This window comes from Paenibacillus sp. Y280, assembly GCF_056786335.1.
This window is the reverse complement of sequence record NZ_JBXCIW010000007.1, coordinates 228,785-278,759: the sequence shown is the minus strand read 5'-3', so window position 1 is coordinate 278,759 and position 49,975 is coordinate 228,785. Positions and strand designations below refer to the sequence as shown.

Annotated in this window: 58 protein-coding genes (1 of these 58 only partly in view); 2 read left to right on the top strand and 56 right to left on the bottom strand. The window is 46.7% G+C overall.

Features of this window, described 5'->3' with window-relative positions:
- Positions 1 to 353: 353 nt before the first annotated feature.
- From tnpC to AC1TPC_RS12435, 10 genes are all read right to left on the bottom strand, one after another.
- Positions 354 to 1,907, bottom strand: coding sequence for an IS66 family transposase (tnpC, locus tag AC1TPC_RS12480; RefSeq protein ID WP_482067167.1), 1,554 nt, complete (start codon positions 1,905 to 1,907; stop codon positions 354 to 356).
- A 70-nt stretch (positions 1,908 to 1,977) separates the two neighbouring features.
- Positions 1,978 to 2,331, bottom strand: a complete 354-nt coding sequence (gene tnpB, locus AC1TPC_RS12475; protein ID WP_482067166.1) for an IS66 family insertion sequence element accessory protein TnpB — start codon at positions 2,329 to 2,331, stop codon at positions 1,978 to 1,980.
- Complete coding sequence (gene tnpA, locus AC1TPC_RS12470; protein WP_482067165.1) at positions 2,325 to 2,666, bottom strand: IS66 family insertion sequence element accessory protein TnpA; 342 nt, start codon at positions 2,664 to 2,666, stop codon at positions 2,325 to 2,327. The genes tnpB and tnpA overlap by 7 nt, the downstream gene beginning before the upstream one ends.
- Positions 2,667 to 3,464: 798 nt before the next feature.
- Positions 3,465 to 5,120, bottom strand: a complete 1,656-nt coding sequence (locus AC1TPC_RS12465) for a M20/M25/M40 family metallo-hydrolase (RefSeq protein WP_482067164.1) — start codon at positions 5,118 to 5,120, stop codon at positions 3,465 to 3,467.
- Positions 5,121 to 5,354: 234 nt separating this feature from the next.
- A complete protein-coding gene (locus AC1TPC_RS12460; RefSeq protein ID WP_482067163.1) occupies positions 5,355 to 6,830 on the bottom strand; it encodes a protein adenylyltransferase SelO in 1,476 nt (491 codons plus the stop codon).
- Between the two features lie 314 nt (positions 6,831 to 7,144).
- Positions 7,145 to 7,429 (bottom strand): DUF4183 domain-containing protein, encoded by a 285-nt coding sequence (locus AC1TPC_RS12455; RefSeq protein WP_482067162.1) that lies wholly within the window; start codon positions 7,427 to 7,429, stop codon positions 7,145 to 7,147.
- An 87-nt stretch (positions 7,430 to 7,516) separates the two neighbouring features.
- The gene (locus AC1TPC_RS12450; protein ID WP_482067161.1) at positions 7,517 to 8,221 is read right to left on the bottom strand and encodes a DUF4183 domain-containing protein; all 705 of its coding nucleotides are present in this window, start codon (positions 8,219 to 8,221) and stop codon (positions 7,517 to 7,519) included.
- Between the two features lie 177 nt (positions 8,222 to 8,398).
- On the bottom strand, positions 8,399 to 8,479 hold the full coding sequence (locus tag AC1TPC_RS12445) for a hypothetical protein (protein ID WP_482067177.1): 81 nt from the start codon (positions 8,477 to 8,479) through the stop codon (positions 8,399 to 8,401).
- A 17-nt stretch (positions 8,480 to 8,496) separates the two neighbouring features.
- Complete coding sequence (locus AC1TPC_RS12440) at positions 8,497 to 9,390, bottom strand: WYL domain-containing protein (protein ID WP_482067176.1); 894 nt, start codon at positions 9,388 to 9,390, stop codon at positions 8,497 to 8,499.
- A 16-nt stretch (positions 9,391 to 9,406) separates the two neighbouring features.
- Complete coding sequence (locus tag AC1TPC_RS12435; protein ID WP_482067160.1) at positions 9,407 to 11,224, bottom strand: PAS domain S-box protein; 1,818 nt, start codon at positions 11,222 to 11,224, stop codon at positions 9,407 to 9,409.
- Positions 11,225 to 11,541: 317 nt separating this feature from the next.
- Here AC1TPC_RS12435 and ligD point away from each other — a divergent pair, with 317 nt between their 5' ends.
- A complete protein-coding gene (gene ligD / locus AC1TPC_RS12430; RefSeq protein ID WP_482067159.1) occupies positions 11,542 to 12,807 on the top strand; it encodes a DNA ligase D in 1,266 nt (421 codons plus the stop codon).
- A 226-nt stretch (positions 12,808 to 13,033) separates the two neighbouring features.
- Here the strand turns inward: ligD and AC1TPC_RS12425 are convergent, their stop codons facing one another.
- The 22 genes from AC1TPC_RS12425 to mtrB all read right to left on the bottom strand — a co-directional run bounded on the left by AC1TPC_RS12425 (position 13,034) and on the right by mtrB (position 32,159).
- The gene (locus AC1TPC_RS12425) at positions 13,034 to 14,125 is read right to left on the bottom strand and encodes a prephenate dehydrogenase (RefSeq protein ID WP_482067158.1); all 1,092 of its coding nucleotides are present in this window, start codon (positions 14,123 to 14,125) and stop codon (positions 13,034 to 13,036) included.
- Between the two features lie 4 nt (positions 14,126 to 14,129).
- Positions 14,130 to 15,227, bottom strand: coding sequence for a histidinol-phosphate transaminase (gene hisC / locus AC1TPC_RS12420; RefSeq protein ID WP_482067157.1), 1,098 nt, complete (start codon positions 15,225 to 15,227; stop codon positions 14,130 to 14,132).
- Between the two features lie 139 nt (positions 15,228 to 15,366).
- Positions 15,367 to 16,176: a tryptophan synthase subunit alpha gene (gene trpA / locus AC1TPC_RS12415; RefSeq protein WP_482067156.1), complete on the bottom strand. Its 810-nt coding sequence runs from the start codon at positions 16,174 to 16,176 to the stop codon at positions 15,367 to 15,369.
- Complete coding sequence (gene trpB, locus AC1TPC_RS12410; protein WP_482067155.1) at positions 16,163 to 17,368, bottom strand: tryptophan synthase subunit beta; 1,206 nt, start codon at positions 17,366 to 17,368, stop codon at positions 16,163 to 16,165. The genes trpA and trpB overlap by 14 nt, the downstream gene beginning before the upstream one ends.
- Entirely contained in the window at positions 17,365 to 18,042 is a 678-nt protein-coding gene (locus tag AC1TPC_RS12405; protein ID WP_482067154.1) for a phosphoribosylanthranilate isomerase, read from the bottom strand. Before AC1TPC_RS12405 ends, trpB begins: the two co-directional genes overlap by 4 nt.
- Positions 18,039 to 18,839 carry an indole-3-glycerol phosphate synthase TrpC gene (gene trpC, locus AC1TPC_RS12400; RefSeq protein ID WP_482067153.1) on the bottom strand — a complete coding sequence of 267 codons (801 nt, stop codon included), beginning with the start codon at positions 18,837 to 18,839 and terminating at the stop codon, positions 18,039 to 18,041. Before trpC ends, AC1TPC_RS12405 begins: the two co-directional genes overlap by 4 nt.
- Positions 18,826 to 19,878, bottom strand: a complete 1,053-nt coding sequence (trpD, locus tag AC1TPC_RS12395) for an anthranilate phosphoribosyltransferase (protein WP_482067152.1) — start codon at positions 19,876 to 19,878, stop codon at positions 18,826 to 18,828. The genes trpC and trpD overlap by 14 nt, the downstream gene beginning before the upstream one ends.
- On the bottom strand, positions 19,878 to 21,449 hold the full coding sequence (gene trpE, locus AC1TPC_RS12390; RefSeq protein ID WP_482067151.1) for an anthranilate synthase component I: 1,572 nt from the start codon (positions 21,447 to 21,449) through the stop codon (positions 19,878 to 19,880). The genes trpD and trpE overlap by 1 nt, the downstream gene beginning before the upstream one ends.
- A 357-nt stretch (positions 21,450 to 21,806) precedes the next feature.
- Positions 21,807 to 22,175 (bottom strand): chorismate mutase, encoded by a 369-nt coding sequence (gene aroH, locus AC1TPC_RS12385; protein WP_482067150.1) that lies wholly within the window; start codon positions 22,173 to 22,175, stop codon positions 21,807 to 21,809.
- Complete coding sequence (gene aroB / locus AC1TPC_RS12380) at positions 22,175 to 23,275, bottom strand: 3-dehydroquinate synthase (protein WP_482067149.1); 1,101 nt, start codon at positions 23,273 to 23,275, stop codon at positions 22,175 to 22,177. Before aroB ends, aroH begins: the two co-directional genes overlap by 1 nt.
- 2 nt (positions 23,276 to 23,277) lie before the next feature.
- Entirely contained in the window at positions 23,278 to 24,447 is a 1,170-nt protein-coding gene (gene aroC, locus AC1TPC_RS12375) for a chorismate synthase (RefSeq protein WP_482067148.1), read from the bottom strand.
- Positions 24,448 to 24,649: 202 nt separating this feature from the next.
- On the bottom strand, positions 24,650 to 24,817 hold the full coding sequence (locus tag AC1TPC_RS12370; RefSeq protein WP_482067147.1) for a hypothetical protein: 168 nt from the start codon (positions 24,815 to 24,817) through the stop codon (positions 24,650 to 24,652).
- Between the two features lie 73 nt (positions 24,818 to 24,890).
- Positions 24,891 to 25,670 carry a CheR family methyltransferase gene (locus AC1TPC_RS12365; protein ID WP_482067146.1) on the bottom strand — a complete coding sequence of 260 codons (780 nt, stop codon included), beginning with the start codon at positions 25,668 to 25,670 and terminating at the stop codon, positions 24,891 to 24,893.
- A gap of 27 nt (positions 25,671 to 25,697) precedes the next feature.
- Entirely contained in the window at positions 25,698 to 26,141 is a 444-nt protein-coding gene (gene ndk, locus AC1TPC_RS12360; protein WP_482067145.1) for a nucleoside-diphosphate kinase, read from the bottom strand.
- A gap of 29 nt (positions 26,142 to 26,170) precedes the next feature.
- On the bottom strand, positions 26,171 to 27,145 hold the full coding sequence (locus AC1TPC_RS12355) for a polyprenyl synthetase family protein (RefSeq protein WP_482067144.1): 975 nt from the start codon (positions 27,143 to 27,145) through the stop codon (positions 26,171 to 26,173).
- Positions 27,146 to 27,153: 8 nt separating this feature from the next.
- Positions 27,154 to 28,005, bottom strand: a complete 852-nt coding sequence (locus AC1TPC_RS12350) for a menaquinone biosynthetic enzyme MqnA/MqnD family protein (protein WP_482067143.1) — start codon at positions 28,003 to 28,005, stop codon at positions 27,154 to 27,156.
- The gene (locus AC1TPC_RS12345; RefSeq protein WP_482067142.1) at positions 27,992 to 28,642 is read right to left on the bottom strand and encodes a UbiX family flavin prenyltransferase; all 651 of its coding nucleotides are present in this window, start codon (positions 28,640 to 28,642) and stop codon (positions 27,992 to 27,994) included. The genes AC1TPC_RS12350 and AC1TPC_RS12345 overlap by 14 nt, the downstream gene beginning before the upstream one ends.
- Positions 28,636 to 29,511, bottom strand: a complete 876-nt coding sequence (locus AC1TPC_RS12340) for a UbiA-like polyprenyltransferase (RefSeq protein WP_482067141.1) — start codon at positions 29,509 to 29,511, stop codon at positions 28,636 to 28,638. The genes AC1TPC_RS12345 and AC1TPC_RS12340 overlap by 7 nt, the downstream gene beginning before the upstream one ends.
- Positions 29,508 to 30,224, bottom strand: coding sequence for a demethylmenaquinone methyltransferase (locus AC1TPC_RS12335; protein ID WP_482067140.1), 717 nt, complete (start codon positions 30,222 to 30,224; stop codon positions 29,508 to 29,510). Before AC1TPC_RS12335 ends, AC1TPC_RS12340 begins: the two co-directional genes overlap by 4 nt.
- 8 nt (positions 30,225 to 30,232) lie before the next feature.
- The gene (locus AC1TPC_RS12330) at positions 30,233 to 31,102 is read right to left on the bottom strand and encodes a heptaprenyl diphosphate synthase component 1 (protein WP_482067139.1); all 870 of its coding nucleotides are present in this window, start codon (positions 31,100 to 31,102) and stop codon (positions 30,233 to 30,235) included.
- 125 nt (positions 31,103 to 31,227) lie between these two features.
- Entirely contained in the window at positions 31,228 to 31,803 is a 576-nt protein-coding gene (locus AC1TPC_RS12325; RefSeq protein WP_482067138.1) for a hypothetical protein, read from the bottom strand.
- Positions 31,804 to 31,934: 131 nt separating this feature from the next.
- A complete protein-coding gene (gene mtrB / locus AC1TPC_RS12320; RefSeq protein WP_482067137.1) occupies positions 31,935 to 32,159 on the bottom strand; it encodes a trp RNA-binding attenuation protein MtrB in 225 nt (74 codons plus the stop codon).
- A 58-nt stretch (positions 32,160 to 32,217) separates the two neighbouring features.
- On the opposite strand from mtrB, the gene AC1TPC_RS12315 reads away from it, so the two are divergent.
- Positions 32,218 to 32,403 (top strand): hypothetical protein, encoded by a 186-nt coding sequence (locus AC1TPC_RS12315; RefSeq protein ID WP_482067136.1) that lies wholly within the window; start codon positions 32,218 to 32,220, stop codon positions 32,401 to 32,403.
- Here the strand turns inward: AC1TPC_RS12315 and AC1TPC_RS12310 are convergent.
- From AC1TPC_RS12310 to AC1TPC_RS12195, 24 genes are all read right to left on the bottom strand, one after another.
- Entirely contained in the window at positions 32,400 to 32,675 is a 276-nt protein-coding gene (locus tag AC1TPC_RS12310; RefSeq protein WP_056627940.1) for an HU family DNA-binding protein, read from the bottom strand. The genes AC1TPC_RS12315 and AC1TPC_RS12310 overlap by 4 nt on opposite strands.
- Positions 32,676 to 32,902: 227 nt before the next feature.
- Positions 32,903 to 34,381, bottom strand: a complete 1,479-nt coding sequence (gene spoIVA / locus AC1TPC_RS12305; protein WP_169081824.1) for a stage IV sporulation protein A — start codon at positions 34,379 to 34,381, stop codon at positions 32,903 to 32,905.
- Between the two features lie 297 nt (positions 34,382 to 34,678).
- A complete protein-coding gene (locus tag AC1TPC_RS12300; protein WP_482067135.1) occupies positions 34,679 to 35,431 on the bottom strand; it encodes a hypothetical protein in 753 nt (250 codons plus the stop codon).
- A gap of 16 nt (positions 35,432 to 35,447) precedes the next feature.
- Complete coding sequence (locus tag AC1TPC_RS12295; protein ID WP_482067134.1) at positions 35,448 to 35,795, bottom strand: 2Fe-2S iron-sulfur cluster-binding protein; 348 nt, start codon at positions 35,793 to 35,795, stop codon at positions 35,448 to 35,450.
- Positions 35,795 to 36,397 (bottom strand): nucleotidyltransferase family protein, encoded by a 603-nt coding sequence (locus AC1TPC_RS12290; protein ID WP_482067133.1) that lies wholly within the window; start codon positions 36,395 to 36,397, stop codon positions 35,795 to 35,797. Before AC1TPC_RS12290 ends, AC1TPC_RS12295 begins: the two co-directional genes overlap by 1 nt.
- 37 nt (positions 36,398 to 36,434) lie before the next feature.
- Entirely contained in the window at positions 36,435 to 36,731 is a 297-nt protein-coding gene (locus AC1TPC_RS12285; RefSeq protein WP_482067132.1) for a 2Fe-2S iron-sulfur cluster-binding protein, read from the bottom strand.
- Between the two features lie 57 nt (positions 36,732 to 36,788).
- On the bottom strand, positions 36,789 to 36,968 hold the full coding sequence (locus AC1TPC_RS12280; protein WP_482067131.1) for a DUF2768 family protein: 180 nt from the start codon (positions 36,966 to 36,968) through the stop codon (positions 36,789 to 36,791).
- Between the two features lie 138 nt (positions 36,969 to 37,106).
- A complete protein-coding gene (locus AC1TPC_RS12275; protein WP_482067130.1) occupies positions 37,107 to 37,382 on the bottom strand; it encodes a stage VI sporulation protein F in 276 nt (91 codons plus the stop codon).
- A gap of 81 nt (positions 37,383 to 37,463) precedes the next feature.
- Entirely contained in the window at positions 37,464 to 38,498 is a 1,035-nt protein-coding gene (locus AC1TPC_RS12270) for an NAD(P)H-dependent glycerol-3-phosphate dehydrogenase (protein WP_482067129.1), read from the bottom strand.
- Positions 38,499 to 38,508: 10 nt separating this feature from the next.
- Positions 38,509 to 39,105: a glycerol-3-phosphate 1-O-acyltransferase PlsY gene (gene plsY / locus AC1TPC_RS12265; RefSeq protein ID WP_482067128.1), complete on the bottom strand. Its 597-nt coding sequence runs from the start codon at positions 39,103 to 39,105 to the stop codon at positions 38,509 to 38,511.
- Positions 39,106 to 39,117: 12 nt separating this feature from the next.
- On the bottom strand, positions 39,118 to 40,440 hold the full coding sequence (der, locus tag AC1TPC_RS12260; protein ID WP_482067127.1) for a ribosome biogenesis GTPase Der: 1,323 nt from the start codon (positions 40,438 to 40,440) through the stop codon (positions 39,118 to 39,120).
- A 78-nt stretch (positions 40,441 to 40,518) separates the two neighbouring features.
- On the bottom strand, positions 40,519 to 40,698 hold the full coding sequence (locus AC1TPC_RS12255; RefSeq protein WP_482067126.1) for a capping complex subunit for YIEGIA: 180 nt from the start codon (positions 40,696 to 40,698) through the stop codon (positions 40,519 to 40,521).
- Complete coding sequence (locus tag AC1TPC_RS12250) at positions 40,691 to 41,608, bottom strand: YIEGIA family protein (RefSeq protein ID WP_482067125.1); 918 nt, start codon at positions 41,606 to 41,608, stop codon at positions 40,691 to 40,693. Before AC1TPC_RS12250 ends, AC1TPC_RS12255 begins: the two co-directional genes overlap by 8 nt.
- Complete coding sequence (locus tag AC1TPC_RS12245; protein ID WP_482067124.1) at positions 41,608 to 42,252, bottom strand: YphA family membrane protein; 645 nt, start codon at positions 42,250 to 42,252, stop codon at positions 41,608 to 41,610. The genes AC1TPC_RS12250 and AC1TPC_RS12245 overlap by 1 nt, the downstream gene beginning before the upstream one ends.
- A gap of 94 nt (positions 42,253 to 42,346) precedes the next feature.
- A complete protein-coding gene (rpsA, locus tag AC1TPC_RS12240) occupies positions 42,347 to 43,582 on the bottom strand; it encodes a 30S ribosomal protein S1 (RefSeq protein ID WP_482067123.1) in 1,236 nt (411 codons plus the stop codon).
- Positions 43,583 to 43,663: 81 nt separating this feature from the next.
- A complete protein-coding gene (locus AC1TPC_RS12235; protein WP_482067122.1) occupies positions 43,664 to 44,242 on the bottom strand; it encodes a lysophospholipid acyltransferase family protein in 579 nt (192 codons plus the stop codon).
- A 3-nt stretch (positions 44,243 to 44,245) separates the two neighbouring features.
- The gene (gene cmk, locus AC1TPC_RS12230; RefSeq protein ID WP_482067175.1) at positions 44,246 to 44,914 is read right to left on the bottom strand and encodes a (d)CMP kinase; all 669 of its coding nucleotides are present in this window, start codon (positions 44,912 to 44,914) and stop codon (positions 44,246 to 44,248) included.
- 171 nt (positions 44,915 to 45,085) lie between these two features.
- Positions 45,086 to 45,283 carry a hypothetical protein gene (locus tag AC1TPC_RS12225; RefSeq protein ID WP_482067121.1) on the bottom strand — a complete coding sequence of 66 codons (198 nt, stop codon included), beginning with the start codon at positions 45,281 to 45,283 and terminating at the stop codon, positions 45,086 to 45,088.
- Positions 45,284 to 45,337: 54 nt separating this feature from the next.
- Positions 45,338 to 45,991 (bottom strand): flagellar brake protein, encoded by a 654-nt coding sequence (locus AC1TPC_RS12220; protein ID WP_482067120.1) that lies wholly within the window; start codon positions 45,989 to 45,991, stop codon positions 45,338 to 45,340.
- A 58-nt stretch (positions 45,992 to 46,049) separates the two neighbouring features.
- Entirely contained in the window at positions 46,050 to 47,405 is a 1,356-nt protein-coding gene (gene ypeB, locus AC1TPC_RS12215; RefSeq protein ID WP_482067119.1) for a germination protein YpeB, read from the bottom strand.
- A 104-nt stretch (positions 47,406 to 47,509) separates the two neighbouring features.
- Positions 47,510 to 47,668 carry a hypothetical protein gene (locus AC1TPC_RS12210; RefSeq protein WP_482067118.1) on the bottom strand — a complete coding sequence of 53 codons (159 nt, stop codon included), beginning with the start codon at positions 47,666 to 47,668 and terminating at the stop codon, positions 47,510 to 47,512.
- A 74-nt stretch (positions 47,669 to 47,742) separates the two neighbouring features.
- Complete coding sequence (prsW, locus tag AC1TPC_RS12205; protein WP_482067117.1) at positions 47,743 to 48,438, bottom strand: glutamic-type intramembrane protease PrsW; 696 nt, start codon at positions 48,436 to 48,438, stop codon at positions 47,743 to 47,745.
- A 15-nt stretch (positions 48,439 to 48,453) separates the two neighbouring features.
- Positions 48,454 to 49,704, bottom strand: a complete 1,251-nt coding sequence (locus AC1TPC_RS12200) for a Glu/Leu/Phe/Val family dehydrogenase (protein ID WP_482067116.1) — start codon at positions 49,702 to 49,704, stop codon at positions 48,454 to 48,456.
- Between the two features lie 146 nt (positions 49,705 to 49,850).
- On the bottom strand, positions 49,851 to 49,975 hold the final stretch of the coding sequence (locus AC1TPC_RS12195) for a genetic competence negative regulator (protein WP_482067115.1). The gene runs 490 nt beyond the window's last position; 125 of the gene's 615 nt are visible here — the last part of the coding sequence; the start codon falls outside the window, past its right edge; the stop codon is at positions 49,851 to 49,853.

Below are 49,975 nucleotides of genomic sequence, written 5' to 3'. Positions count from 1 at the left end.
GTTAGACGAGGGTTCTACTTTGAGTTATTCTCATTTACCCAAAGATTCAATTGGATATGGCTGGTAGTAATTCCATCCGTTTAAAGATCCAAATTAGAGATTGGTCACGGATTCAGGTTTATCATAGGATAGAAGGGTGATTAAATAGTTCCATATTACTGTTTTATCTAATTTAGTCTAATTTGAGTAAAAATGTGGAATTATAGGAATTTTATTATCTTTATTCATTCTGTACAAGACAACAACAACTTAAATTTATAGACCTAAAGCACTAGCGTTGCATAAATGTTCGTAAGCGTCCCATCTCGTACAACTAGCTCCATCTCCATCTAAGACCAAAAGTTTTGCGATGCCTATCCCATAACACGACAAGTAATCGGAAGCATAGATGACCATGGCAAATAAGGCTCGAGCGCCTCTGGATTTTGTGAATCCGGAAGCTGCGGAAGCTGCTCGAACAGGTACTTTAAATATTGAAATGGAAGAAGTCCATTTTCCTTCGCCGTCTCGATGACGCTGTAGATCGCCGCACTTACCTTCGCGCCGCGAGGCGTATTCGCAAATAACCAGTTCTTTCTCCCGATTACGAATGGCTTGATCGAGCGCTCACTGCGATTATTATCGATCTCAAGCCGACCATCCTTCAGGAAGGCAGTCAATTTCTCCCACTGATTCAGGCTGTAAGCGATCGCTTTTCCAACTAGACTCTTCGGCAGTGTTTGAGAGCGCTGTTGCTTGAGCCATACCGAATAAGCCTTCAGGATTGGAAGGCTTCGCTTCTTTCGCTCGGCATATCGTTCTTCTGGCGAAGCATTCTTCAACTCGCGCTCAATGGCGAAGAGAGCATTGCAGTAAGCCAGTCCTTGACTAGCTACCGAATCCTTGTTACCTCTCGCCGCTGGCGGGGCTGCTTTCAACGCTTCATCGTATTTACGCCGCGCATGTGCCCAGCACCCCACAAGAGTCACACCAGGAACCTTATGATAGCCCGCATAACCATCGACATGCAGGTAACCTTTGAACCCGGATAAGAAGATTTGTGGATGCTCACCGCCACGTGTCTTCTGGTAATCGTAGATGACCGCCGGCGCTACACCGCGTCCAGTGCGATACAGCCACAAATACGAGGACGATTGAGCAGACTTCCCAGGCTCACGTAGCACCTGCAGCGTCGTCTCATCCGCGTGAAGCACATCCTGCCTGAGCAGATGAGATTTCATCACGGAGACCAATGGCATGAGCCATTTCTGTGCACCATAGACCATCCAATTGGCCATCGTCTGACGAGATAACGTGTATCCAAGACGCGCGAAATGCTGCTCTTGCCGGTATAACGGCAAGCTGTCGACGTATTTCTGGCTCATAACATAAGCCATGCTCGACGGTGATGCGAGGCTTCCCGGATAAACAGGTTTTGGCATCGCAGCTGTGACGATCGGGGTTTCAATATCTCCACGTTCACAATGACGGCAGGCATACACATTTCGCACGTGACGGATGACCTTCACTTGTGGCGGTACAACGGCAATTTCATTGCGCGTCTCTGTACTCATCTCGTGAAGGAACCCACCGCAGCACGCACATACTTGCTCGCCTTCCTCCAATGAATAGGTGATTGTTTCTACTGGAAGCTTGGAGAGATCCTCTGTTCGCTTGCCGGATGATTTGCGCCGCTCGTAGGTAATTTGCTCAGACCGCGGCTCTTCGCCAGCAGGTGCTGCAATCATTTCGGCTTCGTTGAACAACGGGAGTTCTAATTGATCCGGATGCGTCTGCTCGCTGGAAGCACCGAAACGCTTCTTCTGCGCTAAGCGGAACTGCTCTTCGTACCATTTGAGCTTGGCCGATAGTTCGATGATTTGTTGTTGTAAGGATTCGATGGTTGGCGTATCTGCATGTTTTTCCATACTTTACTCATTAGATAGAAGAAACCCAATCCCTGTAAGTACCTATGACGAAATGATTACAAAGATGTGTCTAAATGACGGTAACGGCATTAACCTTGGGATGGGCTTGCCGCTGACAAAGTGAAAGACCATCCAGCAGCCAGCGAAGCTCTCTGCTGGAAATGGCTACTACTTCTTCCTTGCCTGTAGGCCATTGAAATCTTCCACGTTCTAGGCGGCGATAGTAAAGCCAGAACCCATTGTGATCCCAATATAAAATTTTGAGCTTGTTGCATGCCCGGTTACAGAATACGAATAAGCCAGAGGAGAACGGATTCAGACCAAAGCTTTCCTGAACGATGGCAGCAAGTCCGTCGATCGATTTGCGCAGATCGGTGGAACCACAAGCAAGAAACACACGCTGATTGCTTGGAAAGGTCAGCATGGTGAAGTAAGTGCGTGAATCACTTCACGCAAAAGCATTGGGTCAAAGCCGGAACGAAGCTCGATACTCGCTTCACCGATATGAAGGATTAGAAAAGGAGCAGGAGAAACGCTGCCAGGTGGATCTACAGTGGCAAGAGGTACAAACTGTACGGGAGAAGTCTTTGGGTCTGGAGTAGCTGAGGATGATACACGCTTTATTTTGTACAGCCAATATTTCAATTGTTCGACAGAACAATGATTTGCGGAGCACCAAGCTTTCATCGTGAGGCCACTTGCCCGATAGGCTGCGATACGTGTGTGCCAATCTTGTCTGCGTTGTTCTTTGGCATTCATGAGTTACCCTCCGTATTTAGGTTAATCTCATGATCTCATAGCTAGGTTAGTAGTTGAAGGTGTGGAGAGTTTGACGCTTACAAACAAAATATAAAAAATATCAGAACAGTAATGAGAGAAAGGATGAAGAAACCTAATAAGTATAAATAATTAATAATAATTCCTCCCGTCGATGTGATTTTCACATTCCTTACATTTTAAGTAACGGAAACAAGCTAGATAAGGTTTCACATATTTGGAAGCTACCGAGTTATAGCGGTTTTAGTTCTGGTCTACTTATAGAGTATATGTTAAAACACGAACCCCACAGGGGTTACAAATACAGTTTTAGACTGAGCTGATTTCTTGGATACCATAGGTTTTAGACCACAATCGTATAGCAAACGAATCCGTTAACCGAATAACTTAAGAAATATACAAGTTCCTGTTTAGCGCTTTCATTTAAGGCGTCAGCGAGTTTCTTTATTTCCGTTAGCTCCATGTTAAATCATCTCCGAACCATCATTATATCTATAATTATACCCATATTTTCCTTGGAATTATCAACAATGAAATTTAACATAGCCCTTTAAATGGGTTAACCATCTTCATAAATCAACCTTTGAGGGAATCATAACCTATACCTATTCTCAACAAATTACAATCCATTAGGAGCAATCTACAACAATGAGTCATAGTTAATATTTTACATAAATTACACTCAATATACTAGTAGTTTTCGGCATGACAGGTATGACATTCAAGTTAATGCATATATAAAGAGGCCCCTGCGCAATAGCATGGGCCTCTCAAAGTCATTCACTGTGTTCTAGAATACTCGTGGCTGCTCCTCGTACAATACACCGGATAAATCAATGTGAACGCAAGCGCAACGACCGACAGCAGTGCAGCTGCTAATTGGAGCGTCAACAATACATAAATCAAATAACAGATTGGAGCAAACAGCAGCAAACCCGGCATCGCAAAAAATACCGACCCCCATTTTCGCTCATCTGTCCTCATTCGGATAGAAAGATTTAACCCAATAAGGCTGGAAAGCAACGGCCAGAGGGTAAGATAGCTTCCTCCAGGCAGATATAGCGCCATGAAAATACTTATTAATGTCCATAGCAGAAGTATTCCGGCCCACATATTTTCCATTCGTATCTTTTTTGAAATCCACCGCACCAATAGACCGATAATCATCACCGTAGCTACAATGCATCCAAGCAAAATAGTTATACTCACTTGTGGATCAAGCAAAATGATCTTTAGCTGCTCGTTGGATACGGCGGAGCGCAATAAACGCCATGTCAGGGTGATTAATCCAAACACGATAAGCAAACTAATAAGCGTGATAAAAAAACCACCGATCGTCCCCTTAACCGTTACTCTTTTGCGTCGTATGCCATGCACCATTGTAGCAATAAAGAACAAAGCACCAACGATCATCAACCACATGCCCCAGGATTGGGGATAGCTGACCATATGACTGCCAAATAGGTTGAAATATATCCGATCCTCCTGCTGTACCTGTTTTAAATCCAACTGGCCAAAGTGCTGGGACAAGCTTAACATGTATTCCCCATGATGCTGCAAGCTCGACATATCGAGATTTTCCGGAGTATCAATAGGCTGATGATAGGCGTTAAACCCCATGCCAAATGCAAAATTTAATCCTGATAGTCCTTCCTCTCTGAACACCGTCAAATCTGTGTCATTGGGCATCAGTTTATATAAGTTATAAATGACGGAGTAAGCAATAGGATCAGGTGCAGCCTTGATGAACTCTTTGATCAGCCAGCCATTCTGGTCACTTGTCTCAAACATAAAGGATGGGCCTTTATTCCCCCTCGCTTCAAAGTTAAGGACAATTCCCACATCATGAGCCCAAGGGTGATCCTCCATAAAAGCTTTTGCTCCAAACAGCCCCGTTTCTTCGCCGTCTGTCATGAGAAAGATAAGATCATTTTTTAACGGACCCGATACTTTCAGCGCACGTATCGTTTCCAGCATCGCTGCAATTCCCGCTCCATCGTCTGCAGCCCCCGGAGTATTCGTTTCACTATCGTAATGTGCAGCAATCATGACTGCTTTACTATTAGCTGTACCTGGAATTCGCGTAATAATATTTTCAATTTCCCCGGATAGCGGTGAATCAACAGCTGCTTTTTGCAGTTCAGGATTTAAGCCGAGACCTTTAAGCTCCAAAATAAGATAATCACGTACTGCATGATGTGCCTGACTTCCGATTGGATGAGGCTCCCTTGCAATTACTTTCAGCTTCTTCATGGCCCTTTCAGACGAAAAAAATTCAAGCGGGGCATCCGATTGAACGCTTCGGGGTGCTTGTATTTGCAGCAATCCAATCAGGATCGGAACAAGAATTAGCAAGCACAATACAACCCCCTTTTTCCAAAAAGGTGGACTTGCAGGCTTCGTTTCAGTTGAAAATTCGCTATTCATAGCTTTCATATGAACTCCCCCCTTTTTCCGACATTAGCATACCAAAATAATCCATATTTCGAGAATCGACTTTAGACTAGGTTTTTACCTAGACTAAGGTCGATATTGAAACATCTGATATTTCAGATGTCATCGCTAATTACAACAATAGGTTATTACATAACCGCAAAAGAAAAAAGGGCAAATAAGTTTGCCCCTTGCTGTAACCATATATTTTACAATTAATTAGTTAGCCTAATGACTCTAGGTTCCGCAAAAGGTTCGGTATGAACCGTTTGCTTGCGCAGGCAAGGTGGAATAATCAGCCTGCTCAGAGGAGTGAGCATAGGGGCACGAAAGAACATTAAGAAGCCGCTCCATCACGCTGTAGTCTTCATGTTTCACGGCTGCCTCTAGTGCCTCTTCTACCCTGTGGTTGCGCGGAATTAAGGCAGGATTGCTGCTTCGCATTAGCTGAAGCGAGGAGGCTTTTGCTTCCTGCTGTCTGTTCAACCTCGCTTGCCAGAGCTCGTACCATGGAGACCATTCCGGTGTACCGTACAGAACCGTATCCTCCTGCCTTTCAAAAGTTAGCGCGCGGAATGTATTTGTATAGTCTGCACCGTACTTCTGCATGATCGTGAGCAGCCATTTAATAAGAGCTTCATCCTCAGCCTCTTCATTAAAGATTCCCAGCTTCCCCCTCATTCCCGAAATCCAGTTACGGTGAAATAATTCGATAAAATCGGATATCGCATCCTCTGCCAGGCTGACAGCCTGTGACTCGTCGTCATGCAGCAGCGGCAATAGCGTTTCAGCAAATCTCGCGAGATTCCACACAGCTATATTCGGCTGATTGCCATATGCATAGCGTCCATGAACATCAATTGAACTAAATACCGTTGCTGGATCGAAGTTATCCATGAAAGCGCAAGGACCGTAATCAATCGTTTCCCCGCTTAGGGCCATGTTATCGGTATTCATCACCCCATGTATAAAACCAACGAGCTGCCATTTGGCAATAAGCTCTGCCTGACGCTTGATCACTTCTTGAAGCAGTGAAAGATTACGGTTCCCGCTATCAGCAGCTTCTGGGAAATGTCGTTGCAAAGTGTAATCAGCCAGTGCCTGAAGATCCTCGGTAGTGCCCCAATTTGAAACATATTGAAAGGTGCCCACTCGAATATGACTAGCAGCCACGCGTGTCAATATGGCACCAGGCTGCTCGGTTTCCCGGCGGATTGCCTCACCGGTTGTGACCACCGCTAAGCTTCGGGTGGAAGGAATGCCAAGCGCATGCATAGCTTCGCTGATGATGTATTCACGCAGCATCGGCCCAAGCGCAGCACGTCCATCGCCTCCGCGGGAATAAGGCGTTCTTCCTGAACCTTTGAGCTGAATATCTACCCGCTCGCCTTGAGGAGTAATCTGTTCACTAAGCAGCAGCGCGCGACCGTCCCCTAATCTGTTAAAATGCCCGAATTGATGCCCAGCGTATGCTTGAGCGAGCGGCAAAGCTCCTTGAGGAATCTGATTGCCAGCAAGCATTTCTACGCCATCCTGACTTTGCAGTGCGAGGGCGTTCAACCCCAACGATGCTGCCAATGAATCATTAAAAATGATCAGCTTCGGTGAGCGTACAGGGTTTAGAGCCATCCTTGCAAACATGATTTCAGGCAGACAAGCATAGCTATTGTCGAAATTCCATCCTGCTTCAGTTAGTGGTTTTTTCTCCGTCATCTTATCTCCTTTTTTCTTTCTGTTACATCGTATTTTTTGCATCAAAAGAAAGTCATAGGCATGATGTTAAATTAGCTATCTACTTTATATATCAACTTATGGCAGCCCTTTTCGTGCTTGCTTCTGCCCATTCATTATATCCTTTCCATTGTTTTATTCTACCCATTCATTAAATTTAAATAAAAATGGCGGATTATTCAACTATGCTAACCGTAAAGTGAAAAATCATCTTTAATTATGTAAATCTTATTTAACAACAAGATAATGCCGACAACTCAAAAATAAAAATTGTCGGCATCTCTCTCATAAAGTGATTAGTTTACGACAAATTCGATGACAATTGGCGTCCCAAGATCGAGCGTATCACCATCAGGAATGGTAATAGCCGTTGTTGTAACAGTTGAAGTGTCTGCTGTTTGAATCTGCCCATTAATATAAAGATTGTAGTAAGCTGGCGCAGTTGGAAAAGCTGTGGCAGCAACTCCGGCGTCATTGGTAGTAGCAGTGGCAAGAATATTAAATGCAACACCTACTCCCGTTCCGTCTGCAATAGTAGCACTAAATTTTCTGGATGCCATAAAGGGTTTTGTAATTGGCATTTATATCACCTCTCTTCTCTCAAGTAGCTTATGCAAATGATAGAGAAAGGGAAGGGCCATATTCAATTATTTACCATATTAATATGATCAAAGCTCGATTTTAGCGGAAAATGTGATGATTTCCACAATAATTGACGTCCCCGAAAATATAGTCTGATTGTTGGAATTAATATTCAAAGCATTTTCAGTTAAAAAATATACGCTGCCTTCTTGTAATATCCCATTAATATAAAGATTGCTATAGCTATTTTGACCCATGTCAGAAAATGCGGAAATGAACGATCCATCATCATTTGTAAAAACATCAGCTGGAATCGTTACTTGAGACTGAGCATCTGAGCTCGTAATATAAAAAAATCTTTGTGCAGCAGGTAAAATAATGATGTCAGGGATAATGACAGATCCCGCACTGCCAGGAGGTCCTTGCAGTCCTTGTATTCCTGGAAACCCTTGAATACCTTGTTCTCCTTGCGGCCCTTGTCTGCCTGAATGTCCTTGAATGCCCTCCGCACCTTGTACACCTTGCGTACCTAGACCTTGCATTCCTTGCGGCCCTTGAGATCCCTGTACTCCTTGAGGATGTGAATCGCTAGTCTTCTTTTTGAAAATAATGATCTTTTTATGTTCTTTCTTTCTTTTTAGCGGACAAGCAGCCATTTTTTTCTTTTTAGATTTTTTTCTACGAACTGGAGTAGAGTATTTCCATTTGAGCCCGGAAGGTGCACATAATTTCTCTTTAAGTAGTTGATTTCTTGTCCGAATTTTCATCTTTGTAGACATTGTTCTACCCAAGCTAAATCACCCCCCATTAAAATAATCTATATATGATATGATACGATCTGTCTGAGGTATGGACTATAAATCAAGGAAAGTTAGGTTGGAAACTATTTTTAATAAAATTAGGTATGTGATATATAATGAAGATCCACAGCACCGATTGCTGTGGGTCTCTTATTTCCAAATGAATGATTAGTTTACGTTATAGTTTCTAGCCATTTGCCTTATATGCCCGGCAAGCTCCTCGATTAATTCAGCGGGCTCTACAACCATAACATAGCTGCTATAGCTTAAAATACTGCGAACCGCCGCTCCTTAGAGGAATAGTGGGCAACGACCGTTAAAGTGCCGTCTGGTTCGTCTGAAATCTCATCAAAGCCAAATTCATCTCTTACCCTCGTCTTCATTTCAGGCTGGAAGCGAAGTACTGCCCTCACCTTTTGAAAATTAGCTTTCCCCATAAATTGCTGTTCAACGTCCTGCAGGGTGTAGGGACGACGAATAAAGGTATCCGATAAGCTGCTTATATGAAGCATGCGGGAGAGCCGGAATACGCGAATATCGGATCTCGTGAGGCAATAACCGTAAAAGTACCAGACATAGCCTTTGAGAAATAGCCCCATCGGTTCAATCGTCCGCTCCGTCTCCTGTCCCTTGTTGTCCAAATAGTTAAACCGAACCACCTTCAGCTCCTTAATGGCTTTGTGAAGCGGTTTAAATTTTATCTTGTCATTTGGAGCCGGTTTAAAATCAAGATCGACATGTACGGAGCTCACTCCAACTTGCAGCTCGGGAACCAGAAGATCGGGCGCATCTAATGCGGCAAAATGGGTACCACGCTCAAACTCCGACCATTGTACAATGTTTGTGTTGTCACGATTCGCGAAACGCTTCATTGATTTAAAGTCATGACCAAACACCGACACTCCTGTCGCCGTCGTGTTTGCTTCTTGCGATGCTGCCTCCTGCGGATGGACATTCTCATAATACAAGCGAGCAGATGATTCGGCTGTATTGGTCAACCAATAAATCATGACATTTGTCAGCAGAGCATCACGGTCAATAAAATGAACCCCATATTTCCATCCTGCATCCTGCATGGTATTTGCCCAGCGCGTATTCGTTAAACGATATTGGAGATCATCAAGCTGTGCCTGCGGTATATCGATATGAAATGGGCGAATTATGGTAGAATATATGTTATGAGTTAGGCAAATACGGCAATGTGATTGTCATATTGGTACCTTCACCAAGTTCACTTTGAATGTCCATATGTCCATGATGAGCTTCAATAATTTTGAAACAAACCATCAAGCCTAGACCAGTACCTTTTTCTTTCGTGGTGAAAAATGGTTTTCCAATATTCGCTAGATGCTCTTCGTGGATGCCCGAGCCATCATCACTCAACACAATTTGCAAAGATGAAGCATCCTTGGCAATAACCTTCAAATTAATGGTTCCCCCGGATGACATTGCTTCGATTGAATTTTTGATCAGATTTATAAAAACTTGTTTAAGCTGATTGGGCTCGCAAAACACATGTGAATCCATCGTATCCATCGTGAAGTTCACTTGAACATTATATAATATGGCCTGAGGCTGTATCATAAATAAGACGTTTTCAATCAGCTCTTTTAGATCCGTTTCTACAAACTTATCAGCATGAGGCTTGGCCATACTCATAAATTCATTTACGATCTGATTTATTCGATCGATTTCCACTAGCATAATATCGACGTAAGCTATTTCTTTTGATCTCAAAAGCTGTAAAAACCCTTTTATCGCCGTTAATGGGTTGCGTATCTCGTGTGCTATTCCAGCAGCTAATTCACCTACAATTGAAAGTTTTTCTGCTCTCCGAATGATGTCTTCGGACTTTTTTCGCTCTGACATATCTCTAATGACGGTTTGGATGACGGGATCTCCAACATGTTTATGTATATAGATAGAAGAAACCTCGGCGTCTAATAATGTCCCGTCCAAGCGTTTCAGTTCAAGACTTGTAAACTCCATAAAGCCATCTGTTTCCATAACTAGATTTAATCTTCCCCTAAGCGTCTCATGGTAACTGGGACATATAAATTCGTAAATGGATCGTCCTACGAGATCATCTGTTGTTTGGCCGTTAAACAATTTTAACCCCATATCATTGACGAAAGTAATGATCGAGTTCCTATGCAGTACAATAGGCTCAGGAGATAGCTTCAGTACACGACTATATTCGCGCTCTCTTTGAGCAAGCTCAAAAACTGCTTTTTTTCTTTCTGTTATGTCTCGAAATAATAGCTGCACCGATCTATTGCCTTGAAATTGAAATGGTACGGCCTTGACTTCGATATGGATAATTTCTCCATCCAACTTTATTAGCCTTTTATCCAAAATTGAAGCGGCTTGATTTGATGTAAACAACTGATTCATTTCGCCAAGCAGCATATCTAAATCATCTGGATGAAAAAAACGAGCAACGTTTTCACCAATAAGTTCATCCGGCTTCGAAACGCCAATAAGAATCATGGCTGCAGGATTTACGAAAGTAATGATATGGTCCTGAAAAACCACAATAGGCTCTGGAGAGTTTTCGATCAATATTCGATAACGCTCCTCACTTTCTTTTAACTGCTCTACTGCCAGCTTCTTTTCGGTTATATCCCTCTCAACGCCAACGAATGCAACAACCTCTCCCCAATCATTCCTCATTGCAGAAATGGTTACATTTGCATAAAAAGTACTCCCATCCTTTCTTAGCTTTATAAGTTCACGACCGTTGTATTCTTCCCCTTGAATAATACGTTCATATAATTCAAATACCCCGGCCCTACGATTCTCTGGCGTCATCGGCAAAATTTTTCCAATGATTTCTTTCTCGGACCAGCCATGAAGTTCCTCGAATTTCTTGTTGATACCTAGGACCCTTCCTTCTCTATCAACAATAACTACACCGTCGGAGGTAATATTTAGGAAAGATAAAAATAGTCTGGATTTATTTATAGTTGAAAAAAAATCTTTAATAGATATCACCCTATTTCAATATTGTAACTAGCATATATTTCTTCTATTTTTGCATCATAGCTCAAATTAAAAATAAAATAAATGGGTGATCTGCGCTTTATCCAAAAAAATAGAAAACAAGGTTATTTTTTTACAAAAACGCGATTTTTATATGCATATTCGACAGGAATATCATCAATTTTCAATTTTAAAAAAAATCATGATGACTTAGGGTGGGGGCAATTACTCCCATTCAATTTCAATGTAAGAAGCCATCGGTTATGGAATATATCTCACCTTGAAGGGAATCATATTCTTCGTACACAAAATGGTTGAGGAGTAGAAATATGGACGGAAACCGAATGTTGGAACTTCTACCTTCTAGAACGCAGCGACCGTATAAGGGGGATTTTTTCGTATTAGGCTTTCATACCTTCGATAATAGCTTTATGGCCGGCTTGAACATCGAAGGTGAAGTTCATCCAATCGGAACCTTTATCCACGGTATGAACAAGGAAGAGCAACAATCATTGCTGGAAATTATTCAGTCCAATCCCCTGCGTACCCAGCATCCGATGATTTGGGTCACCCCCGGCATTTGTGTCGAACTGACCTTTGATGCAATCATAAACGACCGACTTGTTAAACCTACCTTTCAAGCGTTCCGTTTCTCCATCGATTGGAAGGCGTGTACGTGGAGTAGATTGATAGTTGAGAATGCACCTGTTCCCGTTCAGGTCAAACTCACACATCCCGATAAAATCATTTGGGATTCGCCTAGAATCGATAAAGAAAGCTTCATTTCCTATTTGATACAAGTCTCAAAGTTTATGCTTCCCTTTTTGCAGGAAAGAACGTTAACGACGATTCGTTATCCAAAAGGCATAGCTGGAGAATCCTTCTACCAGCGTAATTGTCCGGATTATGCTCCGGATTTCATTAAAACTGTGGAGAGGAACGGGATTACTTATATCGTATGCGATGATTTGTCGACACTGATCTGGCTGGGCAACCAATTGGCAATCGAATATCATATCCCCTTCCAAACGGTTGAAACGGACCTGCCCCTGGAAGTTGTTATCGATCTGGACCCGCCAAGCCGGGATCATTTTCCGCTTGCCGTGAAGGCGGCTTTAGAATTGAAAGCTGTGTTCGATAGCTTCGGGATCGTTAGCTTCCCCAAGCTGTCTGGCGGAAAAGGTCTGCAAATCCATATCCCGATTCCAAAGGGCGCTTCATTAACCTACGACGACACAAAAATTTTGACGTCCTTTCTGGCCGAATTTTTGGTACAAAAGCATCCGGATGATTTTACGATTGAAAGGCTGAAAAAAAACCGAGGTGCAAGGCTCTACATCGACTATGTCCAGCATGCAGCCGGTAAAACGATCATCTGCCCTTACTCCACAAGAGGAAATCATGAAGCGACGGTAGCAGCCCCCTTGTATTGGCATGAAGTGAATGAACAATTAAGCGTCGAGAAATTCAACATTCCTTATGTATTAGATCGACTTGCAAACGGGGATTGCCCGATGAAGGATTTTTTTAGAATCGACAACAACTCGCTGCCCTCTGTCCTATCCCTTCTGAAAGAGAAGAAACGACTGATGTGAAAAGCAAGCATCCATGACGTTAATCCAGATTCCATAAACCAACAAAAAAAAACCACCCCGAAGGGTGGTCCGCACTCATGATGAGTACTATAGGATTTGGATAGGAGTGGAGAGAAACCATACTGTACCTTTATTATATGTATACGCTTCCAAATTGTCAATAAGCGTTTTCATTTTTGTTTTAATTAAATTGAAAGCGCTTATATATTAAAAAACGAACACCCGGTTAAAGGTGAACGTCATAGCCTTTTGCCGAAAGCACGGCAATCGCCTGGTCCAAATACTCCTGGCTGCGGAACGAAAGCCGTAATACGCCCGGCACGTCTTCCCTGCTCTCGATAATATGGATATTGCTGAGGTTGATTAGGCTGTTCCCTAGCTCGCTCGTTATTTTACCGATAATACCTGGGTGATCCGGAATATCGACATAACAATCAAAGGCGGATTGAATCATCCCTTTGCGGCGCTCAGGCATCTTGCTGCGGAATTCGCCTGCTGTTTCGAAAGCAGCAGCTATCGCATCCCCATCGAGGCTCTCCAGCATCGCAACAAATTTATCCGTTTCCTTGCTCCAATCGCGGAGCAGCTCAAGCACGACCTTGCGATTATTAATTAATATGTCACGCCATATAATCGGATCGCCCGAAGCGATACGTGTAATATCACGGAAGCCCCCTGCAGCAAGCGATTCATAAAGCCCATTTTCCTCATTATAGCCGCGAATCTGGTTCACAAGCGAAACGGCAATGATATGCGGCAAATGACTGATTGCACCCGCAATTTCATCATGCTCCTTCGCGTCGACCTTTACAATGTTCGCTTTCGTATAGCTAAGAAGCTCTACTAATCGTCCAACAGCTTCCTCTGGCGTATCCTGATCTGGCGTCAATACGTAGAAGGCATTCTCATATAAATGCGAGGATGCAGCTTCAACGCCAGTACGCTCAGATCCGGCCATCGGATGCCCGCCAATAAATGTAGCTTCGCCAAAATCAAGCGATTTCGCACAGGCCATAACAGAAGCTTTCGTGCTGCCTGCATCCGTAACAATGCAGCCCGGCTTTAAATTGAAATTGCTCAGCTTCTCCATATATTCCTCGATATTTCCTACCGGTACGCATACAAAAATAAAGTCGGCTTGCTCCGCAGCCTCTTGCATTGAAGTAGTCGCATAGTCAACGACGCCGCGCTGCAAATACTTCTCAACCTGAGACTGCCGATTCGAATGGCCGATTACGGTTATATCTGGTTTTCCTTTAAAGCAGAGAGCGATCGAACCGCCGATCAGCCCTACCCCAAAAATCGCTACAGTAGTCATAACTTTATCCTTGCACCGCCGCTTCCTGCAAAACCTGTTCAAGCGCCGCGATAAACTTTGCATTTTGCTCCTGAGTGCCTACTGTAATCCGAATATGATTCGGATAATAAGTCCAGCGAGGTCTTGAAATAATTCCTTTGCGCAGCAATCCATCAAATACCTCTGGTGACGAACGCTTCGTATCGACCATCACAAAGTTTCCGTATGCTGGGAAGTAGGTTAAGCCAAGGCGGTCGAATTGCTCGGACAAATACGCAATGCCTTGCTTGTTTTGCTCCCTGCAATAGGAAATAAAAGATTTATCCGCTAGTGCTGCTTTCGCTGCTGCTTGCGCTGCACGTGAGGTGTTGAATGGCTCACGCACTTGATTCGTGAAGCGAATAACATCGGGATGACCGATTCCATAGCCAATCCGCAGTGCCGCCAAGCCATATATTTTCGAAAAAGTACGTAAAACGATCAGATTGCGGTGCTCTTTAAGCAGCTTGATGCCATCCGGGAAAGCAGGATCGTCAATGTATTCACCATAAGCTTCATCCAGCACAACCAGCACATTCGCAGGAACCTGCGTTAGAAATGCGGACAATTCCGGCAAGGTTACAATCGTTCCAGTCGGATTATTTGGATTGCAAATCCAAATGATTTTGGTACGGCTGTTCACTTTAGCCAGCATCGCAGGCAAATCATGCTTGCCCTCTTTTAGAGGAACCTCTACGATACGGGCATTCTCGATTTCTGCGTTATGCTTGTATTGAGGGAATGTTTCATTCGCCATAATCGTTTCATCGCCAGGAACGATAAACGCTCTATTAATCATAAGTATGATTTCGCTGGAGCCTGTACCAAAAATAATTTGATTCGACTCCACGCCAAGCTCTTCTGCTAGCGCAGCTGTAAGCTCAACGCTCGCGCCATCGGGATAAATATTTAAATGTGATAATTCTTCAATAATCGCAGTTTTAGCCTGTTCGGAGCAACCGAACGGATTTTCATTCGATGCAAGCTTAATAACTTCCTTTAATCCCAGCTCCCTCTTAACATCCTCAACCGGCTTTCCTGGTTGATAAACGGGAAGGTGGACGATATTATCTTTGGGCTGCATGAGCCGCTCACCTCTTTTATTATGGACTAGTCTAATTACTTGAACCATTGTCTCATATCTGTTTAAGGTTTTAAAGTTTTTTTACGTCAGAAAAGCCCCGCGCAAAATGCAAGAGGCTCTTCTTCTAATAGTCTTTCCCTCAGCCCTTAAGCTGAGCGACAAAATCACCGATTTGCTTAAGTCCTGCTTCACGTTTGTTTGGATCTTTCAGAAGCGGAATAGCTTCCTCAATCGTACGTACGATAGCGCTGCCTACGATCACGCCATCACATTGCTTCTCGAAGCGTGATACCTGCTCGCGGTTTGAGATACCAAAACCAACCGCAATCGGCAAATCAGTCGCCTCACGAACCGTAGCAAGAAACTCATCAATGCCAGTATGAAAATCTGCTCTAACACCCGTTACGCCGAGCGATGACACGCAATAAACGAAGCCTCTTGCTTTGCGCGATATGCGAGTAACGCGATCCTTCGAGGTTGGAGCCACCAGCGGGATGAGATGAACATCAGCTGCTTCCGCAAGCTGCCGCACTTCCTCATCCTCTTCGATCGGCAAATCAGGTATGATGAGACCGCTTATCCCTTTGCTTTGGACGAGCTCGAAGAAAGCTTTCAATCCAAACTGGAATACGGGATTATAGTAGGTAAACAATATAAAAGGAATGGTGACGCCAACTTCGCGAGCCCGCTCTGCAACGTGAATGCAGTCCTTTAATGTGATGCTGTTATGGAGCAAGGCGCGCTCGGATGCACGCTGAATAACAGGACCGTCTGCAAGCGGATCGGAATAAGGAACGCCAAGCTCGATCAAATCTGCGCCAGCTTTCTCCAGCGTTTGGATGATCGCGACGGACGTGTCCAGATCAGGGTCTCCCATCGTCAAAAAAGGAATAAGAGCCGTCTTGCCTTCTGCTTTCAAGCGTGAAAATGCCATATCAATGTGATTCATGCTTCTCTACCCCCAAATAACCCATAATCGCCTCTACGTCCTTGTCGCCGCGGCCGGACAGGCTCACAACAACAACCTTGTCTTTATCAAGCGTTGGAGCAAGCTTAATCGTCTGAGCAATGGCATGCGCAGATTCAAGAGCCGGAATAATGCCCTCGGTGCGTGACAGCAGTTGAAGCGCTTCGAGTGCCTCTGCATCGGTTATAGGCACATATTCGGCGCGTCCAGAATCTTTTAAGTAAGCATGCTCCGGTCCGATACCCGGATAATCAAGCCCAGCGGATATCGAATGTGCAGGCTGGACCTGTCCATGCTCGTCTTGCAGGACGTAGCTCATGGAGCCTTGGAATATGCCATGACGTCCTTTAGTCATCGTTGCAGCGTGCTCAATCGTGTCGACACCGCGGCCTGCTGCTTCAACGCCAAGCAGCTTTACGCTGTCATCGTTAACGAAGGGATAGAAGATGCCCATCGCGTTGCTGCCGCCGCCTACTGCAGCTACAATGTAATCCGGCAATCTGCCTTCTTCAGTCAAAATCTGCTGACGAGCTTCATCCCCGATAATACGCTGGAAATCACGAACCATCATCGGATAAGGATGGGGACCTGTAACCGAGCCTAAAATATAATACGTATCGTCAACGTGACTAACCCAGTAGCGAAGCGTTTCATTGCAAGCATCCTTAAGCGTTCTTGTACCGGATAATACGGGTACTACCTCGGAGCCGAGAAGCTGCATGCGGAACACGTTGAGCTGCTGACGCTTCATGTCCTCCTCGCCCATAAAAACTTTGCATTCAAGGCCAAGCAAAGCAGCGATTGTAGCAGATGCTACACCATGCTGTCCAGCGCCGGTCTCTGCAATAATTTTAGGCTTGCCCATGCGTTTGGCAAGGACACCTTGTCCAATCGTATTGTTGATTTTATGTGCGCCCGTATGGTTCAGGTCTTCACGTTTTAAGTATATTTTGGCTCCGCCAAGATGCTCGGTTAGACGCTCTGCATAATACAGCGAAGTTGGTCTTCCCGAATATTTGTGCAATAAATAACGAACCTCGTCCTGAAAGGCTTGGTCCTTCGAATAATGAGCATATGCTTCCTCCAGCTCAAGCAATGCTGTCATTAATGTTTCCGGTACATATCTTCCGCCAAAAGCTCCAAAGCGTCCATTTTTATCTGGTACATGTGTCATGCTTCCATCACCCTTCTTACAAATAATCGGATCTTGTCGATATCCTTGCGACCATCCGTCTCTACTCCGCTTGAAACATCAATTCCGCCAGGAGCGTAGGTTCTAAGCAGCTCCTGCACATTGCCCTCATGCAATCCGCCTGCTACATAAAGCGTTAAGCCAAGCTCTTCCGCTGCTTTATTATAGTCTGCTATCGCTTCCCAGTTGAACGTTTGGCCTGTTCCACCGCCTGGAGCATCAATAAGCGCCGCATCGACAGCTCCTTTGTAGGGTGATAAACGCTCAATCGCAGAATCAAGCTCATTTCCATCAGCATCCCGCTTTACGGAAAACACTTTCCATACTTGCACCTTCAGCTTATCGCGTACCGCCTTGCAAAACTCAGCCGATTCACTGCCGTGCAGTTGAACGACGTCAAGCGGAGCTTCTGCTATAATCTCTTGCAGATTCTCGAGCGTTTCATTGACGAACACGCCTACCGTCCTCGGGCGTTCCCCGCCTGCAGCCTGCAAAGCAGCAACGGCTTCAATAAGCTGCGCTGCAGTCGCCTTGTCTACCTGCCGCTTGCTCGGGGCAAACACGAAGCCGATTTCGTGAATGGGCAAGCCATCCATTGCTTCGATGGTTTGGACATCCTTTAGTCCGCATATTTTGATACGCGGCTGCAGCTTCATCGCGCCCCCACAGCGCCCATCAGGTCGTCTACTGCTTGGCCCACATTCTCATGGCGCATAAAATGCTCGCCAATCAATACGCCGTGCGCGCCAATCGATTGCAGATAGTCCATATCGGATTTGCCGGCAATGCCGCTTTCGCTGATTACGGTCACATTTTTGGGTATATGTCCTATAAGCGACTCGGTAGTTTTCAAATCGGTAACGAATGATTTCAAGTCACGATTATTGATGCCGATCAGCGTAGCCTTATTAAGCGCAAGAACGCCTTCAAGCTCCTCAAGGTTATGAACCTCTACGAGCACATCCATTCCGATAGACTTAGCAAGATCATGAAACTCGCCAAGCTGTGCAGGCGTCAATATGGCAGCGATGAGCAAAATCGCATCGGCGCCGATCAAGCGTGCCTCATAAATTTGACGGTGATCGATCGTAAAATCCTTGCGCAAAAGAGGAACCTTAACCGTCTCGCGTACGGCGCTCAAAAATTCATTCGATCCTTGGAAATAGTCACGGTCAGTCAATACAGAAATGCAATCGGCTCCAGCGGCCTCATAGGCTGCAGCAAGCGTAGTCGGCTCAAAATCGCTGCGGATCAAGCCTTTGGACGGCGATGCCTTCTTAACCTCCGCGATAAGACCCATGCTTCTGTTGCGGCCAGCGTCAGACAGTGCAAGCTCAAATCCCTTACAAGCTGCCATAGCTGCAATTTGCTTCTCAACCTCTGCCAGCTCAAAGCGAGCAGCGAGCTCTTCAACCTCTGCCCTTTTTGTTGCTACAATTTTATCTAGAAACATGTGCCAACTCTCCTGTCGTTTGAATAAGACGAACAAGCTTTTGCTGCGCCTCTCCAGAATCGATTACTTTGGCTGCTATCGTTACACCCTCGCTGAGCGAAGCTGCCAGCCCGCCTACATAGATGCAAGCACCCGCATTCGCGAGTACGATATCTCGATAAGCTCCTTGCTGTTCACCGGAGAAGATCGCACGAATCAGTGCTGCGTTCACTTCCGGTTCACCGCCCATCACGTCCGCGATTGGCCAGCGGGCAAGTCCCAGCTCTTCAGGCGTAATATCATAAGTGTGTACCTTGCCATTTAACAATTCTGAAATTTGCGTTGGAGCAGAAATACTTATTTCGTCGAGTCCGTCATGGCTGCTCACGACCAGCGCCCGCTTCAATCCGAGCTCCCTAAGCACCTCAGCTACGGTCGAGGTTCGGGCGCGGTCGTACAAGCCTAGAAGCTGTCTGTCTGCTCCTGCAGGATTTGTAAGCGGCCCAAGCATATTAAAAATAGTCCGAATGCCAAGCTCGCGGCGAGGGACGGCCGCATGGCGAAGCGATGGATGGTACAGCTGCGCGAACATAAAGCAAATTCCGATGTCATTCAAGCATTGCGCTGCTTGCTCCGGTGAGATCGTGATTTGAACGCCAAGCGCTTCCAGCACATCGGCACTGCCTGTTTTGCCCGACATGGCGCGATTGCCATGCTTGGCTACTCGAATGCCTGCTGCTGCTGCGATGATGGAGGATGCCGTAGAGATATTGAATTTATGAATACCCGATCCGCCGGTTCCGCATGTATCAAGCAATCCCTCCTGCTCCGTATGGAGATGGCTTGAATGTGTACGCATCGCCTCAGCGAATCCAGTTATTTCATCCTTCGTCTCGCCCTTCATTCGCATTGCGGTTACGACGCCGGCAATTTGAGCTTCTGTCGCTTCCCCGCTCATGATGATGTTCATGACCGCATTTGCTTGCTCTCTTGTGAGATCCGATCCGCCAATCAGCTGACTAAGCGCACGCTGCATCGTTATCGCTTCAATCGCTTGCATTATTGACCAAGCCCCTCTCCGGCCTTGACGTAATAATCCATATTAATGGAATTGAAACTTTCCTGCGGGCTCTTAGGCTGTCCGAAAATCGCTTCCGCCGCACGGATCGCTTTAAGCATCCCTTTGGCTTTGTTCACCGTCTCCAAATATTCGCTCTCCGGCACAGAATCCCAAACGATGCCCGCTCCAGCCTGTACATAAGCTTTGCCGTGTTTGAAAATAATCGTCCGAATCGTAATGCAAGTATCCATCGATCCACCGAAGCCTAAGTATCCGATTGCTCCCGCATACGCGCCGCGCGCTTCATTTTCCAGCTCCGCAATAATTTCCATCGCTCTGAGCTTCGGTGCGCCCGAGACGGTGCCGGCGGGCAGACAGGATACAAATGCATCAAAGAAGTCCTTGTCCTGATGGAGCTTGCCTGAAACGTTGGAAACGATATGCATAACATGCGAGTATCTTTCAATTTCCATAAACGAATCGCATTTAACGGTACCAAACTCCGATACGCGTCCTATATCATTACGGCCGAGGTCCACAAGCATCAAATGCTCTGCGCGCTCCTTCTCATCTGCAAGCAGCTCGAGCTCTAACGCTTTATCCTCTTCCGGGGTTTTGCCGCGAGGCCTTGTTCCAGCAATTGGCCGAGTCTCCACGCGATCGCCGTTAACCTTCACTAGCGCTTCAGGCGACGTGCCCACGATAACCTCTTCGCCCATTTTTAAATAATACATATAAGGTGATGGATTCATCGTGCGCAGCACTCGGTACACATGAAGCGGATCAATATCGGTATCGATGCTGAAGCGCTGGGACAGCACCACCTGGAAGATGTCGCCGGCACGAATATACTGCTTCGCCTGATCGATATTCGAGATGAACTGCTCCTTCGTTACATTCGATTGAATATCTCCAAGCTCTTGATCAAACGAGATGGATCCGCCTGCCGTTACTGGAATCGTTACAGGCTGCTGCAATCGCTCGATCGTCGCTTCAATTTTGGCAACTGTCGCTTCGTAGCTTCGTGCAATTTCTGCATCGGTTGCACCGTCAGCAATATGAACGTTGCCGACAATTTGCAGCTGCTGCTTAAAATGGTCAAATACGATAATTTGATCACAGAACATAAATTGCATGTCATTCATCTTCAAGTCGTCGATACGGTGTGCAGGAAGCTTCTCATAATATTGCAGCAAATCGTATCCGAAAAACCCGATTGCACCGCCTGTGAAGGGCGGAACCTCTGGAAGCGACGGACTGCGGAAGGAACGCAAATGAGCTTTGAGCAGCTCTATCGGCTTATCGTTAAGCACATGCTTCTCGCCTCTGTGCTCCAGCACCATCTCGCCATTTTTACCATAAAGCATCATAAAAGGATCTGTTCCGATGAACGAATATCTCGCCCATTTCGCGCCGCCCTCCACGCTCTCCAGCAGAAAGGCATGATCCTCCTTCGCAAAATGCTGAAACAGCCGGATTGGTGTTTCCGTGTCCGCCATCATGTGACGAACGATCGGAATTAAATTGTATTGACTGGCAAGACGCGTTACTTGCTGAAGCTCATCTGACATCCGCACAACCCCCTGTTTTATAGATATAGCCATTAATGTGCACAAAAAAAAGCTCCTGCATGAGCAGGAGCGTTGGTTTAGATGATGACGGAAGTGTGTAAGCGGAAAAAGATACAATTGTAGGTACGGCGAAACAGCACTTTTACAATTCTATGCGCCTATGCGCAAAGAACCATTCAGCTCTTTCCATCTTTCCGTACAAATAACTGCTCTACTCTGCTTCTCTCAACTAGTCTATACTCATCTCAACTAAACTCATTACTCAGCTCTGCTACTCTCACTTACGTTACTAAATATACAACAACGAACGGCCGTGCGTCAACACAGAGATTTAATTGAATATGGGCATATGAGTCCTTAAGCCTTGGACAAGTCAGGACGAAGCGCTTTCGCGCCGCTTAAATAAACATGACGAATTTCCGCTTGTGTTTTGTCCGTGTTAATCAGTACCATCAGTCTGATGCAGCGCTCCAGACTGCCTTTAACCGGCACCTCCAGCGCGCACATAAGGGGCACGAGCTCCCAGCCGTTCATTTGACGAATCGCACGAGCCGGAAACGTCTCGTCAAGATCGCTTGTAACCGTCACGAAAACACTGCAAATATCGTCCGGCACGATCTCATTGTCAGCTACAATCGCATTCAACATCTCAATCGTCGCTGTCAAAATCGGCTGCTCTTCGTTTGCATCTACCGTAATCGCACCGCGAATTCCTCTTACACTCATTACAGCTCCGCCTCCTGTTTTAATTGCTCCACAATTTCTCGTACCCATTCCACGGGAACATTGGGTTTTATTTCGACAACGCCGATTGCAGTTGGCACTACAAAAACCATCGTACCCTCCGCGAATTTCTTATCATGCATCATCGCTTCCATAATCTTGTCTACGTCAATATGCTCCGGTAAACGTACAGGCAGCCCGCATTTCGCAAGAACCCTCTTCGTTGCAGTATATACCTCTTCCGGAGCGCCATAGCGGAGGCCAAGCTTAGCTGAGCCAATCATTCCGATTGATATCGCTTCGCCATGCGTGAACTCGCCATAACCGGCAACCGCTTCGATCGCATGCCCAATCGTATGGCCTAAATTCAAGATCGCTCGCAGATCGTTTTCCCTCTCGTCCTTCGAAACGACAGCCGCCTTCACGCTGCAGCCTTTGTAAAGCCCATAGCCAAGCGCCTCTGGATCAAGCGCCAACAGCTTCTCCGCATTCTCCTCGCACCAAACTGCAAATGCTTCATCCCATATGAGTCCATGCTTAACCATCTCTGAAAGCCCGCCGCTTACATCTCTAGGTGGCAGCGTTTGGAGCGTATGCAAATCATATAAGACAAGCTCAGGCTGATGGAAAGCTCCGATAATATTTTTGGCAAGCGGATGATTAACAGCGACTTTGCCGCCCACGCTGCTGTCATGCGCCAGTATCGTAGTTGGAACCTGTACGAATTTTATGCCTCGCATGTACGATGCTGCTGCAAATCCGGCAAGGTCGCCAACAACGCCTCCGCCAAGAGCAACGATCGCCGATTTACGGTCCAGTCCTTCCTCCAAAGCTTTGGTAACAAGCGACTCCAGCATCGAAAGCGATTTCGAGCTCTCCCCTGCGGGAACGACGATGCTCGATGTCTGGAAGCCAGCGCTTCTTAGCTCCGATTCAAGCGTATGCAAATGAAGATCGGCTACATGGCTATCCGTAATGATCAAGAGAGGAGATTTCTTGCTTATTCCATGCTTGACGAAATAGGAGGAAGCCTCCTTCAGAAGGCCTTCCCCGATATAAATAGGATAAGAGCGGTCACCTAATTCGACTGTAAGCTCACGCATCCTTAGTACCGGCCTAGCTGTTCAAGGTAATTGTTCAAGTTAGCGCGAATTTCCTCGATCGAATCGCCGCCGAACTTCTCAAGAAACGCTTTGGCAACTTCCCATGCGACAACATGCTCCATTACGACGCTGGCAGCAGGCACCGCACAGCTGTCTGAACGCTCAATCTGAGCGGTAAACGGTTCCTTCGTATCGATATCTACACTGCGAAGCGGCTTATAAAGCGTCGGAATCGGCTTCATTACGCCTCGAACGACAATTTGCTCGCCATTGGTCATACCGCCCTCAAAGCCGCCTAAACGATTCGTTGCCCGATGATAGCCGCGTTCAGCCTCATACATAATCTCATCATGCACCTGCGAGCCGCGGAGCTTAGCTGCTTCAAAGCCGATGCCGATCTCGCAGCCTTTGAATGCATTGATGGACACGACCGCCTGCGCAATCCGTCCATCCAGCTTGCGGTCCCACTGAACGTGGCTGCCAAGTCCGATCGGCACGCCCTCGATGATGCATTCCACGATCCCGCCGATGGAATCGCCCTCTGCTTTAATTTGATCGATATAATCTGTCATCTTCTGCTCGGTTTCCTTGTCTACGACACGAACGGAAGACTCCTCGGTCAATCGGATCAATTCATCAACTGGCAGCTGATTGGCAGGTGCTTCAATCTCGCCGATGCGAATAACTTGCCCAGCTACTTTAATGCCGAACTCCGCCAGCAATTGACGCGCAACTGCACCAACAGCTACACGCGCGGCCGTCTCGCGGGCGCTTGAGCGCTCCAATACATTGCGCAAATCCTTCAGATCATATTTCAAGCCGCCGTTCAAATCCGCATGACCTGGACGCGGGCGATGGACGCGGCGCTTCTCCTCATCGCTGCCTTCAATTGGCTCAATATTCATAACGGAAGTCCAATGCTTCCAGTCATTGTTCGCAACGATAAGCGCTACCGGAGCGCCAGTCGTTCTGCCGTGACGCACGCCGCCGACAATGTCAGCGGTGTCTTTCTCGATTTGCATCCGGCGTCCACGACCATGACCCTTCTGGCGGCGGTGCAGCTGGAAATTCAGTTCCTCAAAATCAATAGTCAAATTACTTGGCAAACCTTCAATTATAGCGGTTAATTGGGGGCCATGTGTCTCGCCCGCTGTCAAATATCTTAAACTCAAGTCAAAGCTCCTCCTTCTGGGGCAAGCCTATAAGCGGCCTGCTATGCTTTACAGCACTAAACATCTTTGCTCATTATAGTACAGCCCTACCGGTTTGACAAGAATTTGAACCCCGCGGATGTTGGATCCGCAACATAAAAACAGGCTGCAGCAATTGTCCTCATGAAAGACAATTCCTACAGCCTGTTCTGCATGCCGCCTGTTAACTATTAACCGATTTTTTCTCGAGCAGCGACGCACTATCATTCGTTAGCATCGGGTCTATAACGAGCCTTGCCATTTGTCCACTGTCTACTCCAATAATTTGCGCGCATTCTTGAATCGAAATAAAACCACGCTTGTAGGCGGCAATTACCTTACGTTTATCCATCTGTTGCTTCATCCTCCAAGTCGTACACATTACCATTAGTATAGGAGAAGATAGAAAACGGTATACATTCCGTTTAGACTTTGCGGTAAAAAAAGGTATCTGCAGTCTCAAAGCTGTATTGGGCTGGCGAGAAAATCTGCTCCGTGCTTCCAACAAAAAGCAATCCGCCAGTCTTTAGCGCCTTAGAAAATTTGTGATACAGCAAATGCTTGGCTTCTTCCGTAAAATAAATCATAACATTTCGGCATACGATTAAGTCAAATGAGCTGTCGAATGTATCATGTAGCAAATTTTGCTGCTTGAATTGTATAAATTGCTTTAATGTGTCCGAGATGAGATAAGCGCCGTCCTCTTGCTTAAAATATTTTCCCCGGCATGCCGGCGGAACGTCGCGCAGCGAGCGCTCCAAGTAACTGCCTTCCATTGCCTTCTGCAGCACATTTGAATCCAAATCCGTCGCGAGGAGCGAGGACCGCTGAAGTGCGCCAAGCTCCGATAAAATCATAGCTAGCGTATAAGGCTCTTCTCCAGTCGAGCAGGCTGCGCTCCACACTTTAAGGCGATTTGAGGCACTCAGCATCTCTGGAAAAAATCGTTTTTGCAGAACCTCCCACCTTGATGGGTTTCTCCAAAATTCGGATACATTGATTGTCATGCGATCCAAAAACTCATTCAGCATGCTGCGATTTTGCTCGATCGCTTTCCAATACTCCTCGAACGTTTGAAAACCGTGCTTCATTCGCAGTGTAATCAGCCTGCGCTTCATTTGGGCTTCCTTGTACTGCGACAAATCGATGTCGGTCTTTTGCTTTATCCGAGCTATAAACTGTGCAAAATCACGATCCTCAAGCATAGGTGCCTCCATCGTTAGGTGGTTAAATTAAACCCACCGTTGAATAGTATGTTCATAATTAACTAGCTCGGATGGCGAGAAGTATAGGCCGATCTCTCTTTCAGCGTTTGCAACTGAATCCGAGCCATGAATCAAATTAAAATTCGTATGTACAGCAAAGTCTGAACGGATCGTACCTGGAAAGGCTTCGAGAGCATCGGTTTTGCCTATTAGCGCACGAGTGAGCGCGATAACGTTATCGCCTTGCCATACCATAGCAAATACTGGACCGGATGCAATGAATTCAAGAAGCGGCTCATAAAACACCTTGCCCTTATGCTCTTCATAGTGACGCTCCGCAAGCTCCTGATTGATCATCATAAATTTGGCTGCTGACAGCTGCAGTCCCTTTCTTTCAAACCTTGAGATGATTTCACCAATCAAGCCCCGTTGAACGCCATCCGGTTTAATCATTAGAAAAGTTCTTTCCATCTACATCCATTCCTTTCGAATTCGCATAATTAATAATTACGTTTGCCAATAAAGTGAGCGAGATCGATCAAGTTCTTTTTCGCTGCAACATTCGGTAAACCCTCTAATGCTTGTAGAGCTTTTTTAATATACCTATTTGCGAGCTGATCTGCAAGCTCTCCGCCATCGCTTTTCCGAATTAATTCAATGGCACGCCCCGCGTCCTTTTTGCCCCCATGCTCTCTGATGGTTGCGATTTCCCTTAACAGAGGATCACGTATGCTAGTGTCCTGCAGAGCAAGCAGCACTGGAAGCGTAATGTTGCCTTGACGCATATCAGAGCCAGGCGGCTTTCCGATTTGCTTCTCGGTACCATAAAGATCAAGCAAATCGTCGCCAATCTGAAAAGCCATGCCAACATTATAGCCGTATCGGTACAAACGATTCGAGGTCTGGCTATCGGCGCTTGCGGCTACTGCCCCAAGCTGACAGCTGATTGCGATCAGCAAAGCCGTTTTGCGTCTTATACGAAGCAAATAGTTCCGAATCGTTTGCTCGGTATTAAAGAAATCGCGAATTTGCTCCATTTCACCGATACACATCTGTACGAGCGCATTTGATAAAATTTGATGAATCTGTGGATCGGGCAGCTGGGCTGCAATCGTTAATGCTTTGCCGTGAATGAAATCACCCGTGTACATCGCAATGCGATTGTCCCACTTGGATTTGACGGTTAGCTGACCGCGCCTAGTTTCCGCATCGTCAATGACATCATCGTGTACGAGTGAAGCCATATGTATAAGTTCAAGAGGTACTGCAACCCGCTTCATCACATCAAGTCGATAATCGCCAAACTTGCCGGCAAGCAGGACGAAAACGGGTCTGATCCGTTTCCCTCCAGCTTTGAGCAAGTGCAAAGAAGCCTCACCGAGCAGCAAGTGGTCATCTGACACGCTCCGCTCGAGCTCCTGCTCGATCTGATTTAGGTCGCCTTTCATCTTTGCATACAAGTCTAGTAGTTTCATTCTTTCACCTATTGGGCAGATTGGTCTTCAAAAAAAGTAAGATCCACGTCATTCGACAGCAATCCTAACTGCTTTGAATAATCGAAATATAACTTAAGTCCTTCTTGCAGCTTGCTCCCAAAATCATATTGAAGCGAATGAAAGTACATCTCCCAGTATGTCGATACTCCCCCAAGCTGTGAACAGGCTTGTTCAATTAGTGGACCAAGATGAGCCTTATTATATTGTTTGCTCGCAATTAACGTCTTATATACAGCCTGAACGGCTTCTGGTGCTGATAAAGCTGCTTCCTTGCGTGCCGCAACTACGGCATAAGTCATTCCTAGTCCCGTCCACTCATTCCACAATTGCCCCAAGTCAATGACATGAAGCCCGTGTTCTCGCCAAGAGGCTTGGATAGCCTGGTCGCCGATAATAAGCGCGCCATCGGCTGTTTCCAGCATACGATCAAGCTCGGGTGCTGCGGTAAAATAAGTTGGATTGCACTCAAAATGCAAAGCCATCATGATTTTCAACAAATTGACTGAAGTAGCCGATGTGGTCGTTACGGCAATTCGTTCAGGCCGTTTGCGCTCAATTGGCTCCTTCAAGAACAAAAGGATCGAGTTTACCGCTCCAACAGAGCCTACCGATAATTCCGGCAAAAGTACATAGTCATTCGCGTTTTGTCCATAAGAAAAGGACGATATTGCCGATATATCCAGTTCACCAACCTGAAGCATTCGGTTTAACTCAGAAGGTACGCGCTTTATCACTTCAAAGCTATCCCGATCAGCTCGTTCCTCGAACTGATGGAATAGCGGCCAAGCATTTGCGTAATCAATTCTTCCAATGGTGATTGGGCGATTACTCATGCCCATTATGCTCATCTCCCCATCTTCTGTACAAATCATGGTCGATTGCCATATTATCAAGCACCTTGCCGACCAAAAAATCAATCATTTCATCCATTGACTGCGGTTTGTAATAAAAAGCCGGCATTGCCGGAATCATTCGAACGCCAAGGCGCGCAAGCGTCAGCATGTTCTCAAGATGAATCGCGTGAAGCGGCGTTTCTCTAGGTACGATTAACAGCTTCCGATTCTCCTTTATCATCACATCCGCTGCTCGAGTCATCAAATCATCGGAAATGCCGTGCGAGATTGAGGCAAGCGTCCCCATCGAGCACGGCACAATAACCATTCCTTGTACGCGGTAAGAGCCGCTTGCAATGCTTGCGCCGATATCCGCATTCGGATGGAACACAAGCCTGTTAGTCGAAATAGCATCGCCAAAGCGTGCCTCTAGAGCCGCTGAGCGACGCGTTGTCTCCCAGCCAAGCTCTTCCTTCAGCACCCTCCAGCCTGCTTCTGTAACGACTAGATGAACCTCATAATCCATTTGAAGCAGCACCTCGATAAGCCTAATGCCATAAATCGAGCCGCTAGCTCCTGTGATGCCGACCACCCATCGATTCGTCCAATTCGATGGGCTGACAGCCAAGCTTCCTTCTACCATTCGTGAATGACCAACAAATCAACGATTGTAAATAAGAACAGCACGACACTCAGTGTGCCATTCATGCCAAAAAACGCGGTTTGGACACGTGACAGATCGTTTGGACGTACGAGCCAGTGCTGGTAGAACAATAAGGAAATCGATATTAACGTCCCAAGCAGATACATCCAGCTTAAGTCCGTGAGCCAGAACAATATAACAAAGCCGATTGCCGTCACGATATGCAGGGCACGCGCAATCCAAAGGGCGCCTGCGATGCCAAAGCGAGCCGGGATGGAATGCAAGCCGACATTTCGGTCATACTCGAAATCTTGCGTAGCGTAGATGATGTCAAAGCCGGCGATCCATAAAGCTACCGTTATATACAAAATCCATGCAGCCGGATCAAAGCCGCCGGTAATCGCAACCCAGCCGCCAAGCGGAGACAGTGCAATCGTAAAGCCAAGGAAAATATGGCATAACCATGTAAAGCGCTTCGTGTAAGAATATAGGACAAGCATGACTACGGCAATCGGCATTAATTTAAGCGAAATAGGCTCCAAATTCGCGGTTGCTATGAAGAGAAGAACGAATGAAACGATAATAAACAGTAAAACCTCAGCTGATTTTAGCAATCCAGCCGGCAGCGCCCGCTTCTCTGTTCTCGGGTTGCTCAGGTCAATCGCCTTATCGATAAGCCGATTGAGGCTCATTGCCGCGCTGCGAGCGCCGAACATCGCAAGCGTAACCCATCCGATCTCGCTCCAAGAAGGCAAACGCTGCTCCATCATCACCGCTCCCAGAATTGACCCCATAAAGGCGAAGGGCAGTGCAAAGATGGTGTGCTCAAACTTAATCATTTCAAAAATAATACGTAATTTGCGAATCATTGCTGTTTCTTCTCCTTTGTCCCCATATGCAGCGCAGCTACTCCGCCGGTCAGAGGATATGCCTTCACCTGATCAAGACCCGCATCTTCAAACAGCTCAGCAAGCTGCTGCCGACCGGGGAACATTTTGAGCGATTCCGGAAGCCATTTGTACTCTTGAAAGCTCTTGGCTACAAGCTTGCCCATTTGCGGCAAAATACGCTCAAAATATAAGTTGTACATCGCTTTAAACGGCTGCCAGGTAGGCTTGGAAACCTCTAAGCATACGACAAGGCCGCCAGGCTTCACGACACGCTGCATTTCCTTTAGAACCTGCAAATAGTCGGGCACATTGCGAAGGCCGAAGCCGATCGTCACGAAATCGAAGGAGCTGTCCTCGAAGGGCAGGCTCATCGCATTACCTTGGACTAATTTAATTTGCTTATTCAAGCCAAGCTTTTCAATTTTGAGGGCACCGACATCGAGCATGTTTTGGCTAAAATCAAGACCAACAATTTCCCCGGTGCCGCTGGCGTCCGCCAGCGCGATCGTCCAATCACAGGTTCCGCAGCATAAATCCAGCGCAGTTTGCCCAGGTAATACGTTCATTTTCTTCATCGTAAATTTCCGCCAAGCTTTGTGCCTGCGAAAGCTGATCAGATCGTTCATCAAATCGTATTTTGGAGCTATCTTCTCAAATACGCCATGTACATGGCTTTTTGAATTCGTATCCATCCCTCAAGTCACCTCGTCTCGTTGAGTGCAGGCGTGTAACCGGGCTTTTCGTTTAACAGAGCATCGACGATAGATGTCAATTCACCGAGCAACTTGTCCGATTCCAGCTTCCCAGCCAAAGCCTTTACGGCATCAGCCGACTGCTTCAGCTTAGTCATAAGCTTGCTGCGCACCTTATATTTTTCTGTCAAGCTCTGAACGAATGCAGGCTCCTGCATGCGCTGGGAGAGCTGCTGCCGTTCATCGTCGGTTCCCTCCTGCATGAGATGCCAGTAGGCCCAGCTCTTATCGAACCGAGCCGAACCTTCACTGCGTGCTATCTCATCCCGTACAACCTCGCAGCGGCTGATGCCCATCAAAATTTCTGACCAGGCCTTTGCGAGGGTCCCTTCCAGCACGTCAGTAAAAATGTAAAACAATGTGCTTCTAATCTGCACCGTGCTGCTCAATAATTCCTCTGCGGTCATTTTGAGCTGCCTCATCCGAACGTATAAATTCACTTTCAGTCTGTTAACCTCGGAAACCGCGCTGCTGATTTTGGATATCATATCAATTTGGCCGGCTTGCGAGAGCAATTGATAAAAAGTCGCGCTAAAGTAATCTCCTGCCAGCACCTTGAGCTGTCTTGACCGCATCTCCGGCTCAGTACGCTGCTCTACATCCGTATCGATTAAATCATGCGTATCCATTCCTAACTGAACCAGAGATATGACTAGTGTATAGAGCTCGCTGTTTGGCCTCAAGGACTGCTGCTCGTTTAGGAAAGCATGAAGCATTCGCAATCTTGCGTCCGATAAGTCAGGCAGCGCCGTATGCGCTTTAATCATGTCATAATCTACATACTTTTGAGCTATTTCAGGTATACGGTACGTTTTCATGGGGTAAGCCTCCGAACAGAGAAGCGCAAATCGCCGCTCAATAATCTAAACTATTATAGCACAACTTTTTCTAAAGAGCATACGATTCAACCTGCTTGTTCAACAAATTGCAACATCCATGCCATCTAATCTTGCGAAATAGACGAAGGCTTTACTGTAAAACCAGATACTGGTCCAAACCGATCTTCCCAAGCCGAGGTAAAGCTTACCCTTAGTCTTTTTCGCCATAGCTCGTCATGGATGGGATCAGCCTGAGCAAGCCCATCCATCTCGTGGATGAGCCATTCATCCGTCTTCCTCACATCGATAGCAGCAAGCAGAGCTTCGCCATCTTGCCTATCCTCAACCATTCGGATGAGCACCCGCTTCACATTTTCAAGCTGCAGGAACGATACGCGCACCAGCTTCTCTACATCTGCAAACCAGACGGTTGGCCTCCCCTTGCTTGTACTGATGCGCATGTCAACGGACAATATCCCGTTGCTCCACTCGGCCTTATTCATTCGTTCATTTAGCTGAGCAGCAATTAGTACATCCACTAAGTTGCTGTTTGTAAGCCGAACGGCCGGCGTTGTTCGAAACACGGCTATCTCATGGCCATCTGCTGAACGCTTCGATGCCAGATGAGGCAGCCAGGTCAATATTAATGTGACAGCTAGAGCAGTCACGCATGCGGTTAAGAGTGGTTTTCCGATTTTCACCCTGCACCTCCAAATAGTAGCCCATCCACAGAAAAGAGACTCATACTTCATTGTACGAGCGTTTGTGTATGTTTATTCGGAACGCAACAGGCAAAAAAAAAGCAGGCTTAGCCTGCCTTGCACGTTTGCTGCTACTGATCGGTTTCCATCGTCCCGTATTTCGTCATGACGACCGCTTTACCCCGTATTTTAATAGCTGAAGTATGATCAGTAAATTGGCAAATCAAGATTTCGTTTTTGTCCAATTTTTCCGTATGATGAAATTTTGTGTCCAGTCCGCGTGTTAAACCGATGACTTGAACGCCTTGGTCCTTTGCTTTTATAACAATATACTCGCTTTGTGTAGGCTCCACCATTATCCCTCCGCTTCCGAAATTCCAACTATCCATGTGAATTATAGTGGAAGTACGACATTTGTGCAATCTCTTCCCGCCTGCGGAGCAGCAAAAGACGCCCGAACGGCGGACCGTCCGAGCGTCTTATGATCAAAATATAACCATTTACAAGGTTGACCCTTATCTATTGCTTATATTCGATGTGCAAATTGCCTTTGCCGCCGAAGTCCGTCAGCATCAGCCGTTTACGCTTTCCTATGCTTAATTGGATACGAGGTCCTTAAGTGATTTTCCTGGTTTAAAAGCAGGCGTTTTGCTAGCTGCAATCTCGATTGGATCTCCCGTTTGCGGGTTGCGGCCTTTACGGGCTTGACGCTCGCGAACTTCGAAGTTTCCAAATCCAACCAACTGCACTTTATCTCCGCTTTGCAAGGCATCGGAAATCGCATCAAAAACAGCATCAACCGCTTTTGTTGCATCTTTCTTCGAAAGATCAGTCAATTCAGCTACTTTGCTAATCAAATCTGTTTTGTTCATTGTTTCACCTCCTCCAAAGTGCTGTATAGCATCATTTTGTTATAAGCATATAAACTCTCATCTTATCCCTCTTATTAACGGAAATCTTCAAAAATATACCTTTTGACCGAACAAACCTATAGTAATACAGCCGTTTGCCAATTTCAAGTACTAACCGGCAATTCCTCCAAAACAAATAAGCCGCTCCCTGTTTGGCAGCGGCTTATTCGATATGCTAGATTCAATACTTACAGGATGATCGCAATCAACCCGCCTGAGCCCTCGTTGATAATGCGTCCAAGCGTCTCTTGGAGCTTGTAGCGCGCGTTGTCCGGCATCATCGCAATTTTCCCTTGAATGCCCTCTCGCACGATGGAATGAAGGGAGCGACCGAATATATCAGACTCCCAAATCTTGATTGGATCATTCTCGAAGTCTTGCATTAAGTATCTAACCAGCTCTTCGCTTTGCTTCTCCGTGCCGATTATCGGAGCAAATTCCGATTCCACATCGACGCGGATCATATGGATGGACGGTGCTGTAGCCTTCAGTCTGACCCCAAAGCGCGAGCCTTGGCGAATGAGTTCCGGCTCGTCGAGCGCCATTTCCGCAAGGGAAGGTGCCGCGATGCCGTATCCGGTCGTTTTGACCATTTCCAGCGCCTCTGCAAAACGGTCATACTCTCTTTTGGCATGAGAGAAGTCCTGCATAAGCTGCAATAAATGGTCTTTGCCCCGAATTTCGACACCAACGACCTCCATAAGGATGCGGTCGTACAGCTCATCTGGAGCGTACAAGTCGATTTCTGCAACACCCTGCCCCATATTCATGCCGCTGAGTCCTGCCCGAGCAATGAAATCATATTCCATGAACTGGGTAACTACGCGATCGACGTCCCGCAGTCTTCGAATATCTTTAACCGTGTCGCGTACTGAGCTTTCATAGTTGCTGCGAAGCCAGTGATTGTCGTTCAGCACCATAACCCAGCTCGGCAAGTTGACATTCACCTCATGAACAGGGAACTCGTAGAGGACTTCCCGCAGAACGGAAATAACCTCCTCTTCCCCCATCGTCGCCACGCTTAGCGTCATAACTGGAATATCGTATTTCGCCTGAAGCTCGCTGCGCAATTGAAGCGCTTCTTCACTCTTAGGGCGAGTGGAGTTTATGACGAGCACAAATGGCTTGCCGACTTCCTTCAGCTCGTTGATGACACGCTCTTCAGCAACAACATAAGAGTTGCGCGGAATCTCAGCGATTGAGCCGTCTGTTGTGACTACAACACCGAGTGTAGAATGCTCTTGGATAACTTTACGCGTTCCAATCTCAGCCGCCTCTTGGAAAGGAATCGGCTCATCGAACCATGGAGTCGTAATCATGCGCGGACCGTTTTCGTCCTCATAGCCTTTCGCGCCTTCAACTGCATATCCTACGCAATCGACCAGTCTCACGTTTACCTCAAGTCCATCGGTAACCCTGAGCTGTACCGCTTGATTCGGAACGAATTTAGGCTCTGTTGTCATAATCGTCTTGCCTGCGGCACTTTGAGGAAGCTCGTCAATGGCTCTCACGCGGTCTGATTCGTTAGCGATGTTCGGAAGAACAACCGTCTCCATAAACCGTTTAATGAATGTTGATTTGCCCGTCCGGACAGCCCCGACAACCCCGAGGTAAATATCCCCGCCGGTTCTTTCGGCTATATCCTTGAAAATATCTACTTTCTCCACTGAATATCCCCTCCCAATTGATTTTTCCGGTTCGCCGCCATCCACCGGTCAATAGGGCAGGCCAGCGACGCAACTCGTACATGCTTTGTGGACTAGTAACATCTTATGTGCCGGCTTTCCGATTATGCCGATTCCTTCTGCGAAATCTTTTTTTGTTCGTCTGCGAGCTTCCCTTCCAAGATTGAAATATATGAGAATAAGAGCATATCTATGACCCCAATAGGCAAAAAAAAACCTCTCCAAGACGAATAGTCAAGGAAAGGAAACATGAAAAGGATAGATTTATTCTGGCTTGTCCTACTGCTTCACGGCCTGGGGCTCATTGTTCACCAAATGATAGGACGGCGCTTTAACGGGAACAAAATCCGATCCATCGACCAGCAATTTCCGCAAATCAAAATTCGCATCGTAATCGAATTTGCCGCTTTTTTGCACGAATTGCATAATATCTATACCATAATCGGAGTAGACAACGCCATTTTCATCCACTAAGGCTTGAATGGTTTGACCTGAGAACACGCTGCGGATAACCGGCGCTTCCTTCTTCATCGCCTTGTAATCGAGCTGATAAAAGCCTGGATACATTTGCTCCCCCTTCGGAAGCACGCTATTCGTTTGAACATAGGCCGTAACCCAGCTCTGGATATCGTTGATCTTCTGGAAGGCTAAGATGTCAAGCAGCTTTACGCTTGGCTTCGTCTCTTCATCGATGACAAGGAAACTAAAGTTTCCGCCGTTCTCAAATGCTGCGGTTGGAATATCGGTTAAATAGCCTGTCCGGCCGAGTTTAGCGAAATCAACGTAAAACTTTTCGTATCTCGGCGTTTCTGCTGTACTGTTTTTGATCGGAAGCATACCCGTCTCCGCTTGATATTGATCAATCGCGGCCTGAACATTGCGAACAGCCTCTTTGGGTACGACTTGGTTTTGCTTGAGCTGGTCCTTCGGATAAAGGCATCCAGACAAAGAAAGCAGCATGATGAATAAAGCAACAAACGCCGCCGTTTGGCGTGTATGACGGCGCAGCCCCCTCTTATTAAAGCGATTCATATCTTTCCTCCTCACGTTACCATAAACGATCGTCTTCCTCCGCTTGCCGTGCGAGCTGTCTCGCAACCGCCGCGCGAAGGGGATCAAGCGGAATCTCCACATCAACCTTGCCTGCCACTCTCGCTTGACAGGACAGCCTGATATGATCGCCGTCCAAGCCAGAGAGCTTATGTTTCTCATTGTCTCCAATTGGCTGCAGCTCGCTTCCAGGCATCACAGTGACCTTGCACATGAAGCAGGCTGCTTTGCCCCCGCAGCGCGTGCGAATCGGTATATTGGCGCGTCTGGCGGCGTCTAGCAGCGTCGTACCTGGTTTAACCTTAATTTTACGGCCAGAAGGCCAGAACGTAACCTCACCGTCCATTACAAGCCACCAGCCTCTCGAACCGACATCAAATGATGCAGGCTCCGCTTCGCTTCTAAAGTTAATGCATTGCTTGCTTCAATGGCTTGAAGCGCAGCTTCATGTCTTGCTGGCGCCTCCGCAAAAGCTTGAATAATAAGCTCTACCCGGTCCAATCGGCTGCGGAGAAAATTAAACCAAAGCTCGTGCGCGAGAGGAGCGATAAATGCTGGATTTGCCCGTTCAATCCATTGTATTTGCTCGGCATGCGGAATAAGCAGCTCGCGAACCATAGTCTCATAATGATTGCCGCCAGCATGCACATGAAATCCTCCGACCAGCTCAACTTGAACGTCATGTATGAGATAATGGCTCAAGTTAGAACGGTACATGTCCGTTATGCTTAACGTTGGCTCATCAATCGCAAAAGTCTTAAGCGATTCATATAGGGATGCAACATCCCGTTCATCGCAATAAATGTCCAAATCTCGCGGCTCTGCGGATAATGGAAGTCCTCGAAGCATTAAGCTTGCGCTCCCGCCGACAATCCATTTCGCTTTGCTTGATTCCGTGGCTTTCATGACGGCAGCCAGCGCCTTATGAATGCGATCATGTTCTGTCATCACCGGCACATCCTTTTTATTCAAGCGTAATATTCCATTAAAAATAAGGCTTGTTAGCAGCTGCTATCGTTGCATCAGCCTGTTTGACAATCGCTTGGCAGCCGAGGCGATAGCCCTCTTCGAACTCCTCCGGCTCAAGCCGATCCCATTCCTCGTCCGTTATGCCTTCCAGCTGGTCTGCCCCTTCGGTTATCAAGCAGCGACAGCGGGCGCAGGTTCCCCGAGCGCATGAAAAGCTCCAATCGACGTTATGCTTCAGCGCAAGATCAAGCAGCGACAAGCCTGCTTCCCCTTCTACTACTGCTGTTTTTGTCCGACCTTTTAACTCAATCATTATATGTCAAAGTCTCCCTTTCTGTTAGCTTCTTTGTACCCTCGTATGTATGTTGGACTAAATAATGGAAATAAGGCCGCAAATAAATCCGATGATTAACACAATAAAGGCAATCAGCGAAAGGACAAATTTCAGTACACCCTTCGTTTTCAAGCGAGCAAACGTAATTAAAAGGGCCGCAACCGCCATCATCCCAATGCCGAATAGCGAAACCCACATTTTTGTCATTGCATCCATAGTAATTCCATTCTCCTAATCTATATCATAATGAATTCTCACCCATTATAACATCGCATAAAAAAAAGGACAAAAGCTGACAAGGTACATCACCGAATGCGAAAATTCGGAAGTACCCCTAGCTTTTGCCGATAAGCTTTATTTTTTGATCATCATTTTCATGAGAGTTTCCATGCTGTTTGCGCTCATGCCGCTGGCCTTGACTGCTTTGACAATATCGTTGACCGTCGATTCGGTAACCTTGACATTAGCCATATCCGATACCTGCTTGATCAGCTTGCGCAGCTCGGCTTCGTCTTTTATCGTTTCTGCAGTAACGCCGCTTGCCAGTTTTTTGACCGAGTTTTCCGTTATATTCTTGCCGGTTTTTTTGTTAATCGAATTAAGGATGTCTTTGGAAAAGTCCTTCGCCATGCCCTACACCTCCAGGATGCGCTAGTGTCTTGCTCCATGCATCATATGAGGTGGACGTAGGTTTGGTGTAGGCGCTGGTCCTTAGCCTATTTCTTCGATTTCATGCGTGCGAAGCCTTCCCATTAAATGCTCGACAGCCGTTCGCGGTGCTTTATTCGCGAATAAAACATCATAGAGCTCGAACGTGATCGGCATCTCTACCTCATACTGCTTCGCCAGATCAAATGCGGCGCGCGTCGTTCGAACGCCTTCGACAACCATTCCCATGCGGGTGAGCACCTCATCCAAAGGCGAACCGTCAGCCAGCATATAGCCCGCACGCCAATTACGGCTATGCTTGCTCGTGCACGTTACGACAAGGTCGCCAACGCCTGCTAGACCCGCAAAGGTAAGCGGATTCGCCCCCATTGCTGCACCTAGTCTGCCGATCTCGGCCAAACCTCGGGTAAGGAGGGCTGCCTTGGCATTATCGCCAAACTGAAGGCCGTCCGACAATCCCGCTCCAAGCGCAATGATGTTTTTGATCGCCCCAGCTACCTCTACGCCAACGACATCATTGTTCGTATAAACCCGGAAATGCGTATTCATGAGCGCATCCTGTGCTTGCTCCGCCGCTTGAATATCAGTTGAAGCAACAACGACTGTCGTAGGCTGCTTCAAAATCACTTCTTCAGCATGGCTTGGGCCTGACAGCACAACAAGCTGATCGAGCGGACGCCCTAACTCTTCTGAGAGTACGGTCGTCATCCTCTTCAGCGTATCCGTTTCAAAGCCCTTGGTTGCATGTACGACAAGCGTGTCGCTGTGCAGGAACGGTGCAGCTTGCTTCGCTACCTCGCGCATTGCACCCGATGGCGCAACGAACAAGGCGAGCTCAGCATCCTGCAGCGCGTGCTTCAAATCCGTCGTAGCATGGATAAGCTCAGGCAGCTTTACGCCTGGCAAAAACTTGCTGTTCTCATGGTTTTGATTAATGCCTGCCGCCTGCTCCGCGCTTCGCGTCCAAAGCTTAACCTGATAGCCATTATTTGCGAGCACAGAAGCAAGCGCCGTTCCCCAGCTTCCCGCAACCAGCACAGCCGCAATTTTCGTTGTTGATGGGTTGCTCATTGTCATCCGACGCTCACTATCCTTTCTTAGCACCTAGCTTGTTTTCCGTTCCTTTGAACAGCTTTACGATATTCGTCCGATGACGTACGAAAGCAAAAATACAAATCAGAACACTTGCACAAAGTAAAGGTACGGAAAAATAAAAGATAGAGATGAATAATGGCGTTAGAGCAGCAAACAGCAATGAGCCGAGGGACACGTACCTCGTTAAAGCAATCGTCACAATAGCAATAATACCAGCGCATAGCGCCGGCAAAAATGCAAGCGTCGCCACAACGCCAACCGTTGTGGCAATTCCCTTGCCTCCCTTGAAGCGGAACCAAATGGGCCAATTATGTCCTATGATGGCCGCAAGACCGCATAGTACTGGAATCCATTCGTTATCGCCAAGAACGCGGCCGATTAATACGGCTGCGACGCCTTTAGCGATATCGAGTACAAATACGAGTATGCCCGGCCCTTTGCCGAGCACCCGCAATGTATTCGTCGCGCCAGCATTACCGCTGCCATGCTGGCGTATGTCGATACCCTTTACCCATTTTGCGATAACGATGCTGAATGAAACTGAACCTAACAAATAGCTTAAAGCAACCGCGATTACTCCGTATAACAAGCTACTTCTCCCCTAATCTTCTTCGGACTTACGACGTGAGAATATTCGTATCGGTGTCCCCTCAAAATTAAATGCAGCACGAATCTTATTTTCCAAATAGCGCTCATACGAGAAATGCATAATTTCCGGATCGTTAACAAAAACAACGATCGTCGGCGGTTTCGTAGCTACCTGTGTAACGTAGTTGATGCGCAGACGCTTGCCCTTGTCGGATGGAGGCGGATTGATCGCCACAGCATCGGAAACAACATCATTAAGCAGATGCGTCTGAATACGCATAGCATGCTGCTCGGATACATGCTTAACGACAGGCAGCAGCTTTTGTAAGCGCTGTTTCGTCAAGGCAGATAGATAAACGATTGGCGCGTAGGACATAAACAAGAAATGATCGCGGATATTTTGCGAGAAATTTTGCATCGTTTTCTCATCCTTATCGACGATATCCCATTTGTTCACAACAAATATCGATGCTTTTCCTGCTTCATGCGCATAACCTGCGATATGCTTGTCCTGCTCGATGATGCCCTCTTCTCCATTAATAAGAACAAGAACGACATCTGCGCGCTCGATCGCTTTCATCGCACGCATAACGCTGTACTTCTCAGTTGATTCATACACCTTGCCGCGTTTGCGCATGCCTGCCGTATCGATCAGAACATATCGCTGTCCATCGCGCTCGAAAGGCGTATCAATTGCATCGCGCGTCGTGCCTGCAACGTCGCTTACGATTACACGATCTTCGCCAAGCAAGGCATTGACTAGCGATGACTTTCCGACATTCGGACGTCCAATAAGGGCAACACGAATGACATCCTCGTCGTAGCCGTCATCTGTCAGCTCCGGCAAAAGCTCGACAGCAGCATCAAGCAAATCGCCGATTCCAAGTCCATGCGAGCCGGATATTGCGATTGGCTGGCCAAAGCCAAGTCCATAGAACTCATAAACCTCGTCCATACGGCCTTCATTATCCACTTTATTAACTGCCAGTACGACAGGCTTGCCAGAACGAAACAGCATTTGAGCAACTTCATCATCCGCATGCGTCAAGCCAGTTTTCGCATCGGCCATAAAGATAATCACGTCTGCCTCTTCAATGGCAAGCTCGGCCTGCATACGAACAGATTTCATAATTTCATCTTCGCCATCAATCTCGATACCACCGGTATCAATAATGCTGAACGATTTTCCATTCCATTCTCCGGTTCCGTAAAGCCTGTCACGAGTGACTCCCGGTTTATCCTCAACAATTGCTAGACGGTCGCCGATAACCCGATTGAATATGGTGGACTTACCCACATTCGGACGACCGACGATAGCGATAACGGGTCTTGCCATAGTTTGTTTTCCACTCCTTCAAAAATACTCACGATAACCATCATAGCAAAAAAGTACGTTCTTGGCTAACTTTTCATATTATCGATGATCGACCAGTATGATTGTGCCATTCTTTAAATCATGCGCGCTTGCATCCAAAATCTTCTCCAAAAGAAAGGAGGTTTCCTCTAATTTATTTTCATTTTCCGCAATAAAAATAGGCGCTCCACCCCCAACCGACTCAGCCCTCAAGGATACGACAGCTACGATTTTAGCCATTCTCGCCTGCCTCCTTCTTGTTTACGGATGCTTCAGACGGCATGCGAACGGCAGATTCCAATATCGGTACCCGCAAAATAACTTCTTTGCCTTTAACCGAATCAAGCTCCTGCGGCAAAATGAACACGGCTAACCGCCCATCCTTGATGTCAAGCTTGGCCATCGGTATTAGTGCAGGTTCCCCGTCGTCCCGGTATACGCCGAGAATAGTAGCCAAATCGTACAGGATCGCTTGACGCTGACCTAGATTGCTCAATGTAACCTTTCCGTTTGAATTGAAGGGAGTCAATATGTATCCCATTCCTCGCTCAGCAATAATTTCTTGATTTGATTTCAAGCCCACATTCATAATATAAACGTCTCCGACGAACAAATCCGGCCCGTCAATCTTAACCTGAGCCGCTTGCACAGCAGCTATATGAGATACGGCTTTTCCTGATTTTAGTTTCTCAACAATAACGAGCGACAAAATTCCGGCTAAAATTCCGATCCAAATATTCACTAATATAGCAAATAAGCTAGTAAGCAATGCTGTCATAATGACTAAGTAATTCCGTCCCTCGAACACCATGGCAATACCCTCAATATAAGTTGAGCCTCGCCCTACAAGCTCCATGCTGTCAATTTTGGTTAATGTCTCGCGCTCCATCTTCCGAACATCTCTAAACTGCTGCGCAGCGAGCGTTAAGAAAGTAATGGCCGTATAATCCTTATTGAATAAGGCAGGAACTGCAACGGCACCAAGTGCCGCTGCAATGACCCCTAAGGATATATGGATAATCTGGCCATGCGGGTAAGTCGGATACTGTCTATAATCCGTCCTCAGCATGAGCAATCGCGAAATGATGCCAAAGGCGATACCTAGCAGCACGCCAATCAAATATTTATTTTCGACCAGATAATGCTGCATTATGAAGGACGTCCTCCTTTAATTTGCCATAGCATAACGCTTAGCTTGGATGTGCCTATCCGAATCGCCTTGAGCATAAGGCTGAACGCTCTGGCTGCAGCCAAAGCAATCCAAAAGCTGTCCCACCAAGATAAAGAACCAAGATGGGCTGTATACGCCCCAGATTGCAGCAGTACATTCAGCGTCTCCCCAAGCACCGCTCCCCAAACGATCATTCCGAATTGATGCTTCACTTGGGAAGTAAATGCGCCGCAAAAAATGCCGGTAAGCAATGGACCATCCCAGCTTGGGTCTATCCAATAAAAGACTGGATCAAAGCTGTACATTTTCCGAATGAAACCCCAAATGGCGGCGATCATCAGTGTACACAAAATCAAATATCCGTAATAGCTCCATTCATCAGATCCTTTATAAGTTAGCAGGCTGGAAATGATAAGGAAGAAAACACTGACATGAATCTCGACCTGAATATGTTCTGAAAATGGTGACCACCAAATCGACATGGTTAGCAGCAAGCCCGTCACGATTCCAAAAATCGCCAGCGAACGACGGCTTATTTCTGGTACAAGATAAGACTTCCAGCCTGTTGCAATCAGGATGAATAAAATTAGAACAATCCACAACGAAATAAATCCAGGATTCATGATATCACCTCTTGTAACCCCTATTATGCACCAAAAAAAAGGAGCTATTCCTGCGATGATTCGCAGAAATAGCTCCTTTGAGTATGAAAGAAATTTATTTAAGGTTTTTAAGCTTATCGCCGAAACGCTCTGCAAGCGAGTAGCTCATGCTCTCGTTGCTCAAGCTTACGTTCGGGTTGTCGATTTTCTCGATTTTTGGCGAACGTGGAGCTCTTTCAGGTCTAGCGCTAGGTGCAGCTTGCTCAGGCGCTTCTTCTGTTTCTTTGATGCTTAGGCTAACGCGTTTCTCAGCCGGGTTAAAGTCAAGAACTTTCGCTTGAACCTCTTGCCCTTCTTGAAGAACTTCGTTAGGAGTCGCAATATGGCGGTGTGCGATTTGCGAGATGTGAACAAGACCTTCAACGCCAGGAGCGATTTCAACGAAAGCTCCGAAAGGAACGATACGGCGAACAGTACCTGTTACGATATCTCCAATTGCGAATTGGCTGCCAGCAGAATCCCAAGGACCTGGTTGAGCGGCTTTCAAGCTAAGGCTGATTTTGCCAGCTGCCGGATCAACTTTAAGTACTTTAACACGGACTGCTTGACCCTCAGCTACAACATCCTTCGGATGTGCAACATGCTGCCATGAAAGCTCCGATACGTGCACAAGGCCGTCAATGCCGCCGATATCAACGAAAGCGCCGAATGGTGTAAGGCGTTGAACTGTACCATCAAGCTCTTGACCAACTTCAAGCGCAGCGATTACTTGTTTCTTGCTTTGTTCGAAATCAGCGTCAAGCACTTCTTTTTGGGACAGGATCACTTTGTTGTTTTCACGGTCGATTTCTTTAACCTTCACGCGAAGCGTGCGGCCTTTGTAATCGGAGAAATCTTCAACAAAGTGGCGCTCAACCATAGATGCAGGAATAAATCCGCGTACGCCTACGTCAGCCACAAGTCCGCCTTTTACGACGTCAGCAACGGCAACTTCAAATACTTCGCCGCTCTCAAAACGTTGTTGGAGCGTATCCCAAGCTTTTTCGCCGTCGACTTGACGTTTGGAGAGAACAAGCTTCTCTTTCTCGTCGTCGATGCTTACTACTTTAAGCTCAACCTCTTGACCGATTTGAACAGCGTCCGTAGCGTTGTCGATCTGCACAGCAGAAAGCTCACGAATAGGAATAACACCGTCATATTTATATCCAAGGCTTACATAAGCTTGGTTATCTTCGATTTTGACGATCGTACCTTTAACGGAATCGCCTTTTTTCAAAGACACGAAATTATCCAAAGCGTCTTGGCTTACTTCTTCCGCCACGGATTCTTGCACATTAGTTTCTTCTGACATTGAAATAACCTCCTCAGTTCTAACCCCAACTTTATTTAAATCCGCAATCGCCTAGAGCGAAAGCAGCATTTAAAACATAAATTAACGATTGCTTGCAGCTAGTTCACGAATGCGAACCATAATAGCGTCTGTTACTTGTTCAAGCATATCTGGCGATGATTCTTCAATAATTGCGGTAAGATCAATAGGCTTGCCATAACAAACAACGATTTTGCTAAATGGCTTATACTTCCCGATTATCGCAACGGGAACGATCACCGCACCGCTTCGTATTGCAATCATTGCAGCGCCCTTCTTAGCCGCTCCAGATTGATTGTTGCGCGAGCCCTCCGGGAATATCCCCATCACATTGCCTTCCTTCAGCATCGTGATTGAAGACTTGATCGCATCCTTGCTCACACCGCCGCGCTTGACCGGAAATGCGCCAAACGAACGAAGGAGAGGACCGAAGACAGGAATTTTGAACAATTCCTCTTTTGCCATAAAATGCACCTTGCGCTTCACTTTGACACCTACAGTAGGCGGATCAAAGTTGCTCAAGTGATTCGAGGCGAGGACGACTGGACCAGTGGCTGGAATATTTTCCGTGCCTCTAGCTTCCAACCGGAATAAAAGCGTGTAAAGAACTCGCAGTATAAAACGGAAAAACACATATGACATAGTTTACTTCGCCTCCGCCATTTTGGTTCGGCTTAATTTCACAATTGATGCAATTACTTCGTCAATTGTCATGGCGGTGCTGTCGAGAACAACCGCGTCAGAAGCGCAGATCAGCGGTGAAATGTCGCGTTGCTCGTCCAAGCGATCACGTGCAGCAATCTCTGCTTCCAATTGGTCAAGCGTGATCGTCTGGCTGTCCACTATTTCACGGTAACGGCGAAGTGCCCGTTCCTTAACGGATGCGGTTAGAAAAATTTTCAATTCCGCGTTAGGCAGTACGTGTGAACCAATATCCCGGCCATCCATGACGACGCCCTTGCGCTCGGCAAGCTTGCGCTGCATGACTCCGAGTACTTCACGTACCGTTTCATTCGCTGCAAAATAAGACACCTGAAGTGTCACCTCGCGCGAGCGAATCAATGCGGTTACATTTTCTCCATTCACAAATACCGACTGACCTTGCTCGCCTGGTGCAAGCTCAATCTCTAAGGATCTTACAAGTTCAGCTAGTTTGGCAGTCTGCTCCACCGTTACGCCTGCTCTCTGCGCGCTCAGTGTTACTGCGCGATACATTGAGCCCGTATCGATATACACATATCCTAGCTGCTCGGCGACTTTTCGCGCGACCGTACTCTTGCCCGCGCCTGCCGGCCCGTCAATGGCAATGTTCATGCGGTCGCTGTCACCTTCGTGATGCACCACCTAAGGTCAACCCCCTTTTAGTAGAGACAGTTGGCCGAATGCACGTAAGAATGCGACGCAAACCTCTCAAGAAAAAAGCAGGCTTTGCCTGCGAACGTGAAAATTATACCACACTATAGAAGCAGATGCAAAAGCCGCGCGTCAGTTCAAGCGGGTTCCTTCCCACTGATCCACGCCCGTTAACCAATGCCGAACAGCATGATTTTGCAAAGCTGCTTGTGAAAATACTAATAAAATGATGAGCCCAATAATGATTTTCCGCAGCAACCGGCTGACTTCCTCCGTCAAATTCAGCATTTGCTTGCGGCTTCTTTTTTTACGTAACAACCGTTGCAGCACATGGCTCGCTCCCTTCCTGTTTCAGGGTAGTTTTCCATGTTTCCCAACAATTATTCATCGATTGCGAAATTCTAGCTGCTTCTCAAAGCAGTACCTTATAACCTTCTGCCGCTCAGAGTCATTGATGCTGGCATATTTGACCATCGCCTGCTTCTTTCCTGACTTAAGCTCGACAACCCTTACAATTTCTCCTTGAAAAAAAGCATGTTCAATCGCGCCGTTTTTATAGGGAACAAGAAGCCAGCAATCCAGTACCTGCTCAGGTGCCAGCTGCCATTTGCTATCGCAAATAAATGATATTCCTCCACCGCCAACATCATCGGTTTCACAGACGAACCTTACGTGAGTAGACAATTTTACCGCGATTTCAAGCTCAGCCGATACGCGGAGGAAACTACGGCGCTGTACCTTCGTTATGCGGTCTAGTTCTGGTCTGCGGATTTTGATTAGCTTGATGCCATCCTCCATAAAACCGATAACATGCGAATCAAAATAATGTTTAATTCCATCTGCAGAAATAAAAAAAACAGAAAGCTCGTCACCTAGAAAAAGTCGTTTGTAGCGTCCAGATTTCTCATTGATCGGTATCTCTATAAGTAAGCCGTCCTCTTGCTCATCGGCTATCCGCGACTTATATTCAATCGCTGCTTCCTCTTCGTCCGAAGAAGCGATTTGATAATGCAGCATTTGATTCAATTTAGGCAACAAATTGGCTCCCCCCTATTTACATGCATTATAACACGTCGAATTGTGGGGAGCCATATCGTTATTTGTCGGATGCTGCCTTTGAATCGTAAGTAGACATTTCCTCGATCGATTCTTCTACGCCAGTCTGCGAATTTATATATACGCGGTAGAGTGAACCATTGATTTTGCCCATGTACTCGTAGCACAGCACTTCTTCGCCCAAATCATTGTCAATCAGCGCCAGTTGCTCATTTTGAACTTTCATTTCCGGGTTTAAAGCTTTGCGCGCATCGGCTTTCGAGAGAATCGGACTTGGCAGCTTGCGCTTGTGATGCTCATAAACATAATCATTGGCCTGCAAGCCTACCGTTTCGCCATTATCGAGCGCGACCTTGACCGTTAGCTTATCGGGGTAAATCAGAACGCCGCTTTGCACATTGACATAGGTGAATGCACCCATATTTTTGAACAAATCGTAGCTGATCGCTTTCATACCGGAAAAGCCGTGTTTATTGAGGAAGGTATCCGCTGATGCTTGCGCCTTCGCCAAATCAACCTTTTTCTCTCCAATATCGCGTGGATTCATAAACCAAATGAGCTGTCCGCCTTTTTTCGTAAAATCCATTTGCAGCTTGTTGTTGCTGCCTATGTTTACGGTAGCGGAATACGAAGAATACTCTGTCCCTTTTCCGTTCTCCACGACGCGGATTTCCGCATCCTTTGCTTCCGTGAATTTTGCGGCAAGCTTTTTGATATCCTCTTCGGTTACCATTTTACCGCCCAGCATTTTGATTGTGCGCTTCTGGTACATGCTGCTGACCGATGGACCCCAGTTGATTTCAGGATACTCGCTGACCTTCTTGTCCACAGTCTTGAAGCCGTCAATGATGACATTGTCATTGTTTGACTTCTCGGAGGCAAGCGCAATCTCGACGTCCATCCAGCGCAAATGGTTAGCCAGCACTTCTTTTTGCATGCCGGCCAAACTTTTTGATATTTGCTCGGAATTGGCATAGAGCGTCTTCATCGTCTTGAATTCATCTGGCGTTAGCGGCTGTTTCGTCAAATCGCGTACAGCCGTTTTGTACGAGAAGTTAGCGATTCTCGACAAGAAATCTCCCGCTTCATTGAAAGGAAGCAGCGTGAGCGGAAGCTGGTTGATTTCGTTTTGCGCCTCGCTAGTTAAACGCCAGACGTTAACAAGCCCTTTGCGATGATAGCTTTGCGAGGTGGAATTGACAGCAAGCGTATTGCCAAGCTGTTGATGCAGCTGCTCGACATGATAAGTTAAGTCGTGGAACGCACGTTGATACTGGTTTTCAGCTTTTATCAATATCGAGTTTTTTTCTTGATGCTCTTGATAGCCCCAGTAAATGGCGCCGAGAAAAAGCAGGGACATAACCGGAAACAGAATCGAGCTGAGTCGATGGTACATAATACAAAAGCTCCTTTCTTGTGCAAAACCTGGTTTTAGTTTGGTTTGCCCAAGGGAGCTTTATGCATCCATCTATTTAATTGTAATAGCTGCTTTCATTTTGATTAAAATGCATGCTCTTCGATTTCAAGATCGTTTGCGTTATTGCAAATGCATTGCTTGAAGCCAGTATCAATCGAGTCTTTGTCTCTGCGTCCGCGCAGAACAAATTTCTCTCCGCACACGTTGCACCGGATCGTAACCTTAATCCTTGCAGCCTCCATATGCCCCTCCTCAGCCATTATTCGAACGCCATCGTTTCAGGCATTTCTATATAATGTCAGTATGGACGGATCAGCTACAGTTTAATCTCATCCTCGCGGACAAGAAAACGAAAGGGAGAACGGGAATTCGCATGATTCATTTTGCGCAGTCCCCATATCCAAAGGACGATCATAAACGGAATGATGAACCACATCCAATTGGTGCGTACCGTTATCATAATCCAGTCATACGTGCCATGCAGCAATACCGGAAGCACAAGCGATATCGCTAAAAAATATTTGCTCAAATGCTTAGGAGCAAACTTCGCTTTGCCTAAGTAGTAGCCCATCATGATGCCGAACAAGGCATGGCCCGATACTGGAAGGAGCGCTCTTACGAGAAGCGTTCCGAAAGTAGCCGGCGAGTAAATCGCATATAGAACATTTTCGAGCGTAGCAAAGCCTAGCGAAATCGATGAGGCGTACACGATACCGTCATATGGCTCGTCAAACTCGGTATGGTTGTATATGACATGATACAGAACAAACCATTTCACAAATTCCTCGACCCCTGCCGATTCGCCAAATGCAAACCAAACCGAGTGATCCCCCAGCCATAGCTGCAGACCGCGTTGAATAACCATAATAGGCACGACGACAAGTATGCCGAGCACAAACATTCTGGCAACCATATGGATTGGCTCCGCCTCGTAGCGGTCCCTCAAATATAAATAAGTAAGCAGCGAAACGCCAGGCGCAACGGCCGCAGTCAAAACGGAAAACAAAAGCATTGCGTCCCTACTTTCTTACACCCAGCCACGATAACGAACGGCCTCGGCCATTTTTCGCACGCCAGCCATATAAGCGGCAAGACGCATATCGACCTTTCGAGTGCGGTGTATTTCGTACACATGATTGAAGCCGCGGACCATCATAAGCTTCAGCTTATCATCCACCTCTTGCTCATCCCAGTAGTAGCCTTGATTATTTTGCACCCATTCAAAATAGGACACGATAACGCCGCCGCTGCTCGCGAGCACGTCCGGTATCAGCAGCACGCCTCTTTCGGACAAAATGCGCGTAGCTTCAAGCGTAGTAGGTCCATTCGCAGCCTCTACGATGATGGATGCTCGAATAAGAGAGGCATTTAGCTCCGTAATTTGATTCTCGATTGCCGCGGGCACAAGAACATCGCAATCAAGCTCCAACAGCTCTGAATTCGATATCGTCTTTGGAAATAAATTCGTCACATTGCCAAAGGAATCTCGTCGATCGAGCAAATATTCGATATCAAGCCCTTCTTCATTATACAATGCTCCGTTCACATCGGAAATACCTATTACCCTCGCACCGGCCTCATGCATGAATTTGGCAAGATAGCTTCCAGCATTTCCAAAGCCCTGAATCACGATGCGCGCATCTTTCAGTTCAATCCCTTTAAGGCGAAGCGCCTCGGAAATCATGATGACAACGCCGCGCGCCGTCGCGGTCTCTCTTCCCTTGGAGCCGCCAAGAACAAGCGGCTTTCCGGTAATAAAGCCGGGCGAGTCAAATTCACGGATGCGGCTGTACTCGTCCATCATCCAGGCCATAATCTGCGAATTCGTCATGACATCCGGTGCTGGTATATCTTTGCTTGGCCCAACAATTTGACTGACAGCTCGTACATAACCTCTGCTTAATCGTTCCACCTCGCGGAAGGACATCGTTCTTGGATCGCAAATGACGCCCCCCTTGCCGCCGCCGTAAGGCAGGTCAGCAATTCCGCATTTCAAGCTCATCCATATGGATAAAGCTTTAACTTCGTTTTCCGAGACGTTTGGATGAAAGCGCACGCCGCCCTTCGTTGGTCCAACGGCATCATTATGCTGAGAGCGATATCCAGTGAAAACTTTAGTTGTACCATCATCCATTCTTACCGGAATACGTACGGTCAGCAGCCTCATCGGCTCCTTTAATAGGTCAATCATATCTTGATCATAGCCAAGTCTTCGCAGCGCTTGCTCAATTACGATTTGAGTAGATTTCAGCACATCATTCGCTTCTTTATCACTCATTACATCCACCGCCTTTGTTTACATCTAATACATCTAATATGAACGCCTTTTCTCTACTGTATTCCCTTTTTCATTTAAGTCAATATACAAGAAGAGCATCGTGCAGACAAGATTCAGCCTGCAGATGCTCTTAACATGTTGTTCGCTTAAAATTTAAAATGATTACATATTTCCCGTACCGCTGACTCGGGCATAATCACTTTCCCATATTCTTCAAGCATCGCATAGGTTACTGAAGTCGCTTCACCATACTCTGCAAGCAATGCGATAA

What these genes read in the sequence shown, in the direction of transcription:
- prsW (WP_482067117.1), bottom strand. Translation starts at nt 48,438, where the DNA reads ATGCTTTTGTTTTCCGTTTTGACTGCGGCCGTTGCGCCTGGCGTTTCG.
- aroH (WP_482067150.1), bottom strand. Translation starts at nt 22,175, where the DNA reads ATGAGTGTAAGAGGAATTCGCGGTGCGATTACGGTAGATGCAAACGAA.
- hisC (WP_482067157.1), bottom strand. Translation starts at nt 15,227, where the DNA reads ATGCAGCCCAAAGATAATATCGTCCACCTTCCCGTTTATCAACCAGGA.
- rpsA (WP_482067123.1), bottom strand. Translation starts at nt 43,582, where the DNA reads ATGTCAGAAGAAACTAATGTGCAAGAATCCGTGGCGGAAGAAGTAAGC.
- cmk (WP_482067175.1), bottom strand. Translation starts at nt 44,914, where the DNA reads ATGAACATTGCCATTGACGGGCCGGCAGGCGCGGGCAAGAGTACGGTC.
- der (WP_482067127.1), bottom strand. Translation starts at nt 40,440, where the DNA reads ATGGCAAGACCCGTTATCGCTATCGTCGGTCGTCCGAATGTGGGTAAG.
- tnpB (WP_482067166.1), bottom strand. Translation starts at nt 2,331, where the DNA reads ATGCTGACCTTTCCAAGCAATCAGCGTGTGTTTCTTGCTTGTGGTTCC.
- AC1TPC_RS12350 (WP_482067143.1), bottom strand. Translation starts at nt 28,005, where the DNA reads ATGGGCATGAGTAATCGCCCAATCACCATTGGAAGAATTGATTACGCA.
- AC1TPC_RS12370 (WP_482067147.1), bottom strand. Translation starts at nt 24,817, where the DNA reads ATGGATAAACGTAAGGTAATTGCCGCCTACAAGCGTGGTTTTATTTCG.
- aroB (WP_482067149.1), bottom strand. Translation starts at nt 23,275, where the DNA reads ATGCGTGAGCTTACAGTCGAATTAGGTGACCGCTCTTATCCTATTTAT.
- AC1TPC_RS12345 (WP_482067142.1), bottom strand. Translation starts at nt 28,642, where the DNA reads ATGGTAGAAGGAAGCTTGGCTGTCAGCCCATCGAATTGGACGAATCGA.
- AC1TPC_RS12465 (WP_482067164.1), bottom strand. Translation starts at nt 5,120, where the DNA reads ATGAAAGCTATGAATAGCGAATTTTCAACTGAAACGAAGCCTGCAAGT.
- mtrB (WP_482067137.1), bottom strand. Translation starts at nt 32,159, where the DNA reads ATGGTGGAGCCTACACAAAGCGAGTATATTGTTATAAAAGCAAAGGAC.
- AC1TPC_RS12425 (WP_482067158.1), bottom strand. Translation starts at nt 14,125, where the DNA reads ATGACTACTGTAGCGATTTTTGGGGTAGGGCTGATCGGCGGTTCGATC.
- trpA (WP_482067156.1), bottom strand. Translation starts at nt 16,176, where the DNA reads ATGAATCACATTGATATGGCATTTTCACGCTTGAAAGCAGAAGGCAAG.
- AC1TPC_RS12355 (WP_482067144.1), bottom strand. Translation starts at nt 27,145, where the DNA reads ATGAAACTACTAGACTTGTATGCAAAGATGAAAGGCGACCTAAATCAG.
- AC1TPC_RS12290 (WP_482067133.1), bottom strand. Translation starts at nt 36,397, where the DNA reads ATGACAGAACATGATCGCATTCATAAGGCGCTGGCTGCCGTCATGAAA.
- tnpA (WP_482067165.1), bottom strand. Translation starts at nt 2,666, where the DNA reads ATGAATGCCAAAGAACAACGCAGACAAGATTGGCACACACGTATCGCA.
- AC1TPC_RS12275 (WP_482067130.1), bottom strand. Translation starts at nt 37,382, where the DNA reads ATGGCGAAGGACTTTTCCAAAGACATCCTTAATTCGATTAACAAAAAA.
- trpB (WP_482067155.1), bottom strand. Translation starts at nt 17,368, where the DNA reads ATGACACATGTACCAGATAAAAATGGACGCTTTGGAGCTTTTGGCGGA.
- AC1TPC_RS12335 (WP_482067140.1), bottom strand. Translation starts at nt 30,224, where the DNA reads ATGGATACGAATTCAAAAAGCCATGTACATGGCGTATTTGAGAAGATA.
- AC1TPC_RS12455 (WP_482067162.1), bottom strand. Translation starts at nt 7,429, where the DNA reads ATGCCAATTACAAAACCCTTTATGGCATCCAGAAAATTTAGTGCTACT.
- AC1TPC_RS12200 (WP_482067116.1), bottom strand. Translation starts at nt 49,704, where the DNA reads ATGAGTGATAAAGAAGCGAATGATGTGCTGAAATCTACTCAAATCGTA.
- trpC (WP_482067153.1), bottom strand. Translation starts at nt 18,839, where the DNA reads ATGTTTCTAGATAAAATTGTAGCAACAAAAAGGGCAGAGGTTGAAGAG.
- AC1TPC_RS12210 (WP_482067118.1), bottom strand. Translation starts at nt 47,668, where the DNA reads ATGGAGGCTGCAAGGATTAAGGTTACGATCCGGTGCAACGTGTGCGGA.
- AC1TPC_RS12460 (WP_482067163.1), bottom strand. Translation starts at nt 6,830, where the DNA reads ATGACGGAGAAAAAACCACTAACTGAAGCAGGATGGAATTTCGACAAT.
- tnpC (WP_482067167.1), bottom strand. Translation starts at nt 1,907, where the DNA reads ATGGAAAAACATGCAGATACGCCAACCATCGAATCCTTACAACAACAA.
- AC1TPC_RS12270 (WP_482067129.1), bottom strand. Translation starts at nt 38,498, where the DNA reads ATGACAATGAGCAACCCATCAACAACGAAAATTGCGGCTGTGCTGGTT.
- ndk (WP_482067145.1), bottom strand. Translation starts at nt 26,141, where the DNA reads ATGGAAAGAACTTTTCTAATGATTAAACCGGATGGCGTTCAACGGGGC.
- AC1TPC_RS12310 (WP_056627940.1), bottom strand. Translation starts at nt 32,675, where the DNA reads ATGAACAAAACAGATTTGATTAGCAAAGTAGCTGAATTGACTGATCTT.
- AC1TPC_RS12445 (WP_482067177.1), bottom strand. Translation starts at nt 8,479, where the DNA reads ATGGTTGTAGAGCCCGCTGAATTAATCGAGGAGCTTGCCGGGCATATA.
- trpD (WP_482067152.1), bottom strand. Translation starts at nt 19,878, where the DNA reads ATGCAAGCGATTGAAGCGATAACGATGCAGCGTGCGCTTAGTCAGCTG.
- ligD (WP_482067159.1), top strand. Translation starts at nt 11,542, where the DNA reads ATGGACGGAAACCGAATGTTGGAACTTCTACCTTCTAGAACGCAGCGA.
- AC1TPC_RS12245 (WP_482067124.1), bottom strand. Translation starts at nt 42,252, where the DNA reads ATGAATCCTGGATTTATTTCGTTGTGGATTGTTCTAATTTTATTCATC.
- AC1TPC_RS12330 (WP_482067139.1), bottom strand. Translation starts at nt 31,102, where the DNA reads ATGAAAACGTACCGTATACCTGAAATAGCTCAAAAGTATGTAGATTAT.
- AC1TPC_RS12285 (WP_482067132.1), bottom strand. Translation starts at nt 36,731, where the DNA reads ATGATTGAGTTAAAAGGTCGGACAAAAACAGCAGTAGTAGAAGGGGAA.
- AC1TPC_RS12405 (WP_482067154.1), bottom strand. Translation starts at nt 18,042, where the DNA reads ATGAAGCTGCAGCCGCGTATCAAAATATGCGGACTAAAGGATGTCCAA.
- AC1TPC_RS12300 (WP_482067135.1), bottom strand. Translation starts at nt 35,431, where the DNA reads ATGAATCGCTTTAATAAGAGGGGGCTGCGCCGTCATACACGCCAAACG.
- AC1TPC_RS12235 (WP_482067122.1), bottom strand. Translation starts at nt 44,242, where the DNA reads ATGTCATATGTGTTTTTCCGTTTTATACTGCGAGTTCTTTACACGCTT.
- ypeB (WP_482067119.1), bottom strand. Translation starts at nt 47,405, where the DNA reads ATGTACCATCGACTCAGCTCGATTCTGTTTCCGGTTATGTCCCTGCTT.
- AC1TPC_RS12295 (WP_482067134.1), bottom strand. Translation starts at nt 35,795, where the DNA reads ATGGACGGTGAGGTTACGTTCTGGCCTTCTGGCCGTAAAATTAAGGTT.
- AC1TPC_RS12365 (WP_482067146.1), bottom strand. Translation starts at nt 25,670, where the DNA reads ATGCTTGAGGATCGTGATTTTGCACAGTTTATAGCTCGGATAAAGCAA.
- AC1TPC_RS12340 (WP_482067141.1), bottom strand. Translation starts at nt 29,511, where the DNA reads ATGATTCGCAAATTACGTATTATTTTTGAAATGATTAAGTTTGAGCAC.
- AC1TPC_RS12255 (WP_482067126.1), bottom strand. Translation starts at nt 40,698, where the DNA reads ATGGCTAAAATCGTAGCTGTCGTATCCTTGAGGGCTGAGTCGGTTGGG.
- trpE (WP_482067151.1), bottom strand. Translation starts at nt 21,449, where the DNA reads ATGTCAGATGAGCTTCAGCAAGTAACGCGTCTTGCCAGTCAATACAAT.
- AC1TPC_RS12250 (WP_482067125.1), bottom strand. Translation starts at nt 41,608, where the DNA reads ATGCAGCATTATCTGGTCGAAAATAAATATTTGATTGGCGTGCTGCTA.
- AC1TPC_RS12280 (WP_482067131.1), bottom strand. Translation starts at nt 36,968, where the DNA reads ATGGATGCAATGACAAAAATGTGGGTTTCGCTATTCGGCATTGGGATG.